Origin of the sequence: Alteromonas sp. KUL106 (assembly GCF_009811415.1) — a bacterium.
In the GTDB taxonomy this organism is placed as follows: Bacteria; Pseudomonadota; Gammaproteobacteria; order Enterobacterales; family Alteromonadaceae; genus Alteromonas.
In genome coordinates this window covers 1-57671 of record NZ_BLIG01000041.1, presented here as the reverse complement: position 1 = coordinate 57671, position 57671 = coordinate 1, and the positions used below count along the sequence as shown (strand labels likewise).

The following is a 57671-nucleotide window of genomic DNA, read 5'->3' as shown; positions in this document are numbered from 1 at the left end:
TGTCATACTCACCTAAATTTCGATATAAAATACCGATAGCGTAAAGATTATCGCTCTCTAGGATTCGTTGGTTGGTCGCTTGCGCGCCCCGGAGTGACTTTTCATAAAAGCTCAAAGCAAGGTCGTATGCGCTCACTGACTGATAGTAATCTGCTACGATAGAGTCGTAGAGAGGCCTCAAAAGAGTAAGGTCGTGGGTAATAAGCAAATCATTAACTGCGTTAATAAGTTCTGCATTGGGTGCAAAAACCTGCCCTTCACTGTAAGTAAGAATTTGATAGATGAGGGCGTAAGCTTGTATGTCAGCGGGAATATCTGGAGTAGAAATTGTCGCGTCAAAACGTTTATAAGCTTCAGTGTAGTTGGCGCTTATGCCATACATTCTCGCTATTCCTATAGAAATAATGAGGCCGTTTCTGGAGCTATCTTCTAATTGTTGTAATTCGCGTAAGACATTATCATTGGGTTTCTGGTGGATTAAAAGTTGATAGCGAACATACAACGCCGCAACAGCTTTTTTCTCCTCAACATGTAACGTATCCGACAACAAAAGTGTTTCTAATTCATCAATCGCAGCGCCTATCGGCATTGGCGATGCGGTTTCTACTTGAATTCTGATCTCGTCCACTCGATCGACGCCTTTGCATGAATGGCAGTGAAAATTAATGCTAAAACGCATAAAAATGTCGAACGGAAAAAACGGACCAAGCGGAGGTATCTCTTTTACAAACACACTTGTAAGTTTAAACGATTAAGATAGATTATAAATTAGTCAATAAGTCTAACCTTGTTGAAGCTAAATGCGCACATTAAGGAAAAGCAAAATGCAAGAAAGCACTAAGCTGAATTACGTTGAGTTTGCATCTTTAGATATCGGCCTTTCAAAAGCGTTTTTCGAAAACGCGTTCGGCTGGCATTTTATCGATTACGGAAGTGAATACAGTGCTTTTAGCAACGCGGGCTTGGAGGGGGGCATTTTTGCGTCTGAGCGCGTGTTAACGGCACAAGGTGGAGCCCCTTTATTAGTACTTTATGCCACTAATATTTCTCAAGCCCAACAATGTGTAGAACATGCGGGGGGAACAATTACTAAGCCGCTGTTTGATTTCCCTGGCGGTTGTCGCTTTCATTTTGTCGAGCCTGGCGGCAATGAACTTGCTGTTTGGTCTGAGTCAGCAAAGTAGCGTCCTTGAATTATCACAACGAATAGACGCGGTGGCTTTGAATCATGCTAGGTAAAAAAACGCCTTGCTGTGATATCACAGCAAGGCGTTTTTCATTTCTATTTGGTTAGCTGAAGGCTAGCCGTTAGTTCTGCTCAAGCACGATACGCAGCATTCTGCGAAGTGGTTCTGCAGCGCCCCACAGTAGCTGGTCACCCACGGTGAACGCCGAAATATACTCCGGGCCCATGTTGAGCTTGCGGATACGACCTACGGGAATAGACAGCGTACCTGTTACTTTTGCTGGCGTAAGTTCTTGCATGGTGGCGTCGCGATCGTTAGGGATAACTTTTACCCAATCGTTGTGCTTAGCAAGAATGTCTTCGATTTCAGCTAGCGGTAAATCTTTCTTAAGTTTAAGCGTTATAGCTTGGCTATGGCAGCGCATGGCGCCGACACGCACACAGATACCGTCGATAGGTACTTCACCGCCTTTAATACCAAGAATTTTGTTGGCTTCCGCTTGGGCTTTCCACTCTTCACGGCTTTGACCCGAAGGTAATTGTGAGTCGATATAGGGAATCAAACTACCCGCTAGAGGTACACCGAACTGTTCGCTCGGGTAGTCTTCGCTTCGGATAAACTCAGATACTTGCTGATCAATCTCTAAAATCGCGGTAGCAGGATCTTCAACCTTCTCTTTCACATTACTGTGAATTGCGCCCATTTGACTAATAAGCTCGCGCATGTGCTTTGCACCTGAGCCTGAAGCGGCTTGATACGTCATGGGGGAAGCCCATTCAACCAAGTCTTTCTCAAACAGGCCACCTAAAGCGAGCAGCATTAGTGAAACTGTGCAGTTTCCACCTACGTAGGTGCGAATGCCTTTTTCAATGCCTTTATCAATTTCTTTGCGGTTAACAGGGTCTAAAATAATTACTGCGTCGTCTTTCATGCGAAGCGCCGACGCAGCGTCAATCCAGTAACCGTTCCAGCCAGTGGCTCTTAAATCGTTGTACACTGCTTTTGTGTAGTCGCCGCCCTGACAGGTAATAATGATATCTTGTTTAGAGAGTGCTTCGATGTCGTGCGCATCTTCTAGAACACCAGCATTTTTGCCAGCAAAATCTGGCGCTGCACTCCCTTTTTGAGAGGTAGTGAAAAAGGTGGGCTCAATGTGCGCGAAATCTTGCTCTTCTTGCATGCGCTGCATTAATACTGAGCCAACCATACCGCGCCAGCCCACTAAACCTACTTTTTGTTGTGACATTAAATTGAGAACCCTTGTTACTAAAATGAAAAGTACGTTATCACCTATGCTTTTTGCAATTATTCAATACACAGATCCATTCGTTATTTGGCGCGTGTATTGAGAAGCATAAAAGTGATGTCGAGCGCCGTTTGTACATGTGTCGGCGCAATACCTGTCGTTTTTATTTTTGTCCTCGCAGTCTAAGTGTTATTTATCGCGCTGGCTAGATGGTTTTTATAAATTATCTATCGCAGATATAAGCATTTTGAACACGATGGAAACGAAAACAGATCGTTTAACCACACTTACCCACGACGCTGGTGTTTTTCTCTATCTGTGCAGATTGATATAGCTCTAACGAAACTGGATTAATTTCGTAAAAGCGGTCTCAAACTTGCTTCATTATTTTTAGGAAAATACCTCACAATGTGAGAGGCGTTGTAAAATGTTGAGATACGCTTAATGGAAAACGTAGTTCTTAGCATGAATACGGAAAATGAGGAAAGTATGCAATACGACAGTCATAACAAATTTGCTACCACTACGGTATTTTTACACTGGTTGGTGGGGCTAACCATTATTGGGTTACTGGCAACAGGTATCTACATGTCGGAAAACGGTGTGTACGCACTGTACCCTTGGCATAAAGCCATTGGCTTCCTCGTCTTATTTGTTGCGCTAGCGCGCGTGATTTGGCGTATAAAGAACGGATGGCCAAGCGCTGCAGCTAACTACAAACCAATAGAGCACAAGCTGGCCTCAGCTGTACATTGGGTGTTAATCACTGCAACTCTGTTAATGCCTATTTCTGGGTTAATGTCATCGGTACTTGGTGGTCATGGTTTATCTGTATTCGGGGTGGAAGTGTTTGCCCAAAACTTTAGCGTAGATGATCCAGAAAAAACGTTACCAATCAATTATGAGCTGTCGAAGCTCGGTGGCGCTATTCACTTTTATCTTAGTTACACTGTAATTGTTGCTTTATTGCTACATATCGCTGGCGCGTTTAAGCATCATATCGTTGATAAAGATGGAACGTTAAAGCGTATGTTGGGTAAATCGATCAGCGAGTAGGGCAAAAAATCGAGTAAGCTTTACTGGTTTCTTTCGGTATCAATGATCTCGGGCGCAGCGAAAAAAAGGTAGTCGTCAGGTGCGGCTATCTTGTTCTGCTTTGCTTTATACATAGCAATGTCAGCTGATTTTATCAGCGCATGCAAATTACAGCTTGTTTGCGGATAAAATGCCACACCTACGCTCATTGAAACCACAGTAGGCTTGGTGTCGTTGTTGAAATAAAAAGGCTGTTTAACACCAGTGTTTACTTTTTCTATAACGCTTTTAACAGATTCTTCGTCATCAGCTTGAAGAAGCAGTACAAATTCATCACCGCCCCAGCGAATAGCAACATCATTCTTACGTATTTTTTCTTTTAGCTGTTCTGCAACAAAAATGAGCACCTCATCACCCGCATCATGCCCGTATATATCATTGACCGCTTTAAAGCCGTTAAGGTCGATAAGCGTTAACGCGAACTGATGTTCTTTTTTCATCAGTTTAGTAATAAGCTTTTCACCGCCGTTTCGATTATAGATGCCCGTCAACGCGTCGAAATCTGCTTGCAGAGCAAGCTTCTGAAGCTCTTGCCTACGACTTGAAATGTCATTTAGTGCGAGTTGATAATAACGCTCACCGTCTTCTGTTAACAAGGGGCTGGCTATAAGCTGAACCCAGATAGCACTATCATTTGCGCTACTTTTCAGCTTGTATTCTCCCGTAGCGAACTCGTTGCGTGCAAATGCTTCCTTTAGCGCTGATTTCATTGCGTCGGGCGTTTCAAATAGTTCGTCTAACAGTTCACCGTAGCCCTGTTTTACTCCCAGACCAATTTTTTCCACTAGATCGTTAAAGGCATTATTTCGAAGTTCAATAATGCCGTTTTCTGCCATTAACACCGTGGCTGTTTTGGCATTTTCAAACAGCATCCTGAAGCGTTTTTCTAGGAACTCTATTTCTTCTCTTAGCTGGCGCTCTTGAGTGAATTGTTCTTCAACCTTGTTTAATAGCTCGTTGGTGTCTTGTACCAATGCGCCGATTTCACTTTGCGCGTGGTAGTCGGGAATATCAATTCGCTCTTTTGTTCCTGGCGTTATTTTGTGCAGTGAACGCCCTACACGTAACATGGGCGAAATAATAATGTAGTAAGTGATAAATAAAGCAACGATGCCGACGACGAGTGCCTCAACATAGAGTGAGTAACTATTGTCGGTACTGATTTTATCTGCTTGTTGAATGATGTATTCGAAGTTTGGGTACACTTTCACCTCAGCAAGTGACTCTTCCGGCATGAAGGGGTGCCTGACCACAAATATTCGAGGTTCGGTGTCTTTGTTTATCGCTTCTGTCACATTCGCTTGATAATAGAGAGCTTCACTTTTTATAGAGGCAGCAAGAATCTTTTTGGTTTTAACTAAGCCGTTGATAGCTTCTTTGGCTAAATCTTCATCTTCTAAAAATGCTGCAATCGATGCTGTTGCACCAACGGTTTGATAAAGCTCTTCTATATCATTGTTGGCTTCGTTGATTTCGTTTTCATAGGTAGCTCTATAAAAAAATTCCGCGGTGACAAGCACCACTATCATGGCAGCTACAACGAGAAACAGAAAGAAGCGAAAACCTAGACCCCGAACATTAATCAAAACGAAATACTACCTTCATGTTATCGGTCACATATGATTCATACACATACGCCAGCGCTGATTCATCTTCTTCAAGACGCAGCTTAATGTCATCGATGGTTTGCTCTATAGCAGGAGGCTTCACCCGCCCCGAGAACTTGAGCCGTGACCAATAGGCATTTACCCTTGCAAGAGGAAGCCCGACCAAAGATTGATAAAACTGACTTTTGAGCTCACCCTCTAACTCTACATCGATAGGGGTCGCTTCTTTCCCGTTAGGAAACGCTGAGTATTTACCCATAAAGAGGTCGATTAGTCCTTTCTTATCCATTGCCTGCACATCATTGTTGCGATTCGTTACAACGACAATTTTCTCTTGCGCATATGCAACAAAAGTAAAGCCATGTATTAGCAATCCTAAGGTGACGATTAACGGTAAGCGTTTCAACAATATCATGCTCACCTTCTTAAAAACTAAAGCTTAAAGCGAGGAATAGGGTGTGCGCTACGCCGTCTTCATCGTCAACGACCAAGCCGTCGCGTGCTCGAAGGCCAGTACCTCTTGCTTTAACGTCAGTCCGTTCGATTTGTGCTTTAAACGCCAGGTTTTCTTTTAGATCCCAACGCCAGCCAACCGATAATGACCGTTGGCGATGGGCCAGCGTGCTGGCCACTTCTTCTACAAAAATAGCTAATTCGGCGGTATTGGGATTAATAGGAAAATCGGGCTGTGCTTCACTGAGGAAGTAGTCATCTGTTTCGGCAAAAGAATAAAGTGCGTAGAAGGTGTGAGCACCATAAAGATAGCTTAAATTGATAAAGCCATTAAAAGAATGTCTTAGGGCAATTGAATCTGAATCAATATGCGATAGCTCTGAAGAGAGCTCCCAATCACCTAAGAAACGGTTAACGTACACAGACGTGTATTGAATGTTCGCACCGCGTAAGCTTAAAGAATTGGCAAACGCGGTAGCGCCACTCCAGAAAGGCTGTAACTGCGCCACCGAAGAGGAAACAAAAGCTGAGTCAGCATTGTCATTTTTAGCTTCTGTCTGCGTGTGTTTTAGGGCAATACTCCAATCAAAAGCGACGAACTCAACGCCTATGGAGCGTAAGTCGTTAAACGTAATGGGGCTATAATCTGCACTGGTAAAATCGCTTTCGCCACTTCCCCAGAAGCCTTTGACTAATAAGTTAAAATCGCGAAAGCGCGTCGTGTAGCTAATGTCGGCACCGTCGAAGCTTCGAGCAGGTACAATGCCATAAACTTCAGTGGGCACTTTCACCCACGGATAGGCAATAGAAACGTCTCTGGTATCACTGAAGTGAAAAATATCGGCGGCGAGCCTGCCCGCTCTTACTTGCCATGATGGGGTAATGCCGTACCTGAGAAAGGCCATTTGAGTTATCGAGTTGATATTTTGTTCATCTTGCTCGCGATAAACAAATTGCCCTACAAAATCGAGATCGTTCGACAGGCTGTAATCAAGCTGTACGCCGATTAAACTCAAGGGTTTAAACGCAAAACCGTCCTTTTTGGCAAACTCAGCTTGTGAACGGTCGGTACGAAATTGATAAGTGCGGGTGTCGGCAGTGGCCGATGCCAATGTGCCAAAACCGCTAATGTTTAGTCTATTTTGTTCAGCTGACGTGCCGTTAGCCCATAGGAGACTTACCATTGCCGTGAAGAACATGTACGGCTTTTTCATCATGTTTTAACCTTGTCCGAAGTCAATGTACATTGTTGCCGAAAACGTGGCGTCATGACAATTTTATTTTAGTACAAGCTTAGTAAAGAAACGAAGAATTCACTGAAAAAATAACGTTTTGTATTTAAAAACGTTGTTAAAAAGCCCGCTGTGATGAGGCTGCGCTGTCCACAGCGTTCAAATGCTTTATACTTGCCTGCGGTAAGGGAGAAATAAAACGTGAACGAATATGCTCGTTATTTTAATGGCTACCCCGCAAAGATTGTGGAGCAAGCGCTACAGCTCATTTCAGACAACCGGCTAAAAACCTATTTGTTAAAAAAATACCCTGAAGCTCATGACATAACCACCGACAAATTGCTTTATCAATATGCGACCGACTTAAAAAAAAGGTATTTGAAAAATGCCCCACCGTTTGGGCGGGCCGCGTTTAAAAAGCAAGGCGATATGATAACGAACGCACTGGGTACGCATACATACCGTATGCAGGGGAAAACGCGAAAACATGATTTGGCCATCAATAACGACTTACTTTACGCGCCCGAACCTTTGTTGAAAGCGCTGGTAGTGCATGAATTAGCCCACTTTAAAGAAAAAGACCACAATAAAGCGTTCTATAAACTTTGTTGCTATATGGAACCTGATTACCATCAACTTGAGCTAGACTTGCGGTTATTCTGCGTGGCCGTTGCTATGGGTGAAAACCCATACGTTTAGCGCAACGGTGCAAACTGCACGTTGCTCGAGATGGGCTATGCTATGGTTGCCGCTTAACACAAAAGTGATACTTTTACAGCAAGATAGGGTTTTTACGTGAAAAAGGAGCGTTGATGAGCATTGCGAAAATTATGTCTACACGGGTGGTTAGCGTGCACATGGATGACAGTTTACAGTCGTTACGTGAACTCTTTGCAGCAACAGGTTTTCATCATCTGGTCGTGGTTCATGACAATAAGCTGCAGGGCATTATATCTGATAGAGATTTAATGAAGTCCGTCAGTCCTTTTGTCGACACTTTAAGCGAGCGTATGCTAGACCGGGCAACATTGGATAAGCGCGCGCATCAAATTATGACCCGCGAAGTGATTACGTTAAACCCAACAGATTCTGTATTTTCCGCTATCGAGCTATTCAACACTCACAAAATTTCTTGTATACCGATCATTAATGACAAGAGGCACCCAGTCGGCATGGTGTCGTGGCGCGATGTGATGAAGTTCATGCAAAGTAGGGTAGAGGCAAAACGTTAGGTAAGCACACGTAAATCAAAAACGGTGACAAGCCTTTTGAAGGCTTTAGCCTCTCTGTCAGGGATTGTGAAAATTCCAGCAGAGAGGCCGAGTCTGAGCAAGCGTTAGCGTTTGCGATAGCTAACCCTAAACAGCAGGCTGTAAAGCACGGGTACAGCGATAAGGGTAAGTACCGTGGCAAAGGCCAAACCGCCCATAATAGTCACTGCCATGTCGGCAAAAAAAGCGTCGAACAGCAGCGGCGCCATCCCTAAAATAGTAGTAACCGCAGCAAGTGATACAGGGCGAACACGGCTGATGGTAGCGTCGACAATCGCTTGTCGAATGGCTAGACCTTCTTCTATTTGAAGATCAATTTCTTCAATCAGTACAATGGCATTTTTTATAAGCATACCGAACAAGCTCAAAAAACCCAGAAGCGACATGAAGCCAAACGGCATATCAGTACCCAGTAAGCCGGTGACTACACCAACAATAGCCATTGGCACCACAAGCCAAATAATCAACGGCTGACGAGCGTGACCAAAAAGCAATACTGAGATAATGAACATCACCAAGAAGCCAGCAGGTAAGCCTGCTCCCAGCGCTTTTTGTGCGTCGCTAGAGCTTTCGAATTCGCCGCCCCATTCCAGTGAATAACCTGCAGGCAGCTCAATCTTTTCGATAAGCGGGCGAATTCTCGCCAACGCTTTGGCGGCAGTTTCATGGTCACCGGGTTCGGCTTCTACCGTGATGGTGCGAACGCGATTGAGACGATGTATACGCATTTCTTCAGTCATAAGCTCCAAACCTTGCGATACCTGTGTGAAAGGCACGTACTGGCGCTGCTGTGTAGACCACACTTGCGATTCGCGTATTGATTGAAGCTCGGTATCTTCTGCTTTACCCATCTTCGCAATGATGTTGTAGGCATAGTCACCATCTTGCACCGTACCGAGTCGAACACCGCTACTTGCGTATTGAATCGTTTGGCTAAAGTCGTTATGTGATACACCGGCAATGCCCGCGTTGTAATTGTCAAACTGGGTGTTAATGGCAAAGCCTTTTTCGCGCCAGTTGTGACGTACATCTTTTACTTGTCCGTCAGCAAAAAGCAGGGCTTTCGCTTTATCGGCAAGTTCGCGAAGCACCTCGGTATCAGGGCCCGAGAAACGGGCTTCTAATTTAGCCCCCGAACCAGGCCCAAACTGCATGCGCTCCATATAAAAGCTCGCGTCAAAGTCTAGGTCGGTAAGCTTCTCTGAAAGGGCATTTTGGATAGCCGGGATCTTGTCGAGTTCATTCGCGCGAACCATGAAAAAAGCATAGTTTTCGTTAGCGCTTTTAGGCGCATAGGTGAGGGTAAACCGGTCAGCACCTTGCCCAATAAAGGTAGTGACAGCCGTTACGTTTTCCATGTCTAAAATGCGCGCTTCTACTTCTTTTGCGATGACTTCTGTAGCGCGAATATCTCTATCCTGGGGGCCCCAGTAGTGAACAAAAAATAGCGGCGCGTTTGACGGCGGGAAGAACCCTTGTTTTACCATGCCAAAGCTTCCGTAGGCCATAATGGTAATAACAAACAATACACCAATGGTTACCCAGCGAAGTTTAAGTGCGCCAAGCAATGTACGCTTAAACCAGCGCTGCGATGCTGAGAGTTCGTTGCCTGCAGTCTGACCCATACCTTTGCGGTAGAAATACGCGCCTAGCACTGGCACCAAGGTGACCGCTAATACCCAACTTATCATTAGAGAAACCAACACGACGGCAAATAACGAGTAAAGAAACTCGCCGGTGGCATCGTTTGAAAGACCGATGCCTGAAAACGCCGCAATACCAATAACGGTTGCGCCAAGTAGAGGCCATTGGGTTCGCTTGACAATAAAGCTAGCAGATTCTTTAGCTGTAGAGCCTGTGGCCATGCGCAGCATCATACCTTCGGCAACCACAATAGCGTTATCGACCAGCATGCCCATGGCAATAACCATAGCACCAAGGGATATTCGCTGAAGCTGAATATCCATGAGCCACATAACAAGGATAGTACCTAGCACGGTAACAAGAAGCACTGAGCCAACTACCACACCTGAGCGCCATCCCATGAACAAACAGAGGGTTAAAGTAACAACGGCGACTGACATGACGAGATTATTGATAAAGCCGGTTACCGACTCATCAACCACCGAGGCTTGATCGTAAATAGGTGTAAGCGTAATACCAACAGGCAACTCTTGGAGTAGCTTCTCCACTTTGGCGTTAACGCGCTTGCCCACATCAACAATATTAACGTCGGTCAACGCCGATACAGAAAGCGTTAATGCTTCTTCGCCGTTATAGCGCACACGCACGGGCTGAATGTCGGCCGGCTCTAACTGTAACGTGGCAATATCAGCAACCCTGAGGGAACGGTTTGTCCCCGGCACTACTACAGAAAGGTTAGAAATCTCTTCAAGCCTATCCGGCGCGCGCTCTACGATAAGGCGCACGTTTTTCTCGTCAACTTTAATTCGGCCGCCGTTAAAGGGGCGTAAATTATCTTCAAAAAGGGCCGCGAGATCAGGAAAGGAAATGCCTAAACCGGCTAGTTGATAGGGGTTGATATAAGCCACTATTTGTTCTTTTTGGACGCCAGTCACGTTTACTTTTGCTACACCTTCAGTGGTAAGTAAATCGCGTCGAATAATGCGTGCAAATTCTCTAAGTTCTCGGGTATCAAAATCGGGTGCGCTCAACGCATAATAGAGCCCGTAAACGTCACCAAAATCATCAAAGACTACGGGGTCTTGTGCCCCCGTTGGCAATGAGTTGGCCGTGTCGCGAAGTCGCTTTCTCAACTCATCCCAGATCTGCGGCAACAGATTACTATCGTAAGTACTTTTAACTTCGACCGTTATTTCAGACAGGCCCGGCGAGGAAATTGACGTTACTTCTTTTAACTGCGGCATTTGTTGAATGGCAATTTCTAAGCGCTCGGTAACTTCACGCTCCACTTTTTCAGCGCTTGCTCCAGGATAATTGGTGTATACCTTTACCTGTTTAATGGTAAACGCGGGGTCTTCTAAGCGGCCAATTTTGCTCATAGCCAAAATGCCGCCTAAGAGCAGGATGACGACCATTAGCCAAATGTTGACAGGCTTATCAATTGAATAGCGTGCAATATCCATATATTACTTCTCTCCCTTGTAAGGAAGCACTTTCATGTCTGCACGCATTTGTGTTGCTCCAGCAGCAACCACCTGCTGGCCAAGTATGATGTCGCCTTGGCGCTTACCTTCAATGATCGCTAGCTCATTTTGAATGTGCTTAACATTGACAGCTTGCTTGTTCACCACATTTGTTTCATCGTTATATACCCACACCGCGAAGCCCGAGGCTTCGTCTCCTACAAGCGATCTTACCGGTACAACAAAGCCCTCTGGATATAGACTGCCTTGAAGACTGACTTTTACCACTGCGCGGGCGCCGGGTGTTAACGGTAGTTCTTCGCGAGGTTCCATAGCAAATACTACTTCATAGGTTTGGGACACAGGATCAGGTTGAGTGGAGTGCTCTACATAATTCACGGGGTACCACTGGCTACGATTGGTGGCCAACGTGGCGCTGGCCTGTTTGATGCCACGACCAATATTAGCGGTAAGCAGGCGCTCAGGAACATTGATATTGAAGTAGATTTTAGAGACATCCTGCAGGCGGGCAATCGGTGTACCTGCGGCAACAAAGCTGTTGTTTTCAACAAGACGTTGAGACACCTTTGCGTCAAAGGGGGCATAAAGCTGTGTGTAGCTTAAATCTTGCTCTGCATTCTTTAAGTCGATAACCGCCAGTTCATAGGATGTTTTTGCGGTATCAAGAGAGCTTTGTGCAACTAATTTTTGTGCAAACATTTTCTCAATTCTATCGAGTTCGCGTTTGGCTTGATCGAGGCGAGTCTTTGATTCGTCGACGCGACGTTCAAATGGTTTACGATCGATAGTAGCGAGTAATTTTCCTTTGTTGATGTCACTGCCGGTCACCAAGTCAGTTTGAATAAGTCGACCTGAAACTTCGAAGCTTAAATCTACAGTCTTCACCGCCGACACAACGGCCGGGAAGGTAAATTCGTCAAAGTCTGGAATATTGCTGACCGTAGCAAGTTTAACGTAGCGTGGTTCAGTCTTTACTTGTTGCTCGACAGGCTCTTTTTGAGAACAAGCAGTTAGGGTTGAAACCGATAAAACGCTCAAAAACAGTATGTGAGAAAATCGCATCATAGACATAGGTGTATGTCATCCATTGTCAGGTAAATAAAGTTCAAGGCTTATGTATCTAGGCATTCGCTTATGCAAGTCCCTAAATATGAGTACTTTAGAGAAAGCTCAACGCTCTCAAATATCAAAGTAAACTGGTGAGTGCATTTTAGTGCGGTCGCATTGAAAAGTAAACTGCACGGTGTAAAATGAAGGCACCTTAATACGAGATCACTATTATGACCGGCAATACACGTACGCGAAGTGACGTAAAACGCGAAGCTATCATTCAGGCTGCAACTCAGGCTTTTCAGGAGTATGGGGTAAACGGTACCAGCATGGATAAACTTGCTGAATTAGCGAATGTGTCTAAGCGCACGGTGTACAATCATTTCGCTACTAAAGAAGATTTGGTGATGCATCTCATAACTAAGCAGTTTGAAGAAGCAAAGCTAAGCATAACGGTTGAATACGACTCGTCTCGCGATTTATCGGAACAGCTTTGTGAGTTAGTGCTGCAAGATATCGAGTTTATCGTTACTGAGGCGCATTTAGATATAGCGAGGGTTGCAATAGGGCATTTCTTCTACGAGCCTGATAAGCTAAAAGACGAAGTGGCTCAGCTAAGGGCACAAGAAACAGCCTTGCACCGCTGGCTAAAAGCCGCGAAGGCAGATAATAAGGTTGACTATGATGACCTGAGCCGTGTTGTTGATGAAATCGACAGTCTTGTAAAAGGGCAGTGCTTTTGGCCGCAGCTCTTTAAGATTGATAACGAATTGAGCCACAACGACAAGCGCAGTATTGCCGAAAATATCGTGGCACTTATAACGAGCCGTTACGCGCTAGCGTAGTGATCTTCAAAGCTTATATTGTCCTGTGTCAGTCATAGGGTAGCTTCCCAGACGTCAATGTGTTCTTGTATCCATTGACTCTCACTTGGGCTTCTTAAAATACGTTCCGCTTGGCGGTTACGCAGTCTGGTTTATACCCACTCACTTATTCGCTCTCTCTTTTAATTATCTATGCGGATTAGTATTAAACAGCATCGCCAATAAATAAAAAATAAAGTAACGCTATCGATGGTTTTGTTTGAATTTTCACCATCTAGTCGCTCTGTATCAATTAAATTAAGAAAAATTATAAAGAGCTTTTAAATTTTTCTGTTCCAGGGCTCGTCATCTTCGAAAATTTTCTATATCATCCCATCACAAATGACAACTATTATTATTTGCAATTGCAGGCGCAATTAGAAGCGATGTCAAATGCTCAGTAAATAATAAGATTTATATAGTTGTAGAAAGAACACACAACACTTTAGAGAACACTTGGAGAGCAATTTTGAAATTCAAACTTACGAGTATTGCTACTGCGATAGTTTTGAGCCCGGCTGTATTTGCTGTTGACATGGAAGATATAGAGCGACTGACGGTGGAAGGTAAGTACCTTTCTGTGAACCAGTCAAACTCGATAAAAAGCCCAACGCCTATTATCGATGTGCCGCAAAGCTTATCGATCATGACGGCTGAAGAAATTACTGCTCGTGGTATTACTAGCGTTGGTCAAATTATCGATTACACTCCTGGCGTCAATACCTCTCAAGGTGAAGGACATCGTGATTCTGTGGTATTTCGTGGTGTGCGCTCAACGGCAGACTTTTATTTAGACGGTAACCGCGACGACGTGCAGTATTACCGTGCGCTCTACAACATTGAACAAGTTGAAATTCTTCGCGGGCCAAACGCTCTATTATTCGGCCGTGGCGGTACAGGTGGTATCTTAAACCGCGTATCTAAAAAGGCTAAAACGGGTGAGAAATTCGTTGACTACAATGTATCTGCAAACACGTTTGGTGCGTATAACCTTCAGTTAGATACAAACGTAGATACGGGCGACAAGTCAGCGCTTCGCATTAACGCCATGTACGAGAGTCTGGATAACCATCGTGACTTTTTCTATGGCGATCGCTACGGTTTCAACCCAACGGCGCGCTTTGAAGTGAGCGACGACACCATCGTAGACCTGTCTTATGAATACATCGATCACGAGCGTTTTATTGACCGCGGTGTTCCGACTGCCAACGGAGAGCCTGTTGAAGCGTTTGAAGACATTGTATTTGGTGATCCTGAAAACAATTATCAAACCTTAGGTGCAGACGTGTTCCGTGCTAACGTTGAACATACCTTCTCTGACAACCTGAAAGGTAATTTCAACGCGTTTTACGGCGATTACGATAAAGTTTATGCAAACTTTTATGCAGCAGGCTACGACGCTGATGCTAACCAAGTCACATTGGATGGCTATGTAGACAATACCCAACGTGAAAACCTTATTTTATCGTCTAACTTAGTCGGTGAGTTTTCAACGGGTAGTATTGAGCACACGGTTATTTTTGGTGGTGAGGTGATTAATACTAAATCAAACCAAGACCGTTTTAACCCTGTGTTTGATACGCGTGCGGGAAATAGCAGTTTAAGAAATGACCAAGAGGTGTTCGATATTTCTCGTCCTCTCGATTTTCGTGGCCTGACAGGAACTACAAGCGCTGGCGTTACGACTACGGCGACTTTTAGCGACATCAATGACGACACGCGCGTAGATTTAGATGTGTACTCATTCTATGTACAAGACGAAATTGCGTTATCAAAGAATTTCGACCTTGTTTTAGGTGCGCGTTTCGATAGCTTCGACATTGAAGTGTTTAACGCGGTGGCCCTTGAAACCCGTAACAGAAAAGACGAACAGGTTTCTCCACGTGCAGGTCTTGTATACAAGCCACAAGAGAATATCTCAATTTATGCGAGCTACAGTGAATCATTCCTGCCGCGCAGTGGCGAACAGTATGCAAACATTAATGGCGATGCAAATGCGCTTGACCCAGATACGTTCACAAACCAAGAAATTGGTATTAAGTGGGACTTCAACGACAGCATGAGCTTTACAGCGGCTATCTTTGAAAACGAACAGACGTCACTCGACAACGACCCGAACGACGTCGAACGCTTTATTGAAGTGAATTCAGACATATCGGGTTTTGAAATTCAGCTTCAAAGTTACCTCACAGATAAATGGCACATTACCGCCAACTACAGCAACCTTGACGGCGAGGATGCTAGCGGCGTGGCGCTTCGTGAGCTACCAGAGAATACCATGTCAGTGTGGACCACGTATGAAGTAAGCGATGTGTTTGGCTTTGGTATTGGAGCGACCTATCAGGACGAGAGCTTCGTGGTTACTGGTGAAGATTCTCCTGTGCTGCCAAGCTACACACGGGTTGATGCATCAGCGTACTACGCACTGAGTGATAAAACGCGTATACAGTTAAATGTTGAAAACCTGACTGATACGCTTTATTTCCCGAATGCGCACTCTACGCACCAAGCAACCGTCGGTGCGCCGATCAGTGCGCGTCTTTCACTCATTGGTTCTTTCTAAGTAAAGCCGCCACATTTCGTTTTTTGATAAAAAGCCATTCGTGTATGCGAATGGCTTTTTTGGAGCAAAATAGCGATAAGTACGATAATTGGACTGCAGATACCTGCTGCGATGGCTTTCTTTCCTTAATTTTGTGGCATTTAACCGTTCAGCAACCTAAAGACTAGCCTTGTGTCGCAAAATCGATAAGTGTCTGTCCATCCATGCGGTATCCCAACCATTCGCTTTTAGGTTTAGCACCTAGCGACTCGTAAAAGTCAATGGCAGGCTTGTTCCAATCTAGTACGCTCCACTCGAACCGACCGCAGTCGTTTTCTACTGCTATTTTAGCCAGATGTTGAAGCAGTAATTTACCGGCGCCAAGACCGCGAGAGGTGGGCGATACATAAAGATCTTCAAGATAAAGTCCATTGCGCCCTTGCCAGGTTGAATAGTTAAAAAAGTACACGGCAAAGCCAATCGGTGAGCGGTTATTTTCGCAAATAACGCAGTGTGCTGTTGCGCCCTCGCCAAACAAAGTGTTTAACAGAGCTTCTTCAGAGGCCTTTACTTCGTGTTCTGCCTTTTCATAAATGGCGAGTTCTAAAATGAACTGGCGGATTTGCGATATATCTTCCGGCATTGCCGGTCTTATCGAAATTGAACTACTCATTGTATTTTCCTTTCAATACATTAAAAAAATGAGCCTTTACCGGCCCATTTTTACGTAATAGTGCTTGTTTATATCACCCGCTGAAAAGGCTAGTCAATTGAACTGCTTGGTTGGGGCGAGTGCGTGCTGGGACTACCGCTATTTGACGCGCCGCTATCAGACTTTGTACGCCCTATTTTGCTTTTAATAAACGTAAATGGAATGCGTAAATCAAGCAGAATCAAGTACAAGCAAGGTACCAAAATCAGTGTGACAAGCGTGGCGTAAAGCACGGCAAAACCAAGCGCAGCTGCCATAGGGACAACAAACGCAGCCTGCAGACTGGTTTCAAACATAATTGGCAACACGCCAACAAAGGTAGTGATAGATGTAAGGGTTATTGCTCTAAAACGTGCCGTACCTGCTTCTGTTACAGCCTCTCTCACACTGTAGCCTTGTTTACGGCGCTGATTGACAAAGTCCGTCATCACCAAAGAATCATTGATCACCACGCCTGCTGCGGCAATCAGGCCAAAATTAGACATCATAGAGAGGTCTAAGCCCAGTACAAAGTGACCGAATACCGCACCTGTAAAGCTAAACGGTATTACCGACATGATAATGAGCGGCTGCCCGTAACTTTTCAAAGGGACGGCAAGGAGGATATACACCATGATCATAGCGGCTAAGAAAAACAAGATCTGCTCATTTTGCTGTGCTTGCTGCTCTTCAATATCGCCACCGAGTTCAGTCATTACCGATGGGAAAGACTCTTTCAGTTTAGGAAGAAGTTTGTCCTTAATTTCCGTGACTACCTCATTCGGCTCGACCTTTTCTTCATCGATATTGCCCCAGATATAAACACTGCGGTATCCACCTTCACGACGAATGTAGCTAATTCCTGGTTTTTCTTCCAATGCCACGACGTCACCCAGCAATACTTCTTTTCCGCTAGGCGTTGTGATCAGTGAATACTTCAAGTCTGCAAAACGTTCACGGGTAAGTTCAGGGTAGCGAACCATCACTTTCACTTCTTCACCGTTGCGAATAACCCGTTGTGCTTCACCGCCATAAAATCCAGCCCCTACCTGCGATGCAATATTAGAAAGCGTAAGCCCTAAATCGTAGGCAACTGGAAGTAGGGTCATCTGAACTTCTTTGCTGGGTGGATCAATAGTAGAACTTACGTCAAATAGGCCTTCTTGCTGTTGCAGCATTTCGATAAATTTAAGGCCTGCAGCATTGAGGGTATCGATGTCAGAACCAAACAATAGATAGCCAAACTCGCCGTCATCGCCATCACCGTTAACATCGTCAACCACGGTGAACGATTTCATGCCGCTAATCTCAGGAATGGCTTCGCGCCAGCGGCGGGCTAACTCAAAAGTATCTATTGGTCGGTCTTCTTCGTTAACCAGTGGCGTTAAGATACGGCCTTCGGTTCTGTCATCGTTGAAGGCGAGTCGGTCTCTGATCATGCCTTGGCCAAATTCATCAATGATTTGCTCTTCAACATCCAGTATCGTTTGCTCTACAATTTTTAGTGCATTGATGGTTGCCAAGTCAGACACGTTCTCATTCATTTCTATTTTTACGCTAGGAAAGTCATGAGGCACCTTCGGATTTGGCACCATACGAACGTAATTAGCCGCGATAAGCCCCATACTTAGCATTAACATAGCAATAAACATCATCAATACCGCCCATCGCCATTCAATAGCTTTAATAACGGTGCGCTTGTATGGGCCATTTACAAATGCAAAGAAACCTTTGTTAAAACGGGCACGCCAACTGTCTTGCTTAACGGGTGAAAATTTAGTGTGAGCGAGGTGAGCAGGTAATATCAGCTTTGACTCTATCAAGCTAAATGCCAAGCATAGAATAACCACGACCGCGATATTGTAGAAGAATTCACCTTCCGGGCCACTGCTTAGTGTAAATGGCGCAAACACGGCGATTGTGGTCAAAACACCAAATGTTGCAGGCGTTGCTACGCGCTTGGCGCCTCTCACCACATTATCTACGCCGCCACCTTTACTTTCAATTTCAGTGTAGGCGCTTTCACCTATCACTATGGCATCGTCAACCACAATACCCAACACCATGATAAAGGCAAAAAGCGACAGAATATTAATACTGACACCAAATATTGGCATCAGCATCATGGCGCCTAGGAAGCACACGGGTAGCCCAACCATTACCCAAACAGCCAATCTAAAGCGAAGGAATAGGGTAAGCATCAGAGCGACAAGAATTGAGCCTTGAACGAGGTTAGACAGCATCATGTCCAAACGCGCGTTAAGGTAGTACGTCATATCCACCAAAACCTCTAAACTTACGCCTTGAGGAAGCGTTTCATTCTTCTGCTCGATATAGGTTTTGACAGTTTCTGCAACGGGAATGGTGTTCTGGGTTTTTGTCGCCTTAACCGCAATGTAAATGGCGTTCATACCATTGTATTTGAAGTAGCGCTCGCCCTCGACAAAACCATCGTTTATTGAGGCGACATCACCCAAGGTCACTTTCGCACCGCCTTCACCAATTTTAATCGGGATCTGTTTGAATTCGTCGCCGCTGTAATATTGGTTTTCAACACGCACAGATACTATGCCGGCATTCGTTCTGAGTTGGCCTGCAGAGATATTCGCTGAATAGTTATTAATGGCCTGCGTTACGTCGCCAATGGTGAGTCCATATTTTCTGAGCGTATCCGGTTTAATTTCAATAGCAATTTCATCATCCGGCGTATTGGCTTCAACGAGAGAGATTGAGCCTAACTGCAAAAGCTCATCTTCAACCTCTTTGGCTAACACTTTCAATTCAGACAGAGGTAAATCACCCACAATCGGCATTTCAATAACTTGCTGTTGAAACTCGACTTGCGACACGTTAACGGGCTCCATCCCAGCAGGGAAGGTAGCTATACCGTCTACGCGTAATTTTACCTTGTCCAGTACGTCGGTAAGTTCGGCTTTAGTGTCTATTTCTAAGGTAACCGCACCACCACCTCGAAATGCTCTGGATACTATGCGCTTAATCTCGGTGATATCTTTTACGGCTTCTTCAACTTTGATGAAAATACTTTCTTCAATTTCTTGAGGTGATGCGCCAGGATAGGTTGCGTCAATGGTTATGTAGTTAATTTCGATGTTCGGAAACATCTGACGTTGAATAGTAAAATAGCTGGCAATACCCATGACTATAATGAAAAACATGAGTAAGTTGGCCGCAACTGAATTTCTTGCAAACCAAGCTATAATACCGTTTTGCGTGTTATTGTGATTTTCCATGACAGCTCCTTAGTTTGCCTTAGCCGTCACAAGTTCGTTCGTTGTTTCAATCACCTTCACAGGCATACCGTCTTGTGGGTACTCAGGTAGACTCATCACGACCTTACTCGCGTTAAACTCACCTTGAATAAGAAAGTCACCATTCTCCTCTCTCACAACCCTTACTTTTTGCGATTTTAGTCTGTCTTCATCGTCAAGGGTCCAAAGTAAGCGATTCGTGACCAACTCTTGAGGCACACGATAGACATCACTGAGTGTCTTACCTTCAAACGCAATCGTGCTGTATGAGCCAAATTTTATGATGGGTTTAGATGAGTTTATGGCGTACGGATCTTCAATACGTGCCACGAAATAGCTCATGCGGGTAGTATTGTCTACCACGCCGGTATCTCTGTGGATCGTGCCCTTGACCGTTGCGCCTTTAATATCGTCTACCTCAATAGCGATTTCGCTGCCAATGGTATTATCTGCCAAGAAAACGCGGTCAAATCCGGCAACTGGGAAAGTCACTTCCGCATATTCGATGCTGTTAATAACCGCAACTGGGGTACCCTGAGTCACGTAGTCACCGGTACTGATATTTCTTGCCACGACTAACGCGTCGTAAGGGGCTTTCACCTTACAATTTTCCAGATCACGTTGAGCAATTTTAAGCTGTGCTTCAGCGGATTTAAGTGCGGCCTGTGCGCTCATAACTTGGGGCTTGCGAAGGTAGAGATCGGTCACCCGTGCATTGGGCATTGTTTTCGCTTCTTTTGCCGCCACATCCGCTTGCGCTTGTTCTTGAATTAGCTGTGCTTGTGCACTTGCCAAGTTCGCTTCGGCCATCAAAAGTGCAGCTTCGTAAGCATCTGCTTCTATTTCAAAAAGCGTTTCACCGCGTCTCACCAGTCCGCCGCTTACGAATTTGGGGTTCCATCGCTGAACTTCACCCGATACTTGGGCTGCGAGGTTAGTCGTTTCGAGTGGGGTTATTTCGCCATAAGACGTTAACTGAACGCGAACATCTTCTGGTGATAAAGCCTCAATGGTTACAGTAGGGCGTGTGTCTACTTCCTCTGTGATAGCAGAGTCAGATGCTGAAGCTTCGATTCCTTTCATACCAATATAGCCAACTAACAAAACACCGATTGGCAATGCAACTTTCATCCATTTCATAGCTAAGTCTACTTTTAAAGCGAATACTACGTATAGTGTATCGCTAAAGTGTTTCAGTAATACAGCGCAAATGTAACGAAACGTGAGTCAATATAGTGTAAAGATGATGATGCGTGTTGTTACAACGAAGAGCTTTGCTTGGTAAGTGAAGAAGGTGGGTCAATTGTGGAAATAGCACAAACTTGGTCTCTACCATTATCCTTTGAATAGTAGAGTGCTTTGTCGGCACGTCGGATAGCAGTAGATATATCGATATCTGGCGTCACTTCACTCACTCCAAAGCTGGCTGTGACATGAAACTCATGACCCTTGATATTCAGAGGCGCTCCATTTAACGTTTCTCTGATTTGCTCAAGTGCCTCTATCGCATCGGACTCATTGGTATCATTGAAGATAAACATAAATTCTTCACCGCCCCAACGCGCCAATATATCTTGGGCGCGGAGACGGGTGGTAAACACTTTCGAAATCTGCACCAGTACTTCGTCACCTTGCTCGTGGCCTAAAGAATCATTAATACTTTTGAAGCGATCAATATCGGCAATAGCAATGGAGAATTTACTTTTGTTACGCACTATTCTTGCGTATTCACGGTCCAAGCATTGTTGTGCACCACGTCGATTCAATAACTGCGTTAGATGATCGTGCTTTGCTTGTCGCTCAAACTGTTCGCTTAAATAAAGCGCAGTATCGTAGCTTTTCTGACGACTGTACTCGTAAAAAGCAGATAAAAAAGACACTGTCATAAAAGAGTAGAGCAGGCGCGTTTTAAACGCATAGGTATATTGTGTGAACAGTATTGCCTCATCAAAGCCGAACAACACTATTGCGCTAACTAAGGTAAACGCAATAAGTGAAAGTAGTCCACGAACAAACCCTGCAAAAAACATAGTGACAGGAGGTACAAGGTATATCCATAAAGGGCCTGTATTATCTTTACCACCCGTTATTAAAAGCAGTAGCGTGAGCACCATGAGACAGAGAATTAATAAGGTGATAGACGCAGTGCGGGCGCTTGCTGTAGGAACACGAACCTGTAACCGCTGTGATATGGCAAAGACAACGCTGGCGGTGAAAAGGGTAGTAGAAAGCGGGTATTCAGCCGCTATAAAGGCTCGACAACCAAGCAGAAAAGTAATAGACATGCCTACAGCAGCAAATAAATTGACAACCATAATCCGTCGGTTGGTTTCGTCTTTGTAGTGACGACTTACACCGCTAAACACATACTGCTTGAAAGTACTGAACATAAAGGTAAAGCTCTAAAACGTCTGGCTGAGGTGTTGAGCTAATTGCGCAATGGTATTTCTCATTGCTTGTATACTTGATGAAAAACCATCATTTTCTATCGGCGCCTTGAATTTAAAGGAATGAATAGACGTGCCTTTTTGTACGCTACTCACAGTGTATTGGCCGGAGAACACGACGTCTCCCTTATAGGTACTAATGAAATCGTCAATATGCAATGTGATGTGGGTCGCTTCTTCATCTGAGAGCTGATCACCACGCTGGAGTAAAATTTGTTTGTCCGCTAGTGCGCTTGAAAGGACCTTACTCAATCCTTCATCCATTGGCTCAGCCCACAAATGAGCCGTTGAGATGTGTAAGCTGGTGTCACTTGTCTGGTACACCAACCCTTTGTGCTTTAGATATTCTGGTAGCGTTATTTTATCTAACACAAGCGTGCGTTGGACGCTGTTTTGTGTCAATGGCACGCTATCTGTTGAATGGAGCAGGTAGTAATTTAGCGAAGAGGGTGCTGAACTGCATGACTGCATTAATAAAAATAAGACTGATAAAGTGCTGAATCTCAACGTTTTATTTTTTAAATACGCGAGTCGTGTCACAAACTGCATTGTCATTCGATTTAGATCCTTCATCCCTGACGTCTGGATGTATTCTAGATAATACTTTATATCGCCGTCACACTTTCTCACAATAAACGATAGCGTAAACACAGTGTATGCGTATTCTGTGAGGCAGCAACGAAGTATGAATTATAAACACTTTTTATACTAAATGCGTTCAAAAAATTTACCTTCTATTAAAAACATGCCTATTTAGTTCTTAGCTTTAGGCTGAATATCTGCTTCACTGTCTTGTGAGAAAATTAAGCTATTGGGTGATTGATTGAGTTTTAACAACAGGGGTTGCATACTTCTCATCGTTTCTTGAAGCGCATCTACGGTTTCTTTAATTTCAGATTGATTAAAACCACCCTCACTGTAGTTTTTGAGCAATCCATCAAGGCTGATGAGCACTTGATTGAGGTTACTGTTCAGTGCTTTTGCATCAATGTCAGCAATAAGTAGGTCAAAGTCACTGCTGGCCGTTTCCACCGACTCGGCCGCTAAGCGCATGTCTTCAACGGCAAGTTGCACATTTTCTACCATCTCTTTGAGAGGAAGCTGATTAATTTTGTCGAGTATAGCGTCGGCCTTTTGGGTCAACTGAGTAAACTCATTGCTCACCGTTGGAATAACTTCATAGCCATTAATGACATTAATTCGTCCACTACTGCCGGCATCAGGCACGTGCTGCAAATCAACGTATAAGCCGCCGGTTAAAATATTGCCCATGCGCAGAGAGGCTCGGAGATCCCGATTTAACCAGTTTCGAATGGTTTGTTTAATCGCGCTGAGCCCTTCTTCCGTATCTGGCTGTCGTGCTTTCCCAGGATAAATATTAATAAGGACTGGAATAGGGTAGTCGCGTTCGAGGATGTTTCCTTCGACCGCTGGAAAGGAGTTTATTGCCGTGACATTGCCAATTTCAATGCCACGATATTCAACAGGTGCGCCCACAGTTAGCCCTCGCACGCTCTCATCAATTAGCAACAGGTATTCTGCGGCTACTTTATAGCGGGCATCAGAAGCAGAAGCGCTGTCTCCATAAATGGTGAAAAATGCGTTATCTAACACCTGCTCGCCTTTCGGTACGCCTTCTGGAATACCGAAGGTAATGCCGTTGGCTAGCAGAGTTTCTAAACTCCCTGTTTCTACACTGACTCCATTCGACTCAAGCAGCAGTTTTACGCCACTGACGTCCCAAAAACGCGTCGTGTTAGTGATTAGCTTATGGTATGGCGCTTCAATAAATGCATCGTAGTACACCACGCGCTCTTCTATATTGAAGGTCGCGTCTTCAAATTCGCCAACTTTGAAACCTTTATAGATAATTGGATCGCCGGGTTTATACGCAAATTCATCGTCACTCTTTAACATGACGTGCAGACCTGGAGTGCCTGGAGGGGTAACGGGCGGTCGTTCAAGCGCGGTGAAATGAAGCTGCTCTTTGCCTTTGTCATTAGCCGACATAGCAATATAGCTGCCGGACAGCAGAGTATTAAGACCAGACACTTCGGAGAAACTAATCCGAGGAGCAACAACCCAAAATTTGGCATTTTCGTTTAGCAAATGAGCTGCACTCGCATCAATTCTCGCTGTAACCAGCACCCCGTCTAGATCCGGTTTTAGGGTGATTTTCTTAACTTGGCCAACGTCTAAGTCTCGCACTTTAATTGGCGTTTTATTAACTTCAATGCCCGCAGCGGAGTGAAGCTCGATAGTGATAAGTGGACCTTGATTTTTCCACTGGTAGTACACCATCCAGCCGCCGATGATAATAACCAAAATGGGAATAATCCAAATGCGTGAGACTGACGAGGTCGGCTTCACCTTGGCTTCGTTGATATTCGGATCGTTTGCGGTCATGTTAATTGCTTCCACTGCTGCCAAATTAGCCTCGAATCAAAGGTCATCGCGGCTATCATTGTTACAAATACTACGGCACAAAAGGCGAGTGCCGCCTGGCCCGGATAAATAGACATGGTGTTTCCCATTTGAATAAGGGACACCAGCACTGCCACAACGAAAACATCTATCATCGACCAGCGACCTATTGCTTCAGTAATACGATAATAACGTATACGTAATTGTTTCGAAGTGGTTTTCTCTCGCTGAACTGAGAAGTTAAGCCAAGCAAGAATAATAATTTTTGCGACAGGTACAATGACACTGGCAATAAGAATAATAAGGGCAACCGGGTATGAACCCGACTCCCAAAGGGAGATCACCCCGCCAATAATCGTATTGGGTGTTTCTTGTCCGAAGAATTCAGTGTACATAATAGGAAGTACGTTGGCAGGGATATATAAAATGCAGGCGGTAAGCAGTAGCGCCCAGGTGCGCTGAATACTCACTCTCGCCTGTGCCTCACTCAAGGGTTTTGGCTGTGGTGGTACTCCCTGAGATAGCCACATTGCATAGCGAGTGGCATCAAACTGAGATATGCAAAGTGCTGTAAACGCTGAAAAACCGATAAATGCATAAAATGACAGTCCTATTGACACATCGGCAAGCTCCGTTATTTTGATAAGGCTAACCAACGTACCAACGAGAAAAATTTCAGCCATACTCCATGGTAATAGCGCTTTCACTAATCGCAGTAATCTGGGCAAATAAAACGGCTGGCGATTTTGAATCTGAGCAAGTGAGAGTAGAAGCATTCCAGCGAGTACTATGCCAGGTAATAGAAGCGTCGCTAAACTTGTAATTATGGCGAGCGACAAATAGTCGTGCTCGATAAGAACGGTTATGCCCGTGGGTAGGTCGATACTGTGTTTTTGCCCACTTGCCTTAAACGTTAAAAAGTTAAATGGTAGCGAGAGCAATAAAAAAATAAGAGCACTGGTTGTGTAGGCGAGTAACTTTTCGCTTGCCCCATTGCGGTAAGATAATAAGGTGTGGTTGCATACAGGGCACACAGCCCGTTGTCTATGTGCTAGGGCGGGAATGTGAACCTTGGTATGGCATTGCTCACAAACTATAGATAAGGTATTAGATTCAGCCATAAGGTTTTCGCGCTACTTTGAGTATGCTGGAAAGCAGCCTGTAGATATAACCTGTTGATTTTTTAGAATCAACAGGATAGCGCATTGCGAGCACGTCGGGAAGTAAAGCCAGTCGTATTTAGAAGTATAACAATAAAAATTGACGGTTAAATGATGGAATTGACAAACAAAATTAGCGGTTTGCGTGGAAAAATTGCAAGGCAAGGACGTCGAGTGTTGCAGAAAAAACGCATTGGTTTTTTGCGTTTTTGGCTGAGTATAACCTTTGCCCAACGTTGTTATTTTTTAGCAACGGGGATGCTTTTGATACAACTTTTTTTTGGTATTGGAAACGGCTTGTTCGAAGCGGTGATGTTTGGCTTTGCGCTAACCGGTATTATTTCCGAAGTCTGGCCAAAGTTTATGGCACTTTGGAACAGTTTACCTGGCAAAGCCATCATTCTGTTTATTTATGCCATTATTGCTAACTTTGCGCTAGCTTCTGCGAGTGGTTTAGTGAATAGCATCACGGGCGTTTCTGCAAGTGCGTTACCCTACAGCCATAACTTTGCACTGATCCTTATGGTGCCTAGCTGGTTTTTTGTGACTACATTGATGGCGCTTGTTAGTGGAATGCTGCTTATCTTTGTTTATCTGTTTTTTTTATTATTGTTGAAGCCGTTCGGTGTTCAACGCTTATGGCATCAAACAGGCTATCGTTTTGTGTTATCCACTGCCATAGCGCGCTTTGTGTGGACGCTAGGTGTAGCACTGCAACTGGGCGTATTAGCCGGGCAGGTGGGGCTACTTTCTGAGTTTAGTGGTAATAGCGCCAATCCGTTAATTACCATAGAAGAGGCCATGGAAAGCCCGCTTAACAATGAAGGTGCACAACTTACCGATGAGCAAACTGAAGATATTTCTGCACTTGAAAAAGACTTAACGGCACTGTTAGAAAATGCAAAACAAAAAAGCATTGATTATAAAAAGACGCAACGTCAAGCACTGGCCAGTTTTATCTATGAGTTTGAGGCAGACACGCGCTCCCGCTGTGCTCATCCTGAAGGTACGCGGGTTATTGAACTGAATGATTATGAAATTTTGCAAATAACGCAATCCGTTGAGAATGAAGGCGACTATGAGTATTTGGTTTTACCTTGTCGTTCAGCGGCTATTGGCGTGAGTGTTATTCCCTAAAGTAAAGATATTATCTCTGTAGTTAACAGTAAAAGAAAGCCTGCCGACAATCGCTTGAGGGCAGGCTTTTTCTTTATCCAATTGCGCTAGCGCAATCTCTGTAGAGTGACTTAGAAGCTTGCGTTACCCGGCGTACGCGGGAACGGAATAACGTCACGCACGTTTTGCATGCCGGTTACGTAGGCTACAAGACGCTCGAAACCTAGGCCAAAACCTGAGTGAGGCACGGTGCCGTAGCGACGAAGGTCGCGATACCATGCATAGTCTTCTTTCGACAGTCCCATTTCGTCAAGGCGTGCATCGAAAACGTCTAGGCGTTCTTCACGCTGTGAACCACCAATAATCTCACCGATACCAGGCGCAAGTACATCCATAGCTGCAACTGTTTTACCGTCATCGTTAATGCGCATGTAGAACGCTTTAATGTCTTTCGGGTAGTTCTGCATGATAATTGGCGCACCCACATGCTCTTCTGCAAGATAGCGCTCGTGCTCAGAAGATAAATCGATACCCCATTCAACAGGGAATTCGAATTCTTTGCCGCAGTTCTGCAGAATCTCGATAGCGTCAGTGTAGTCCATGCGAACAAAATCAGAGCTGACTAGCTTTTCCAAGCGCTCAATGGCGTCTTTCTTGATACGCTCAGCGAAAAACGCCATGTCATCAGGCAGCTCCTCAAGCACGGCCTTACATACATATTTCAGCATGTCTTCAGCTAGCTGGGCGACATCTTTTAGTTCAGCAAACGCCACTTCAGGTTCAATCATCCAAAACTCGGCAAGGTGACGAGATGTGTTTGAGTTCTCTGCACGGAACGTAGGGCCGAAGGTGTACACCTTAGACATAGCCGTACAGTAAGTTTCAACGTTAAGCTGACCTGATACCGTAAGGTAGGTTTCTTTGCCGAAGAAATCTTCTGAATAGTCAACATTGCCTTTGTCGTCGCGCGGAAGATTCATCATATCAAGAGTTGATACGCGGAACATTTCACCTGCACCTTCAGTATCGCTAGCCGTTAGAATTGGCGTAGAGATCCAGAAATAACCTTTCTCGTGGAAGAAGCGGTGAATAGCCTGCGACAAACAGTTACGAACCCGAGTTACCGCGCCAATAACGTTCGTGCGTGGGCGAAGGTGCGCATATTCGCGAAGGTACTCAATGCTGTGGCGTTTAGCAGCCATTGGGTACGTATCAGGGTTTTCTACCCATCCCAAAATTTCAACATCGGTCGCGTCAATTTCAAGTGCTTGACCTTGGCCTTGCGACTCTTTCACTGTGCCCGTTACTGACAAAGAGCAACCTGCGGTAAGGCGCTGAATGTCAGCATAATTTGACAGAGAATTTAGCGCAATGACTTGAACAGGATCGAAGCAACTACCGTCGTGCAGTGCAATAAAAGATAACCCCGCTTTAGAGTCGCGGCGTGTTCTTACCCAACCCTTTACGGTTACCGAATCGCCAACAGCGTACTTTCCTTTAAGTACGTCAACTACGGGCGCATGCGTCATGTTAATTTCTCCGTCTTACTGATTTTATGCAGTTACTTGCTATTGAGTCTTGCTCAATAGCATCTTGCATTTAACGATTAACAATTAAATGCTTATAAAATTGTTTATTAGTCAATGTTTTGGATTGTTGTGCCGATAAGTAGCTACAACCAGCAGCGCTGTAAGTCGTTAAGACGCTAGCGAATCTTGTGGCCGTCGGTAGCAACGCAAAAACGTTCATAGAATACCTGTCGAACGTTCAACCACTTACCGAATGCTATTTGCTATGTATCGACCGCAATATGCTAAAGTGATGTATAAATAAGCAATAAAATACAATCCAATAGCACGCTAGTATACCCAACAAAATGCGGGATGCCAGAGAACAGAGTGACAAATGGGAAATAAAAATGATTCATGCACGCCAGTGCAAAATTCACCACAGGCGCACGGCGGTTCAAAAGCCGATCAAAGCACTACTGCGGACGATGAGAGTAGGAAAAGTAAGATGACCTACGAACAGCTTGCCGAGCGACGCTCCACACCCAGAGCGCAAACTCCATTTTTTAAAATTATGTTGGGGCTAAACATTGTAGGGTGGGTGAGTTTGGTGGTCGTGCTCATTTTGTTCCACTACGCAAGGCCAGATTTTATCAGCGGTGTTCAACAGTATTGGGGAATAAAGGGTGATACATCATGGTCTGAAAATCACCTTTCTGCCATGACTATTATGCTGCAAATATGTCTGGTTGTTACCCTGATAAGTATCATCATGCGCGCCCGAAGAAATCGTCGCCGCTCAGACAATTTTGGGATTAACCTTTTCATTTTGTTCGCTATCGTCGCTATCAGCTTAATCACTATCGCTACAACAATAGGGCTGTAACGGGAGTCATTCGGCTTGTTTCTCTTTGACTGGGCTATCGAAACTGAAGCGGCTGGGCCTAAAAACCAAGCCGCAATTCATTTTGATAGACTTGTTTACCGCATTATCAAGTCAAACGATTAAACAAAGGCAGCCTGTATAAGCCAATACGTATAGGCCGCATAAGCTAATACAAATGCACCACCTTCTAAGCGGTTCAGGCGCCCTTGACCTTTGATACCTATACAGAAAATAAATAGCGCGACCGAAGAGGCGAACATTACCATGGCATCGCGATATAAAAAGTCTGACGCTACCGCCATAGGTTGTATTGTTCCCGCGATACCGACCACGGCTAGCGTGTTAAACATATTGGAACCGATTACGTTACCAATCGCGAGGTCATGCTCACCTTTTTTAACGGCCATCAATGAGGACGCTAGTTCAGGCAAAGAGGTACCGATGGCAATAATAGTAAGGCCAATAATGGTGTCGCTTACACCAAAGAACGTGGCGACTTCTACCGCTCCCCAAACCAACATGCGAGAACTCGCAACAAGTAAGAGTAAGCCTGCAATTAACCACATTACATGTGTTTTAACAGTACCTTCGTTACTATTAATTTCTTCGTTGTATTCATCGGCAAGCGCGTCTTTGTCACCTTTCATACCGTGATATACACTCCATGAAATCAACAAGACAAATAAGCCAAGCAGTGAAAATGCATCGTCTTTAGAAACGTTTAGATCCCAAATCTGCCACACGGCAAAGAACGTAATACCTAATAGTACGGGCAATTCTTTTTTAATGATTTCAGATTTAACCGCAATAGGACTGATTAGCGCGGTCAGGCCCAATATCAAAAGAATGTTAGCCGTGTTTGAGCCGTAGGCATTGCCCAACGCTATACCAGAGTTACCTTGGATGGCGGCAAAAACTGAGACGATGATTTCAGGGGCCGAAGTGCCGAACCCGATGATGAGCATACCAATGAGAAGAGGTGATAAACCAAAATGGTTAGCCACAGATGCTGCTCCACCCACGAACTTTCCAGCACTCCATAATAAAACCGGCAATCCAATCAGAATAGCCAAGCTGGCCAATAGCATACGTACTCCTTAAACCATTTATGTCTTACAGCCCACCTCTATGTGTAGGCGAACTTACTAATTAAAAGCTGTTTCGATAGATTTATTAGCACATAAGTTTTTGTTGTCTTAACGATGAAAAAAAGCCGTGCTAAATCTGCTTTGAAAAAAATGAGTTGAGCGTAAACTCAGTGTCACTATCACTGTGTTTGTAAGTTAAGCAAACACGCCATTCATTGTAACTAACCACACATTTTTTAGAAGCGATATACATGCACAATACATTGATTGTTACTGATGATGTTACTCCTTTTCGTAACACAGCTTTAACCGTGCTCACTTTTCAAGATTACCTTGCAGAGTTCCCGAAGCTGAACGAGCCTAAAACGCGGGTAATTAATATCTGCGATACTACACGCTATTTGAGCGAGGGTTACTATTGTTCGCTTTTGGCTCAAGCACGTAATCACTCAGTCTTACCGTCTGTCAATACCATCAACGACTTGCGGATGGCGGAAGAGAAAAGTATTGACCGTATTGTTTTCTCGCTCTCTGTTGCACAGGATAATACCGAAATTGCTGACGAGCCTTTATTAGTACTATTTGGTGAAGTGAAAGATCAGCGCTTTAAACGGTTAGCGCGTCAAGCATTTGAAAAATACCCGTACCCTGTTTTGGTTTTGAGTCCAACAGTAACCGATACCAAAATGTCGCCAAAAAATAATGGAAAAGTACAGGTAGAAGGCTTTGCTAGTGTGCAAGCAAAAGCGTTTAAAGATTTAGACGCCACGCAACAGACGCGATTTATTGAACAATTGGAAGCACACACAAAAATTCAATGGAAAGCGGGTAAAACCAGTAAACGTACTCGCTGGGATATGGCTATTTTGGTCAACCCTGAGGAAAGTACCCCGCCTAGCGACGAACGGGCGATAAAGAACTTTGTAAAAGCGGCTGAAAAAGTTGGTTTTCGTGCGGATGTGGTAAGTCGCCTGACGCAAGAAGAGTTAGGGTACTACGACGCATTATTCATTCGTGAAACGACCGCAATTGATCATCACACATATCGCCTGGCTCGAGCCGCTGAGCGCGAGGGTATCGTAGTGATGGATGATACACAGTCAATTTTGCGTTGCTGTAACAAGGTGTATTTGCAAGATGCCTTTGCCTATCAAAAGGTGCCTGCACCCAAAGCGACCTTCGTATCAAGTGCGACGGATGAAGTGTGTGAAAAACTGATTGCTGATTTTGGCCTTCCGTTGGTATTGAAGCTACCTGAAAGCTCATTTTCGCGCGGTGTGCATAAAGCAGAAAGCAAAGAAGCGTTAAAAACCCGATTAGAACAGATGTTGGCTGAATCGGCTTTGGTATTAGTGCAAGAGTATATCTTTACTGAATTCGACTGGCGGATTGGCGTACTAGGTGGAAAACCGATCTATGCATGCCAATATTTTATGGTGCGCAATCACTGGCAAATTTATAACCACCAAGGTGATCGGTTCTCATCGGGTGGATTTGCCACAATGCCAACTTTTGAAGTACCGAAGCCAGTTTTACAAGCAGCGATTAAAGCAGCCAAAGCCGTTGGCGATGGTCTCTATGGGGTAGACATAAAGCAAACGGGCAACGCCGTTTATGTCATTGAAGTGAATGACAACCCAAGTATCGATTCTGGGGTTGAAGATAAATATTTAGGCAAAGAGTTGTATGAACTTATCATGCAGGAATTTGCTGACAGGTTGGAGCAAAGAGGGCGATGATACCATCGGCTGAAGCAGTGAGTACAGAGAACAGTGTGGGCGAAATGCATAACGAGAACAGGGCGATGAAAACGCAGCCTAAAGATGAACCGACATCGGGGCGAGAAATTACACTCGCGCCAACAGTACAGACAAATATTGTGCTGCGCGTTGCCACATTACACGACCTTGCTTCCCTTCAGCATATTGAGAGAACCTGTTTCACCACTGATAGGCTCAGTAAAAGCCGTTTTAAATTCTATATCGAGGCTCCACATGCTGAGCTAATTGTGGCCGAGCGAGAATTGCCTTCTCAGTTAAGCGGGCTCAATGACATCGAGCCTAGCAAGCGCGAGCAGCCTACACATGGAAGTGAAAAGGGTGAGCACTCAAGTGCGAGCAGTACGAAGAGTATTGTTGGCTATGGTTTACTTTTGCTTCGCCGTGGTACGCAGCTGACTCGGTTGTACTCTATTGCCGTGCTGCCAGAGACAAGAGGCTTAGGCGTTGCAGAAAAATTAATAAACAGCTTGGGGGAGCGGGCGCTTTTGCGGGGAAAGCGATTTATGCGCCTAGAAGTGGCGGTGGGTAACGCTGGTGCCATTGCGCTTTATAAGAAGTTGGGATTTAGTCAATTTGGTATGTATACCGACTATTATGATGATCATACAGACGCATTGCGTATGCAAAAAGTTCTGGTGCCAAGTAAGTCAGTTAAACCTGAGGTTTACCCTTGGTATCAGCAAACGACAGACTTTACCTGCGGGCCTTCTGCACTGATGATGGCGATGTGCGCACTCGACAATCAGTATGAAATGACACAAGAAAAAGAATTGTCGCTTTGGCGTACGGCAACAACGATTTTTATGATGTCTGGGCACGGTGGCTGCCATCCAGTTGGCTTAGCACTTGCCGCCGTTAACGAAGGGTACATGGCGCAAGTTGTTATCAACCAAAATGTTCCGCTTTTTGTAGATGGTGTGCGAGATACTCATAAAAAAGCAATTGTCGAAAACGTCGAGTCGCAGTTTATGGCGGAAGCGTCAGCTAAAGGTATTTCGGTAGAAATTTCAGACTGGCGAGTCGATGTTATTGACCAAACGTTAAAAGCTGGTGGTGCAGTTTTGTGTCTAATTAGCACGTACGCGTTCGACAAAAAGAAGGTGCCCCACTGGGTAGCAGTCACGAGCTGTGACGCTCATTGCTACTACCTTCATGACCCTGACGCAAGTGAAGGTCAACCCGTTGAGTATCAGCACATTCCTGTTGCTCGCGATGATTTTTTAAGACTTGCCAGTTATGGCACGCGTAAAGTAAGAACATTAGTCCTCCTAAAATTGAATAAATAATACGTGTTACAACATCATTTTTTACCTAAGGTCTAAAGATAACAAAGGTGTCAATAGACCTTAGTGATGAACCAGCGTAACGTTTACCTTATTGTTAAGTTTCTTAAGCTTATTCACCAATTGAGATAACTCTTTCACCGAGCCTGAATAATCGATGTGTTTGTTCATCTCTTGGCCTTTTACCGCACCGTTATAAAGCGCTTCACTCTCAAAACATGCGGTTTGTGCGCTTAACGTATTCCATTCCGCTTTTAAATCACTGGGAATACAATGACGTTTGGCGGTAATTTTGTCTTTAATTTGCAACACTTTCCCGATCAATAATTGAGCATCTGATGGCATAATAATATCTCCTTTTGCGAAATTTAAAGGCAAGGGTTTGATAAGTAAGACTTTTTAATAATCGAGCTTCGCACGCTAATAACATTAAAAGGTTTACTTCTTGCCCTTATATACAAACATTGCATTATTGATGCCACGTTCAATATAAAAAGCTGAGTGAATTTTGCTGTGCTATTAAATGACAGTATGTGGTGGGATTGCTGTTAGTTTGCCAACGATGGGAAATGCTCACTGCGCGCCAGTTCAAGGCTTTCAATGGTCGTCGCTATATCACCGTTAACCATGAATTTATCAATGGTATGCATTATATCGCCAGCGAAGGCTTCATTGGCGTCGCGGTCAAAGAATTGTGAAAAGCCATCCGCCGTAGACAACTCCAAATAGGCTTCTTTTGTAAGCTCAGAGGTTTGTTGTTGTGATAACTTGTGGGGAGAGATCACGCCAAGCTTTTTGTTAAGCTTATTTTGAACGTCGTGGTTAGCAACAAACGCTAAGAACGCTTTTGCTAAAGAAAGATTTTTTGCTCGCTTAGGAATAACGAGTATATCAATGGGCGCTTCTTCGTACTTGCCGACACTCTCGCTAATTTGAGGGAATGGAAAAAAGCCAAATTTCGGTAACATGTCTTTTCTGATGTCTTGAATGACATAATTACCTATCAACGACATGCCAACTAAGCCCCTAGACAACAGCGGCAAGCTCTCGTTCCACTGAAAATCTTGATGGTTTGCGATAAAGAATTCTCTTTCTTTTAACTCATACAACGTTTTGAGGGTAAGTCTAACGCGTTCATCATTAAAGGGCACTTCCCCCTGAGTTAGCGCTACATGAAAAGCGAGCCCATTTAGTCTGAGGTTTAGGTAATCGAACCAAGCAGTGGCGGGCCAGTTGCTTTCAGTTCCTATAAAAATCGGCGCAATGCCACTGGCTTTTATGCTTTCGCATACGGCTAGAAATTCTTGCCACGATGAGGGTTCATTCAGCGATAAACGCTCAAATACCTCTTTTGAATAATAGAATCCAATTTGATAATAAGAAATGGGAACCGCATAAAATCGACCGTTGTAGTTGAGGTTTTGTTTAACATTCTCGTCAAAGGCGTTATCAAAATCTTTTTCCAACCACAGATCATCGATAGGCTGAATCAAATCTTTTTCGACAAAATGAAATAGCCGTTGCCCTGCGTGCCAATACAATACGTCAAAACGTTTATCGGTCGCTATCATATTGGGGAAGGCTACCTTGTAGTCTTCGCTACTTAGTGCCGTGAAGTTTACCTGAGTATTGGGGTGGCGGGCTTCAAAGTCGCGTGCAAGGGTGTAGAACGCCTCTCTCTGGGCGCTCGTGGATACAGACACACCGATATTTAATTTTTGCGCAAAACTTGAGCTAATGACTCCGCAAAAGATAAATAAAAAACAAAAACGGCGTTTTAATATCACTTTTCACTATTTCCTATACAGTGTTGTCCCTTCATAACATGCGTCTCGCTGACAACTTTCTCCACACTGTACTATAAATCGTTTGCACAGTTTGCCTATTCAACTTTTGTCTTTATATTTAGGAAATGATGTTTTTTAGCGACGTGATATGACCGTTTTATCGAAGCGGGTGAATGTTGAATCTGGTACACGAGAAATCGCAACCGAGTGAATCTGCATACTATTTATACGAATAACGCTTCGGCTTGTTTTTCACTTTCTTAACTTGGCAGTAGCAAAAGTGTGGCGTCCAGATCAACAGGTTCAACAAAATAGCGGTAACTAAGCTGAACACAATTGAAGATGGCGTTAATGGTATTGAGGGCCTGAAATTATCTAAAACGCGGCGCAGAGTTCCATACTGAGATGGAGAGGCCATAAATACAAGCTGTTCAAAATAGTGCCCGTGCTCTAACTTTCTCATACCTAGTTCAAGACTTGTGATTTGCGCAAACCGAGACGCTTTCATAGACGCGTTCTCTCGAACCACAGGTTCGCTATTTTTTTGAAGACTGTCCAGCATGGCCTCTACCGAAGAAAAACCATGTTGTTTGGCAAGCTCAGAAGAGCTAGCAACTTCGTCTCGCAAAGCATCATAATAACCGTTCAAGTATTGACGATAGTGGTCCGCCAGAATAGGAACCTGTAGCGTGATAATAAATAAAACTGCAAAAACCACTTTATCGAGAACACGAACTACCATTTAATACTCACTCTGACCCTCTAATTTCACCCGCTCTTCAATCAGCTAAAGCGAGCCCAAACCGACAACACTCATTACCGATTCCACTTTCCAGCAAATTTACCTGCTTGACTATTTCAAAGCGGTATAAATTGCATGAGTTAATTTACTCAACTGCTCTGGCGATATAATGTACGGAGGCATAATATATACCAGTTTCCCAAAGGGCCTTATCCATACCCCTTGTTTCACGAAATGGCGTTGAATGTCGGCGACGTTGACGGGATTAACCGTTTCGACCACCCCTATAGCGCCTAGTACTCTTACATCAGCAACACGGGGTAAGTCTGCACATTTTGCCAACTCGGTTTGTAATTGTTTCTCAATGGCGGGAATTTGCTGTAGCCAATGGTTTTGATTCACTAACGACAAACTAGCATTGGCAACCGCACAAGCCAAGGGGTTACCCATATACGTTGGGCCATGCATAAAAACACCAGGCTCACCTTGGCAAACGCCTAAAGCCACATCTTCCGTGCACAATGTGGCTGCAAGCGTCATATATCCGCCAGTAATGGCTTTTCCCAAACACATGATGTCAGGTGATATACCTGCATGCTCACAGGCGAAAAGTTTACCTGTGCGACCAAAGCCGGTGGCTATTTCATCGCATATTAAAAGCACATCGTAGGTGTCGCAAAGCTGGCGGCAGCGCTTTAAATATTCAGGGTGATAGATACGCATGCCCCCCGCGCCTTGAACAATGGGCTCAAGAATAAGGGCGGCCATAGTGTGATGGTGCTTTTCAAAAATCTCTTCAAGCGGAAGAATATCGTCCTCACTGAAGGTTTGCCCAAATCGGGTTTGAGGGGCCGGTGCGAAAATCTGCTTGCTTAATACCCCCTCGAATAAACTGTGCATACCGTTAACTGGATCGCACACGCTCATGGCGGCAAACGTATCGCCGTGATAGCCATTGCGGGGTGCGACAATACGTGACTTTTCCGGGCGCCCTTGACATGCCCAGTACTGAATAGCCATCTTTATAGCCACTTCAACTGACACTGAGCCTGAGTCAGCTAAAAATACCCGCTCTAAACCCGCAGGTACCATGCTAAGTAAAGATTTGCACAAATCTACCGCAGGCTGGTGGGTAATACCGCCAAACATAATGTGAGAAAATGCGTCAATTTGCTTATGTGCTGCTTCATTGAGTGCGGGGTGGTTGTAGCCGTGAATAGCTGCCCACCAGCTAGACATGCCGTCTACTAATACTTCACCGCTGGCCAGGGTAAGCTCAGCGCCTTTTGCGCCAATAACTTCATAACAGGGAAGGGGGTTAACCGCTGAAGTATAAGGGTGCCAGATGTGCTGTTTATCAAATTCTATATTGTTCACAAATTAACCATTGGTAAAGGTTTGTAATTGGTCAGAGTTGACAACTCGTTATTGGGGCATAGACTAAGCCAGCAATTATCATTAGTAAAGGACAGTCAATGACACTGGCTTATGCGCCTACAGCGCAAACGACAACTATTCGAAACGATTGGACCAAAGCGGAAGTTGAAGCTTTGTTCGCCAAGCCATTTAACGATTTACTGTTTGATGCTCAAGTCGTACACAGACAGCATTTTAATCCTAATGAAGTGCAGGTTAGCACGCTTTTGTCGATTAAAACCGGTGCATGCCCTGAAGACTGTAAGTACTGCCCACAAAGCGCCCGCTATGATACTGGCCTTGAAAAAGAGCGCTTACTAGAAATTGAAAAAGTGATTCAGCGTGCTAAAGAAGCAAAGCAAGTAGGCTCTACCCGTTTTTGTATGGGGGCTGCATGGCGAAATCCTCGCGACAGAGACATGCCTTACATTCTGAAAATGGTTGAAGAGGTGAAGCGCTTAGGTTTAGAAACCTGCATGACGCTGGGTATGTTAACTCGTGATCAAGCCGTTGCGCTGAAGCAAGCAGGCCTTGATTACTATAATCACAATCTTGATACCTCACCTGAGTATTACGGAGATATTATTACAACCCGTACTTATCAAGACCGCTTGGACACGTTAGAAAATGTCCGCGCCGCAGGAATGAATGTTTGCTCAGGGGGAATTGTAGGGATGGGAGAAACAGTAAGCGATCGCGCTAGTATGCTAGTGCAGTTAGCGAATCTTCCTGAGCAGCCTCAAAGTGTGCCTATTAACATGTTGGTTAAAGTAAAAGGTACGCCACTCGATAGTGTGGAAGACCTGGATTATTTTGAGTTTATCCGCACTATTGCGGTTGCTCGCATCATGATGCCTAAGTCACATGTGCGCTTGTCGGCTGGGCGCGAAGCCATGAATGAACAGATGCAAGCCCTTTGTTTTATGGCGGGCGCGAATTCTATTTTCTATGGCTGCAAGCTGTTAACCACGTCAAACCCCGATACCCATGAAGATGTCATGTTGTTCAAAAAACTTGGCATTAATACTGAGCGCACAAGGGATTACTCAGACGAAGCACACCAACAGGTCTTAGAAGAAGAAATTGCCCAGCAGCATGAACAAGGCAATGACAACAACGACTTGTTTATTGATGCCACCAAGCCTAAGGTAGCGCGAAAGAAACAGCATTTGACGGAGGCGTAATGGCCTTTAACTGGTTAGACGATGCACTGAGCGAGCGGGCCCAACAGGGCTTGCTGCGCCAGCGCCAATGCCAACAATACGAAAAAGACAGCATTATTTGTATTAACGGTGAGCACTATCTTAATTTTTCAAGCAACGACTATTTAGGCATGCGCCAACATGAAGGTGTATTGCAAAGTTGGGTTGAAGGGCTGGCCCAATTTGGTGGTGGCAGCGGTGCATCCCCATTGGTTACGGGGCACACCCAAGCTCATTTGGCGCTTGAAGCGTATATTGCTGATGGTTTAAATCGGGAAGCCGCGCTGTTGTTTAATTCTGGCTTCGCTGCCAACCAGGCCTTGTGCATGGCACTTTTTCCTCACCTTTCTCACCCTAACAAAGGCGCGAGTGCAGGTCTTATTATTGCAGATAAGCTAATGCATGCATCGTTTTTAGAAGGGGCGCAATGTGTATCCGAAAACGCTAAGCTTCGACGTTTCAAGCATAACGATCTCAGTCATTTAGAGAGCGTGCTGTCGAGCGCCTGTCACAAACACGTATCCAATGCGGATAGAAGTACTGATGCCAACGCTTACGCAAACACACACACCAACCAACAAGACATGCTAATCGCCAGCGAAGGGGTGTTTAGCATGGACGGTGATGTTGCACCCTGCAAAGGCATCGCAGAGCTTGCTGCTCAATATAACGCATGGTTCATGTTGGACGATGCACATGGCATGGGTGTGCTGGGTGACAATGGCTTTGGTACAGCAGAAGCGCTTAACTTAACTCAGCAAGAAGTGCCTATTGTTATGGGGACGTTTGGCAAAGCGGTGGGCACAGCCGGCGCATTTATTGCGGGAAGCCAAACCTTAATCGACTATCTAGTGAATTTTTCTAAGCACTATGTGTATTCTACTGCCATGCCGCCAGCACAAGCAGTCGCAACCCTGTATTCACTGACTCATATTGCCAGCGATACCTCGCGTCGCGAGACGCTCAATAGCAATATTGCCTATTTCAAAACGTCATTCCACCAACGTTTTGGACAGACACTTAATGCTAGCGGGAAAAGCGACGCGCTAAGTCAAATAACCCTGGGACAGTCACAAAGCGCAATTCAGCCCATCATTGTGGGCTGCCCCGCGCGCGCTATTGCGCTAAGTGACGGGCTGAAGCAACGTGGTATTTGGGCTACGGCAATTAGACAGCCAACAATTCCGAAAAAACAAGACAGACTACGAATTACGCTTACCTCAAACCATACTACCCAAGATATTGACGTCTTAATTGATGCCATCGAGCTGTCGTGGAATAACCTGGCGATAACTGAGGCGTCAGCACAAAGCGCACCAAAATGCGGTGATACCGCTTCAGGCCACCTTCCTACCAACGAGTTGTAAAGATGTCATCAAGCCCCGCTACAAACATAGTCACACCGGCAGAATCGCTAAGTAACGTTGAAAGTAAGATGCCGCGTGATAGCGCCCAGAGGCCATTTCCGGTAAACGGGGCCTTTTCAGTGAGACATATAACTGAATGTAAGGGGGCGACTCACGCAAAAGACACTGCTACAGCAGATAAGTATGCAATGACCGAAGGGGATACAACGAATGATTGTGAGGTAATAGCTCACGGTTATGCCACAGTTAAGGGCTTTAAAGCGACACACGGTGGTACTGCTCCTGTAATCAACGAGCAGAATGTTGCCCATCGCTTTTCAAAAGCCGCAGCGCAATACAACAGGGTTGCGTCTATTCAGCGAGTTATCGCTAAGCAGGCTTTGGCTAACTTACCTCATGCGCTGCGGGGTGAGGCACTTGATATAGGCTGCGGTACCGGTATGCACACACAGGCGCTGTTCAATAGAGGAGCAGCGGCGACCGGCGTAGATATTGCCGAGGGCATGTTAGCGCAGGCTCGCAAAAAGTACTCTGACCCCACTTTTGTTCAGGGAAGTGCCCGCAATTTACCTTTTCCTGAGACCCAATTTTCACTTGTGTTTTCATCCATGGCGCTTCAATGGGCTAGCGATACAGACATTGTCGCCCGCGAGATAGCGCGAGTGCAAAAAGAAGGTGGAGTTGCCGAACTAGCGATAATGGTAGCGGGTTCGTTTAATGAGCTTAAAACCGCGCGCAAAGTAGCGCAACTCCCACAAGCACAAACGTACATGCCCACCACGGCGCAGTGGGTTAACAGTTTCAAACAATCAGGCCTCTCTTTGCAGCGTGTTATCACGAAAGACTACGTTGATAGACACAGCGACATTATGTCGTTACTTCGCTCTGTGAAAGGGGTTGGCGCAGGGGAAACCGGGCGCAAGCAACCTGCGCTGTCACGCAAAGATATTAAAAAGTTAGCCATGGCCTATCGCAATATTAACGGGGTAGAAGGCTCATTTGCGCTTACCTACCGTGTGAGTCATTTTAGATTGGAAAAACGATGAAGCAGTATTTCATTACCGGTACCGACACAGAGGTGGGGAAAACCTATGTTACCTGCCAACTATTAAAAGCCGCGCAAAAAGCTTCGCTAGGGGCTATCGGTTACAAACCTATCGCCGCCGGTTGCGAACAGATTGATGGTGAGTGGGTTAACGAAGATGCGCTAAATATTCAGAAAGCGTGCTCCAAAATACGCGCAAACAAAGCCATTAAAATTACAGACAATAACGCGCTTGAAAGCGCAAATGAAAAAAGCGATGAAAGTGGACAGACACTTCCTCTACATCAAATAGATGAAAGTGGACAGACACTTCCTCTACATCAAATAAACCCAATTGCACTTAAGCCAGCAATCGCGCCACATATTGCTGCGCTCGAAGAAGGTGTTGCGCTAACCTTTGAAAGCGTTGCCCAAGGGCTTGACGTACTAAATACCTATCAGCCAGATATCTTGTTAATGGAAGGAGCTGGCGGGTGGCGTTTACCGTTAACGGTGGGCGATGAATTTACGCCTACTTACTATCTTTCCGATGTGGTGAAAACCCTCAAAATGGACGTGATTTTAGTCGTGGGCATGCGACTGGGTTGCTTGAACCATGCGTTATTAACCGCAGAAGCGATTCGTGCAGATGGGTTAACCATAAAAGGGTGGGTAGCGAATGATATCACAGGTAACATGACACGATACGAAGAGAACCTGCGTTCTCTCATTGCCATGTTACCTGAGCCGTTGTTGGCCGAAATTCCTTATCAGTTAAAACCTAACGAAGAGGCGCTACTCGCCGCTATTGAGCAAATACGTTAAGTCATCGCCTGAGTGAATAGGCGTTTTTTCTTCACCTAAAAAGATGAAACCGTCCCTTTCACCTAAGAGGCTAAGCTGACTATCGCTGAGGTGCAGGGCCGTGCCTTCGCGAATAGCAACCACAGGTGTAGTTGGGTTCAACGTGGTGAATTCTGCCAAACGCTGATCGCGGGTTTCACCGTTGTGACCGGGGGGCTGATAATCAGTGTAGTGCGGGTTTATTTGGAACGGAACAACGTCCAATGCATCAAAGCTTGGAGGCTCGACTATAGGCATATCATTGGTGGTTCTAATTGATTGTCCACAAATGTTTGAGCCCGCGCTCCAACCGATATAAGGCGTTCCATCGGCAATGGCGTGCTTCATTGGCACAATAAGCGCATTAGCATAAAGGGTTGAGAGCAGATGAAACGTATTTCCTCCACCCACGACAATGGCTTGACCGTTCTTCTTGGCGTTATTTATCGCAGTAACCGGATCTTCAAGGGTGTGCAGGCCTGTTACGTTGCACTCTGGCAGTGCAGTCGCGACAGCATCCACGTAGCTATCATACGATTGGGTTACGGCTGCGTAAGGTACAAATAGAAGGTCGCGAATTTCACCTAAGTGTGCAAAAATAAGCGCTCTAGCGTGCTCTAAGTAGGCTTCGCTGCCTTGGCGTGAGCTACTTAGCATAAGTACATGTGCGGTCATACTAACTCCACAATTTTTCTGACGGCGTATCATACGTGAAACTAGCTATAAAGTTTAGTCGCGCTCCGTCACCGCGTTGAAATAGGATTTTGAATGAAACAATCTACATCGGTGTTATTTGTATGCTTGGGGAATATTTGCCGTTCGCCCACGGCCGAAGCCGTATTTAAGAAAAAAGCCGCTGAAGCTGGCTTAGATATAGACATTGATTCTGCCGGGACACACGGTTATCACATTGGTAAGCCAGCAGATAAACGCTCACAAGCCGCGGGCGTTGAGCGTGGTTACAGCTTTAAAGGGCTTAAATGTCGACGTGTAGATGAAAATGACTTTGAGCGTTTCGACTATATTTTGGCTATGGATAATAGCAATCTTGCAAACCTTCATGGCATGGCTCCAGGGCAGCATCATAATAAAATTAAGCTATTTTTAGACTTCGCAGATGTTGAAGATAAAGAGGTACCCGATCCGTATTATGGCGGGAAACGAGGCTTCGAGCTTGTGTTAGACCTTATAGAAGAGGCGTCAGAAGGTTTGATCGCTCATCTTAAAAACACACAAAAATCATAGGGCGGGATTACCTTGATAAGGCGCAATGTCGTCAATATTGTTATTGTAGTTGTAAGCCTTGCGTTGGTACTTGGTGCCGCAGGAATTCTGGGGGCAACAGGTTGGTCTGACGCGCCTACCGCGCTCAAGCAGCATATTATTGTGCAATTACAAATGCCGCTTATACTCACGGCATGCCTAGTCGGAGCGGCACTCTCTGTTAGTGGTGCTTCCCTGCAAGTGGTATTGCGAAACCCACTGGCAGACCCTGGCATTATTGGTATAACAAGCGGGGCGAGTTTGGTCGCAGCGCTACTGTTGCTGTTAACGCCACAATGGGCATCAGCCTACCTACATTATTTACTTCCCATGGGATGTTTTATTGGCGCGCTACTATCGACATTCATCATCTATCGCCTTGCAAGAAAGCTATTGAATTCATCCACGGCTGTGATTTTAGCGGGTATTGCCATATCCACGATCAGCGGCGCTGTGATTGCGTGGCTCTACATGTTCAGTGATGCAAACGCGCTTCGCAATCTCACATTTTGGCTAATGGGGAATTTGTATCAAACCAACTGGTTAATTTTATCTGTGGGAGCCCCGCTGATTGTCATTGCTGTCGCGCTACAAATTTATTGGGCAGGAGACCTCAATAAGCTTTATGCGGGCGAATTGGCCGCGAAAAGTAGTGGTATTGATGTCGATAAACTTACCGAGCGTGCCTTAATTGTTTGCGCTATCGCCGTGGGCACGGCGGTTTCTATGGCAGGCTCGATTGCATTTGTTGGTTTGCTGGTCCCCCATATCTTACGCTTGCTTATTGGGCACAATAACCGTTTTTTATTGCCTCTAAGCGCGTTGTGCGGGGCAAGTTTACTCATGCTAGTCGCATTAAGCTCTGAACTGACCCGCGCGATAACGCTGCCAGTTTCTATGGTTACGGCAACCTTAGGTGGTCCATTACTCATTTGGGCACTGGCCAATGGCCAAATCAAAGGGTGATAAAATAGCGATGCAGAACTCTCACTTCAAACATGACCCACCCCCGAGTGGTAATGACGGTAACGAGGTTAATAAGCAAGACGTAGCCGAAAATAACGAGAAACAAAGCCTTAGCACTGAACATAACCGAGTTGATAGCCAAATCGTTCTATGCCTTCAAAATGTAAAAGTGACATCTCGGCTTTTTGTACAAGCTTTAGAAGTGAAGAAAGGTGAATGTATTCACATTATAGGTCCAAACGGTGCAGGAAAATCTACGTTATTGCATACGCTTTCAGGGCTTATCAATGCAGATGAAGGGCAGGTCAGGCTGCTTGGCAAGCCAATGGATAATTGGTCCCTCGCAATGTTGGCAAGTGTACGAACCTTGTTAGCTCAACAAAGCGAAAGTGGTTTTCACTTGTCAGTAAAAGAATACTTAAGCTTCTATACAACAGCACAGCTAAGTTCACTTATTCCTCCTGTGTTAGAAAAAGCGCTGGAGGTGTCTGACTTCTTGAACAAAATTCTCACTCAGCTATCTGGCGGCGAGCGTCAGCGGGTAGAAATTTGTCGCTCGCTCCTGCAAATTTGGCCGCAACTAGAACGGGGAGAGGGCATTGCGTTTCTCGATGAACCACTGCAGGGGCTCGATATCAGGCATCAATATGCACTGGCTAATTTAGTTAAGTTCCTTTGCAACAAAGGAAATACAATACTTATGACGTCTCACGATATCGCGCTTAGCGCCAACTATTGCGATTGCCTATGGTTAATGCAAAAAGGCCGCATGGTGGCGTTGGGAGAGCCGCAAGAGGTGGCCACCCAAACTAACCTTGAACATGTGTTTGAATGTCATTTTGCTATAAGCAAGCACGATAACTTTCTAGAAATTCAAGTTTGCGCACCTATTTCCCTAGAATAAATGTGGTAAAGTGCTTCAAATATTGTTTTAGATTTATATTTTCACATTAGACTAATTAGAAAAAAGCGCTACAGACATTTCTTGAGGCGCTGTACAGTCTTTTTTATTTGAAGCGATGCGCTTCAATGACTATTTTCAGTAAAACGTTTGCCCTACGTTTATTATCAGGAGAACACCGTTGAGTAATTGGCAAGTTGATAGTTGGAGAAGTAAACCTATTCTTCAACAACCAGAGTACGAAGACAAAGTACGTCTTAAAGAAGTAGAGCAAACACTGAGTTCTTATCCTCCACTGGTATTCGCTGCTGAAGCTCGAGAGCTTCGACGTCAGCTAGGTGAAGTGAGCTTGGGTAAAGGCTTTCTTTTGCAAGGCGGTGACTGCGCTGAATCGTTTGATGAGTTTAACGCGCCCAAAATTCGCGACACCTTTAAAGTTATTCTTCAAATGGCAATTGTGCTTACTTTTGCTGGCCGCTGCCCGGTAACAAAAGTTGCACGCATGGCTGGGCAATACGCTAAGCCTCGCTCGTCTGATTTTGAGACCCGTGATGGCGTGACCTTACCAAGCTATCGCGGCGATATTATTAATAACTTCGAATTCACCGAGGCGGCGCGTCGTCCGGACCCAGATCGTTTGTTGGAAGCGTACCACCGCAGCGCATCAACGCTGAATCTACTGCGTGCTTTCGCGCAGGGAGGATTAGCAGACCTTCACGAAGTCAACCGCTGGAACATGGCGTTTGTTGAGAACAATCCGCTTAAAGAGCGTTACTCGGATATGGCCAACCGTATTCAAGATACCCTTGAATTTATGGATGTCATCGGCATTAATGCGCAAACCAGCTCAACGCTCCATGAAACTTCGCTGTTTACATCCCACGAAGCACTGCTGTTGAACTACGAACAGGCGTTAACGCGTGTCGACACCCTTACGGGTAAACCTTATGACTGTTCGGCTCACATGGTGTGGATTGGTGAACGTACTCGTCAATTAGACCACGCACACGTTGAGTTTTTCCGCGGTATTCACAACCCAATTGGTGTGAAAGTGGGGCCAAGCATGCAAGAAGACGAACTTATACGTTTAATTGATGCACTTAACCCGCTAAACGATCCCGGTCGTTTAACCCTTATCACGCGCATGGGCGCTGATAATCTAGCAGACAACTTGCCGCGCTTGTTGCGTAAAGTGAAAGCTGAAGGTCGCCACGTTGTGTGGAGCTCAGATCCGATGCATGGCAATACTTTCTCGGCATCGAGTGGCTATAAAACACGTAACTTCGATGCAATTTTGAAAGAAATTAAACAGTTCTTCCAAGCTCATGAAGCCGAAGGAACACATGCTGGTGGTATCCACCTTGAGATGACCGGTCAGCACGTAACCGAATGTACCGGTGGCGCTTACAAAATTAGCGATGAAGATTTAGCACAGGCATATAAAACGCAATGTGACCCGCGATTGAATGCAGACCAAGTGCTTGAAATGGCGTTCTTGGTAGCTGATCATTTGCGTAATGCGTAATGCGTAATGCGTAATGCGTAATGCGTAATGCGTAATGCGTAATAAGCGATTTTCGCATCGGCTATGTGAAAAAACGGCATCAGTGAGGTGCCGTTTTTGTCTTTAAAAACGTGAAGCTATTTTCTTTTCAACCTTAATGGCTAACAGCATAAACCCATAGCCTATTACCGAAAATAAGACATCCAAACTGTCAAACGTTCTCTCATCCATTCCAAGCTGCATAAACTCATATCCCACCACGCCCAATGCGCAAAAGAGTGCGGTGACTTTTCTATTGTCGTTAGCGACGGGAAAAGCAAAAGCAAAGGTGATGGGAACAGCCAAAAAGTTAGGCGCGGCGTTGAACATTAAATTGCTGCTATATTCTCTTAACTCCATGATGTGTAAATAGGTAAAATAACAACAAAACGCGAGTCCGCCGTAGTAAACGGCGGCGAAAAGCCATTTGCTGCTTGCTTGAGACTTCACATACTCGCAAATTAAAGAAATAAGCATGGCTATCTAAACTTGCGAAGAATACGTCCGCTCCAATAGTTTATGCTCGACCGAGCGGAGGCAACACTATTTTCAAGATAGCTGTCTACGCCCTGTTTCCCACCTATGCTGTCATACACGTAAGAACCCAATATTCCAAACCCTAGGCCTATGAGGTAGTTCCCACCACTTACTTGCGCTAATTCATGTTTTGTTAGCTCTTTCATTGTCAAATTCCTTATGTCTATCTCTATTTGATTAAATGCCATGGCAACGCTTAACAAACTTACCAGTGAAAATCGATCAAATCTCCTGTATCTATGGCTAGTTTTGAAGGTTGTGTGAATAAATCGATGAGCGGTTTTGAGGATATCAATGAGGGCACTTTACTATTTAAAACGAGAACATCTCAGTTTTGATGTAGGGTGAATGAGTGCAGCAAAAAATGTGCAAGCTTTTCCGTCATTGTTAGAACGCTTTTTACCTAAATTTTACGCGTATATTTTTGTTTTGGTTGATATGCTCATAGTGTTGACGTAATCACAATAGACCTATGACCCAATTTAAACACGGTTTCTATACACTTTTCATCATGGCTTCAGCCATTTTGGGGTGTTTGGCACTTAGCCACTGGTTTTTACCGCTTGGCGGTATTCTACTTATCCTACAACTGGCATGTGCCATTGTGGCGTTAACAACCTCAAGGTTTTATGGCTTGCTTGCTGGGCTAGCAGGGGCGCTAAGCTTCAACTACTTTTTTACGGCGCCATTATACTCATTTCAGATAGCTGAAATCGAAGACAGCATTAACTTCGTTGTTTTTATTTTGGTGGCCATACTCATGAGCGAGCTTGCGGTTTATGTTAACGCCCAACAGCACGCGCTTCAGGTTGTAAAAACGCAATCGCGTATTCTGCGTTCAGTGTCACACGATTTGCGCACGCCGCTCTCTACTATAATTGGCTCGGTGGAAACCTATACAACATATCAAGACAAGCTTGAAGAAATCGAGAAGAAGGCCCTATTGCAAGGGGTGTACGATGAAGGTAAACGCCTTTATATATACGTAGAAAACCTACTTCAAGCCACACGCATTGAGCACAATGCACTAGTGCTAAACCTAACCCGTATCAATCTCACTTCGCTTTTAGCGTCTATAGAAAGTCGTATTAACAACCGACGGTTAAAAGTGGTCAATATCAGCAGTAGTGAATGTATTACAGCCTCTGAGTCTTTGTTTGAACAAGCTTTATTTAACGTCATTGATAATGCCCTTACGTTCAGTGACGACGCCGTATCGTTAACGGTTAGCAAGACTGATACAAAGTTTGAATTTGAAATACAGGACACGGGAAAAGGGCTCAGTAAAGAGCAGCTAAAAGCGCCATTTCAGCTTTTTCAAACCAGTCGCAGCAGTGATAGTGGTAAAGGCGGCATTGGCCTCGGGCTAAGCGTCACAGCAGGTATCGTCCATGCTCATCAAGGCGATATCAAACTTGTAAATACCACCCCAGGGCTTCGTGTTTGTATTTCAATGCCAATAAGGGATTAACACAATGAGCCAAACCATTCTACTTGTTGAAGATGATGCAAATATTCGTCAGATGTTGAGCATTGCGTTAGGTGCAGAAGGTTATCAGTGCATTGGCGTTGCTTCGGTTAGAGAGGCTTTATCAACGTTTACTCAGCACCATCCCGATCTCGTTATTTTAGATTTAGGGTTACCTGACGGAGAGGGAAGTGAAGTCCTAAAACGTATCAGAGAATCTAGTCGTCTGCCGGTCCTTGTATTGTCTGCAAGAGATCAAGAAATAGATAAAGTAGACCTACTCTCGCGAGGGGCCAATGATTATGTCAGTAAACCTTTTGGGGTCAGAGAGCTTGTTGCCCGGGTTAAAGTATTATTGAGAGACTTCAATCCAATTGTTGAGCCAACCATACCGACAAGAAAGATGGGCAAAATTGAGTTGGATATTTCAGAGCGACGACTTCTCGTTGAAGGCCATAGCATTGCGCTAGCGCCTAAAGAAGTGCAGCTTCTCGATGAGCTAACAAAGCATCCAGGTGCGTTTATCAGTCAACAAGAATTGTTAAGAAGAATTTGGGGGCTACATCACAGCGAAGACACCCACTATATACGCATTCTGGTAAGGCAGCTGAGAAAGAAGGTAGACCCGTTTTACACAGATTTAATAGAGACAATGCCTAAACAAGGCTACCGAATAATGGTGAATAAACCGGAGACGAATTAATGTCGCATTTTAGTGTCATTGGGCTTGGTAAGTTTGGTTTAACGGCTAGCCTTGAATTAATTCATATGGGGCATACCGTTACAGGAATCGATAAAAGTGAAAAGCTGGTTGAGCAGTATGCGGGTGAGTTTACGCAATGCATTGTGTGTGATGCCAGTGACGAACGTGCGCTGAAGGAATTAAACCTGTGTCAAAGTGAAGCCGTGTTGGTTGCCATAGGTGAAGACATGCAAGCTAGCTTGCTCTGTACATTGGCACTTAAAAATTTAGGGGTAGCCAATATTTGGGTTAAGGCCAATAGTTCTGCTCATCATGCTATTTTATCGAAACTGGGGGTGTCTAAAATTATTCATCCTGAAGAAGAAATGGGGGCGAGGGTGGCACAAGCGCTCAACTATCCCATGGTGAATGACTATCTAGGCATAGGCCATGGAATGTATATCGTTGACGTCATTTTATCTGACCAGTTTTCGTCTCTTTCGCTAAAAGACGTGCTGTCCGTCGGGAAGGGGCAAGTTTCTTGTTTGCTTGTTAAGCGAGGTCATCAACTGTATCACAACCCATCCGAAAATTTCGAGGTGACGTCGAACGATACAGTTATTCTCTGTGGGCACAGAGACAGCTTAGTCAAAATAGCGCCAAGGTTGGCACAATGAACAGATGGGACCCAAACTATCGGCCTCTTGAACGTTCTCCTAAAGGCATCAACAAAATTCAGGTCGGGCCGCCGCTTATCTTGTCTTTAAGTTTTGTTGCCGTAATTTTTTTGGGCACCATCATCCTTAAGTTACCGATGATGACACACGAACCCATCTCATGGATTCAGAGCTTATTTACCGCCACTTCTGCGGTGACAGTTACAGGGCTTGTTGTGGTCGATACGGGCTCTGTTTTCACCACTGCCGGGCAATCTGTTATTGCAGTTTTGATACAGCTGGGTGGTTTGGGTCTAATGACATTTGCTATCGTTACGCTCATTGCTTTAGGAAGTAAAATAAGTTTCTTGCAACAATCCGCGGTGAAAGAGGCGTTCAATCAAACCGACTTGTCAACGCTTGTATCTACGGCGAAGTCGGTGCTTATCTTTGCCTTCCTGGTTGAATTAGTGGGTTTTTGTATTCTTGCGGCTTATTGGATGCAGGAAAAAACGGCGGGTGAAGCGCTGTTTCATGCGTTTTTTTACACCATCTCAGCGTTTAACAACGCAGGGTTTGCGCTAAGTGCAAATAGTCTTTCTGACTACGTCGGTGACCCTATAATCAATATCACTATTTCTGCACTATTTATTATTGGTGGTCTCGGTTTTTCAGTATGGATAGAACTGCATAAAAAGCGAAGATGGCAAAGCTTGTCTGTTTATGCAAAGACAATGATATTAGGAACGTTAATTGTTAACGTGACCGCCTTTTTGCTTATCTTTCTTATTGAAAGTGACAACCCTGCTACGTTGGCGAATCTTGATACTCAAAGTGCACTGTGGGCTTCATGGTTTCAAGCGGTGACGCCAAGAACCGCCGGTTTTAATACGCTAGATATCGCATCACTAGAAGACCCCACTACTGCATTAATGTTGTTGCTTATGTTCATAGGCGGAGGGTCTATGAGTACCGCAAGCGGTATAAAACTAATGACCTTCATTGTTTTGCTTATTACCGCCTACAACTATATCCAGCGGGGGTCTGCTCCCCGTCTTTTTGGTAGAACGATTTCAAACGATACTATTAGTAAAGCACTTGCGCTGACAATGATTTCTATTGGGATAACTTGGATAGCCATTTTCCTTTTGTTAATGTCAGAAGATGCTGATTTTTTGGATGTCGTTTTCGAAGCGGTTTCCGCTCTTGGTACCGTAGGTCTTTCTCGAGGACTCACTGGGACGCTGTCAAACAGTGGAGAGTGGATAATAATTTTACTTATGTATGCGGGGAGACTGGGGCCTTTAACGTTGGCATATTTTATTGCTAGCCCCCGTATAAGCCGCATTAAGTATCCAGAAGCGAAGCTAGCGATTGGTTAGGTCGTTAATAAGGCAGATCTTTCCTCTTCACTTAAGATGCCAGTAAAAATCGTCTCTCTGCGAAGATTGGCTGTTCGCTCGTCGTCAGCCAATAACAGCGCTTTAAATAAGGTCGGGTTGTCGCGCGTTTCAATAATGCCTTTCCACAAGAGGTAACTGCCATAACGCATCATTTTGCTTTGATAGCGCTGCTCCAAGGTTTCTTCAACATGTTTAAAAAGCTCTGGACGAGACAATATCTTGTCAGCGATGGCGCTGTGAATTCTTTTGATGCGTTCATTTACATCGCTTCTACGTTGTTTTCTGGGTCTTGCAAACATAAGGTTTCTTGCGGTTATGTCCTATCAATACGCTAAGCGTGCTTTGTTAGAAAAAGAAAGTGAACAGACACTTACTTTATCGTCGTCATTTTAATTTATTCATTAATACGATGAATTTGGGGTAATTATACAAAGCGGCTAGTAGCCGTAAGCTTCAGCTCGAAAGCGAGAGGCCAAGTAACCAACGATCAATCTTCATTTAGAAGTGGCTCTACAACGGACTCCAATCCATTGAGTTTTATTTCGTACATTAACGCGAGTTGTTCACCTAGTTTGTTATTCGGAAACCCTTGTTTATGAAACCATACTAAATAAGGTTCAGGTAAATGAAAAAGGCGCCTTCCTGCGTACTTGCCAAATGGCATGACCTGATTGATAGCGGCTTTGATAAGCGTTGGGTCCATTTATTGATCGCCTTTTTTCTGGGGATTTTCGTTGTGTTCTTCATTTTCACGTTGTTGCGCTTGCCATAGCGTAGCGTATTCACCACCTCGATCAAGCAAATAGGTGTGTGTCCCTTCCTCTACGATCGTACCGTTTTTAAGTACCAGGATCTTGTCGGCATCAACAATGGTGGACAGTCTGTGGGCTATGACTAAACTAGTATGCCCTTTGGCCGCATCGCGAAGGGCAGCTAAAATTGCACGCTCTGACGTACTGTCTAATGAACTGGTGGCCTCATCAAAAATCATAATGGGTGCGCCTTTAAGTAGGGCTCTGGCGATAGACACGCGTTGTTTTTCGCCGCCAGAAAGTTTCAGCCCTCGCTCACCCACTGTGGTTTCTAACTTTTCAGGCAGACTTTCTACAAATGCTTCGAGGTGTGCTAGTTTGATCACTTGTTTAATGTCTTCATCGCTGGCATTAGGGTTACCGTAGCGAATGTTTTCCAACAGAGTCGTGTTAAAAAGTACGGTGTCTTGCGGCACGATCCCGATGTGTGCCCGCAAACTTTGTTGAGTGAGCTGCGTGATGTCCTTGCCGTCAATGGTAATTTCGCCTTCATTAGGCTCATAAAATCGAAACAGCAGTTTCATTAGGGTTGACTTACCAGCGCCACTCTCGCCGACAACAGCGACTTTTGTACCTGGTGGTACATCGAAGCTTAAGCCCTTTAGAATTTGACGATTTTCGTTATAAGAAAAATGCACGTTATGAAATTTGATCGCAGGGTTTGCGCACGTTAGCTCAGTGGCGTTATCCGCATCTTCAATGGCTGGCGTTTGAGAGAGAAGCTCAAAAAGCTTATCTATGTTGGCAAGGCTTCCTCGTATTTCTCGATAAACAAAGCCTAGAAAATTCAGTGGCATGAATATCTGCATGGTGAATGCATTAATGAGTACAAAGTCTCCAATCGTCATTTCACCGTTCATTACCCCAAAGGCGGCAGTGGCCATCATAGATGTCATGGCAACAGCAATGATCGCTGCTTGCCCTCCGTTTAGCGCGAATAAAGAGAGTCGATTCTTTCTTCGTGCTTTTTCCCATTTCGCTAAGTCGGAGTCGTAGCGATGTGCTTCAAAGGCTTCATTGTTGAAATATTTAACCGTTTCAAAATTTAATAGGCTGTCTACTGCTCGCGAGTTGGTGGTTGAGTCAGCTTCGTTCATTTGAGTGACAAAGCGTGTGCGCCAATCGGTCGCTTTCATCGAAAAGCCGATATAGGCGATAACACTGCAAACAATAATAAGGGCGAAAGAGACGCCAAATTGAAATAACAGCAGGCCAACAACTAATGTGATCTCAAGTAAAGTCGGTACGATATTAAATACCATAAAGCGCATAAGAAAGCTGACGCCATTGGTGCCACGTTCTATGTCTCTGGAAAGGCCACCGGTTCGTCGATTTAGATGAAAACCTAAGTCGAGATTGTGTAAGTGTTTAAAGACTTTTAAGCCCAGTCGGCGCATGGCGCGCTCTGTCACGCGGCCAAACAAAGTATCCCTAATTTCGCCTAGTAAAACGTTGAGTAATCTTAAGGTTCCATATGCCACAATAAGGCTGATGGGGACAGCGAGGGCTAACGTGGTTAAATCACCATTTAAACTGTCTACCGTATATTTCAACACGTAGGGAAGGCCAATACTGGCAAGTTTTGCTGCAACTAAGCACAATAGCGCCAGAAAAACACGTTGTTTGAACTCAAGTAAATAGGGCCATAGCTGCGAGAGAACGTGCCATTTAACAGGTTCATCGAGATTAGTAGGAAAACGGTTTTTTCTCATTTTATAGTGTGCTTAATTGTTAAATTCAGGGTAATTAAACGGAAGTTCGCTAAATAAAATGCGTGAAGAATTAAGTTCTAATACGCGCCAAAATTCTGATCTCTTGAAATTAGGGAAGAGTAACATGCTCTCATATGATGAATCCCTTCTTTTGGTGTACGTTTTGAAAGAAGCTAGAGATTAAAATGGTCTTATTTATAGCGATGAATGTGTTTAATTTTAGTTTTACGGCGCGTACACTAAGTTGTGGTTTAATTTAGTAACCTTGTTAACCCGTCGTTGAGTTGTTTAATTAATGATAACGATGTGAACATCATCACACCAATGTTGGCCAAGTTTAAGGAGTTAGTTTGTTAGAAGATAGTTTCGGTAGACAGTTTCACTATTTGCGTTTGTCAGTGACCGAAGCGTGCAACTTCCGCTGTCAGTATTGTTTGCCTGATGGATATGAAGGTCCGTCTAGCGATCAGTTTATGACACTTAACGAAATTGATACTTTGCTTAAGGCTTTCGCTAGACTAGGCACATCCAAGGTACGCTTAACAGGCGGAGAACCGACGTTACGACGAGACTTTCTTGATATTCTTCGGTTAACAAGTAATACGCCGGGAATAGAGCGGGTGGCGATGACAACCCATGGTGCGCGAATGGAAAAGTTTGCGCACGAATGGAAAGACGCGGGTCTTGATCAAGTCAATGTAAGCATAGACAGTTTAGATCCCCGCCAATTTGCAGCCATTACAGGGCAAGATAAGCTCAAGGCAGTACTTAGAGGGTTAGATGCGGCTATTGATGCGAACCTTGACGTAAAAGTAAATTCCGTGTTGCTGAATGACTTTTCTGATAGCCGACTCAACCGCTTTCTAGCCTGGCTGAAAGATATGCCCGTGACGCTTCGCTTCATTGAATTGATGGAGACAGGCGATTTAAATACGTTTTTTAATAAGCAGCATCAAAGCGGGTCTCCCCTAAAACGTACCTTGCTGGAAATGGGGTGGCAGCCTTTATTGCGAAGAAAAGACGCTGGGCCAGCACAGGAATTTTATCACCCTGAATTTGCTGGGAAAATTGGTCTTATCATGCCTTACAGTAAGGACTTCTGTAAAACATGTAATCGCCTTCGTGTTTCAGCACCAGGAAAACTACATCTCTGTTTATTTAGCGAAAATGGTATCGACATGAGACAGCTTTTGGCCACAGGTGATGTAGATGAGGTCATTACATTTCTCAAAAATGTGCTTGGGCAAAAGCATGAAACACATTATCTTCACGAAGGGAAAACGGGGGCTACAAAGCACTTAGCAATGCTTGGCGGTTAGCGAGAATGCTTTTCTTCTTTCTCACGAAATCTGAAATATATTAAGTTTTATTTATTTGGTTTGTTTCAAAAGTAAGCTATATTCACGAATATAAGTATAAGTAAAACAATAAGTATAAAGGAAGTTTATGCATATCAAGGACAGTGCCCGCCTTTCTTATCACTACATCACCGAAAAAGATGCAGACTTTTTGTGGGAGCTCGACCAAGACGAGCACGTCATGAAATTCATTAATGGCGGCAAAAAGTCGACAAAAGAGGAAATACTCGACATTTTCGTACCGCGATTTCAAGCCTACTCTAATCGCGCACTAGGATGGGGATTATGGCGTGTCGAGACGTTAGAAGAGAGAGAAAGCATTGGCTGGATACTCGTTCGCCCTTTTGGCTTTTTCACTCAGCACCCTGAAAGCGATAATATGGAGTTGGGCTGGCGTTTTAAACGTCATACCTGGGGTAAAGGGTATGCGACAGAAGCGGCTAGCACGGTAAAAGATGCGCTTTATGATATTGGCGTTGAGCAATTTTCAGCGATTGCTAACCCGCAGAATAATGCGTCGATTAATATTATGAAAAAGCTAGGAATGACATTCAGTCATGAACAAGAGTATAAAGACAAGCTTTTTCACGAAACAGTAGTCGTCTACAAAAGCTAGCGCTGTTTATTTAAATATTAAGGCTGATTGCGCGGCTAATGCGCTTGTTCGCCACTCAAAATTGTTTTCACAGTATCGTAGCGGGCTTTTTGGTCTGCTGATAATTGTGCTGTTTCAAGAGTTTCTCTGCATTTTTTAATTTCTGCCAATGTATTAGGGGGCATGGCAGTATTTGCCTTTCTTGCTCTTACAATAGACTGGAGATAATTTAATGCAATTGACGGATTTTTAGGCATTACTCGAAATGCCTGAGAAAAGGTTGTGTACGACTGGGCTAAATCACCTCGTTTGTATTGCGCCACCGCTGTGTTGTTTAGCGTTTTGGGGCTTAATGAAATCGTCTCTTTTTCTGCTTTCTCTTGCTTGAGGTATGTCATCATCAAGTTCATATCATCTGAAGTGTTTTCCTCTCTGGATGAGATGGCATCTAAAATAGCAATTGATTCTTTTTTCATACCCACTTCATGTAACGCTTTTGCTCTGTCTAGCAATGCTTCAGTAGAATGGTGTTGGTCATAATCTATGTGAAAGTCGCTGAGTAACGATTGTGCCTTGGCCGCATCATCTTTAAGGTAATGAAGTCTTGCATCAATAACGGCCAATTCGTCGTTGAGCGTTGCTCTGGGGTGTGCCTTCTTCAATTGTCGCAGATAGTCATGGGTTTGCTTAACAATATTGTTGATATGCTCAGGCTCTGATGTCATAGCAAAGTCAACACCGGCTCGAGCGGCGGTTAGATAAATTTCTGGTTTATCGTGAATCGAGCCACGTGCATAACGTACCACTCTTTTAGCGCTATTGAATTGGCTTTCGTAGTCATGGGTTATTCGCGCTAAGTTGATTGCTCGTTGATACCGTTCAATATTGCGTGGAGACAGGGTGCAGGCCAGTGACGTGCACTCTAACGCATCGTCGAAAGCCGCCTGTTTTATCTGAAGTGTAGCGAGGAGATCGTAGGCCTCTAATGCGCAATCTGGCCGCATAGCGAGCTGAATGATTTCCCTCTCTGCATCCTCTAACTCATTGAGTGCGATAAGACCTCTTGCTATCCCCATTTTAGCCCAATTGAAGTCTTGAATGTTTACGATCGACTCAAAGAATGCAATGGCAGTATGGTGCTGATGTGTTAGAAGAAGTAAATCGCCTTTAATTTTCATGGCGAGAGGGAAATGCTCAGCATTTTCAGGTTGTAATAAAAAGAATTCTACTTCAGCTATGGCTTTCTCGTAGTCTTTCTTATCCATGAATGCATAGACGTTTTTCAACGCTTTTTTTCGGGAAAGAACTCGCGAGAGTCTTCTATCTAGCTCGTTTACTGAGAAAGGTTTGGCGATAAACTCATCCGGCTGTAGTTCAATGATTGCATGCACCACTTCCGTTGACGTATCAGCACTTGTGAAAATAAATGCGCTTGCGAGGGGGAGGGCGTGATCTGCATTCAACTGCTCTAACAAGAAATACCCGCCCTGCTCAGAGCGTAAGTTATATGAGCAAATAATAGCGTCGTAGTCGTGTTCTTGTATCGCTGACAGAGCGTGAGAGGGTCTATCGACATAGTCCATGTTTCTAAAGCCTAATTGCTCAAGCGCGTAATGTATGTGGCTTTTTGCCAGCACTTGATCCTCAGCAATGAGTAGCTTGGTGTTTTTAGCCAACTGTAGTTTCATTGAACGATAGCCTCGGAAGTGCGAATTCTATTACCTTACCACTTTATCCATAGCCCAAGTATAGCGCTTAATGGAAACTATCGCATAACTCGGATTATTCGTAGTTATCGTTTGTACGGGGGCTTGGACTTTGGGTTTGCTCGTGGCAAAGCGATATGGAACCACTAACCAATGCATCTTTGCACTTTGATTTCTTTTACGTAACTAAAAAGTCGTCTTTTTACAAAATTTTAGGTGATGGAATTTTGATTCAGAGAACAATTATCTATGCGGACTGGTTTTAAATCTGTCGTGTTGAATATTTTGAATACACATCGTATTGCCGAGATAAAAGAGACAAATATTTAATTCAAGTTTGGAAGGTATGGAAAAAATGAAA

51 protein-coding genes (1 of these 51 running past the window's edge) are annotated in these 57671 nt (G+C 44.6%); 24 read left to right on the top strand and 27 right to left on the bottom strand.

All coding sequences use genetic code 11. From position 1 onward, the window contains the following. Positions 1-628 carry the 5' portion of an ATP-binding protein gene (locus GVO63_RS14640; protein WP_236552164.1) on the bottom strand. Its footprint begins 1814 nt before the window's first position, so only the first 628 of its 2442 coding nucleotides appear in the window; the start codon lies at positions 626-628; its stop codon lies off the left edge, out of view. A 196-nt stretch (positions 629-824) separates the two neighbouring features. Here GVO63_RS14640 and GVO63_RS14635 point away from each other — a divergent pair, with 196 nt between their 5' ends. Next, the gene (locus GVO63_RS14635) at positions 825-1184 is read left to right on the top strand and encodes a VOC family protein (protein ID WP_159494396.1); all 360 of its coding nucleotides are present in this window, start codon (positions 825-827) and stop codon (positions 1182-1184) included. Positions 1185-1308: 124 nt separating this feature from the next. Here the strand turns inward: GVO63_RS14635 and asd are convergent, their stop codons facing one another. Further along, complete coding sequence (gene asd, locus GVO63_RS14630) at positions 1309-2433, bottom strand: aspartate-semialdehyde dehydrogenase (RefSeq protein WP_159580856.1); 1125 nt, start codon at positions 2431-2433, stop codon at positions 1309-1311. 444 nt (positions 2434-2877) lie between these two features. Between asd and GVO63_RS14625 the strand changes: the two genes are divergently transcribed. Next, on the top strand, positions 2878-3489 hold the full coding sequence (locus GVO63_RS14625; protein WP_236552163.1) for a cytochrome b: 612 nt from the start codon (positions 2878-2880) through the stop codon (positions 3487-3489). 20 nt (positions 3490-3509) lie between these two features. Here the strand turns inward: GVO63_RS14625 and GVO63_RS14620 are convergent, their stop codons facing one another. The 3 genes from GVO63_RS14620 to GVO63_RS14610 are packed head-to-tail and all read right to left on the bottom strand — an operon-like array spanning position 3510 to position 6805. Then, positions 3510-5114, bottom strand: a complete 1605-nt coding sequence (locus GVO63_RS14620) for a sensor domain-containing diguanylate cyclase (RefSeq protein ID WP_159580854.1) — start codon at positions 5112-5114, stop codon at positions 3510-3512. After that, a complete protein-coding gene (locus GVO63_RS14615; protein WP_159494399.1) occupies positions 5107-5550 on the bottom strand; it encodes a hypothetical protein in 444 nt (147 codons plus the stop codon). The genes GVO63_RS14620 and GVO63_RS14615 overlap by 8 nt, the downstream gene beginning before the upstream one ends. 10 nt (positions 5551-5560) lie before the next feature. Next, positions 5561-6805: a hypothetical protein gene (locus GVO63_RS14610; protein ID WP_159580852.1), complete on the bottom strand. Its 1245-nt coding sequence runs from the start codon at positions 6803-6805 to the stop codon at positions 5561-5563. Positions 6806-7021: 216 nt separating this feature from the next. On the opposite strand from GVO63_RS14610, the gene GVO63_RS14605 reads away from it, so the two are divergent. Together GVO63_RS14605 and GVO63_RS14600 are read left to right on the top strand one after the other, a co-directional pair. Next, complete coding sequence (locus tag GVO63_RS14605) at positions 7022-7519, top strand: M48 family metallopeptidase (protein WP_159494401.1); 498 nt, start codon at positions 7022-7024, stop codon at positions 7517-7519. Positions 7520-7632: 113 nt separating this feature from the next. Further along, a complete protein-coding gene (locus GVO63_RS14600) occupies positions 7633-8052 on the top strand; it encodes a CBS domain-containing protein (protein WP_159580850.1) in 420 nt (139 codons plus the stop codon). A 104-nt stretch (positions 8053-8156) separates the two neighbouring features. Here the strand turns inward: GVO63_RS14600 and GVO63_RS14595 are convergent, their stop codons facing one another. Further along, the gene (locus tag GVO63_RS14595) at positions 8157-11198 is read right to left on the bottom strand and encodes an efflux RND transporter permease subunit (protein ID WP_159580848.1); all 3042 of its coding nucleotides are present in this window, start codon (positions 11196-11198) and stop codon (positions 8157-8159) included. A gap of 3 nt (positions 11199-11201) precedes the next feature. Then, entirely contained in the window at positions 11202-12284 is a 1083-nt protein-coding gene (locus tag GVO63_RS14590) for an efflux RND transporter periplasmic adaptor subunit (protein WP_159580868.1), read from the bottom strand. A gap of 215 nt (positions 12285-12499) precedes the next feature. Between GVO63_RS14590 and GVO63_RS14585 the strand changes: the two genes are divergently transcribed. Both GVO63_RS14585 and GVO63_RS14580 read left to right on the top strand, forming a co-directional pair. Continuing rightward, entirely contained in the window at positions 12500-13114 is a 615-nt protein-coding gene (locus tag GVO63_RS14585) for a TetR/AcrR family transcriptional regulator (protein ID WP_159494405.1), read from the top strand. Between the two features lie 487 nt (positions 13115-13601). Next, positions 13602-15695, top strand: coding sequence for a TonB-dependent siderophore receptor (locus tag GVO63_RS14580; protein ID WP_159580846.1), 2094 nt, complete (start codon positions 13602-13604; stop codon positions 15693-15695). 163 nt (positions 15696-15858) lie between these two features. On the opposite strand, the gene GVO63_RS14575 is transcribed toward GVO63_RS14580, so the two are convergent. The 7 genes from GVO63_RS14575 to GVO63_RS14545 all read right to left on the bottom strand — a co-directional run bounded on the left by GVO63_RS14575 (position 15859) and on the right by GVO63_RS14545 (position 25626). Next, positions 15859-16347 carry a GNAT family N-acetyltransferase gene (locus GVO63_RS14575; RefSeq protein WP_159580844.1) on the bottom strand — a complete coding sequence of 163 codons (489 nt, stop codon included), beginning with the start codon at positions 16345-16347 and terminating at the stop codon, positions 15859-15861. Positions 16348-16436: 89 nt separating this feature from the next. Continuing rightward, positions 16437-19616, bottom strand: coding sequence for an efflux RND transporter permease subunit (locus GVO63_RS14570; RefSeq protein WP_159580842.1), 3180 nt, complete (start codon positions 19614-19616; stop codon positions 16437-16439). 9 nt (positions 19617-19625) lie between these two features. After that, positions 19626-20774: an efflux RND transporter periplasmic adaptor subunit gene (locus GVO63_RS14565; protein ID WP_159580840.1), complete on the bottom strand. Its 1149-nt coding sequence runs from the start codon at positions 20772-20774 to the stop codon at positions 19626-19628. 119 nt (positions 20775-20893) lie between these two features. Next, a complete protein-coding gene (locus GVO63_RS14560; RefSeq protein WP_159580838.1) occupies positions 20894-22024 on the bottom strand; it encodes a diguanylate cyclase in 1131 nt (376 codons plus the stop codon). A gap of 12 nt (positions 22025-22036) precedes the next feature. Next, on the bottom strand, positions 22037-22552 hold the full coding sequence (locus GVO63_RS14555) for a membrane integrity-associated transporter subunit PqiC (protein WP_268891653.1): 516 nt from the start codon (positions 22550-22552) through the stop codon (positions 22037-22039). Between the two features lie 282 nt (positions 22553-22834). Next, on the bottom strand, positions 22835-24487 hold the full coding sequence (gene pqiB, locus GVO63_RS14550; RefSeq protein ID WP_159494412.1) for an intermembrane transport protein PqiB: 1653 nt from the start codon (positions 24485-24487) through the stop codon (positions 22835-22837). Beyond that, a complete protein-coding gene (locus GVO63_RS14545) occupies positions 24484-25626 on the bottom strand; it encodes a paraquat-inducible protein A (RefSeq protein WP_159494413.1) in 1143 nt (380 codons plus the stop codon). Before GVO63_RS14545 ends, pqiB begins: the two co-directional genes overlap by 4 nt. Before the next feature lie 297 nt (positions 25627-25923). Between GVO63_RS14545 and GVO63_RS14540 the strand changes: the two genes are divergently transcribed. Continuing rightward, entirely contained in the window at positions 25924-26802 is an 879-nt protein-coding gene (locus GVO63_RS14540; protein ID WP_236552167.1) for a hypothetical protein, read from the top strand. Positions 26803-26912: 110 nt separating this feature from the next. Here GVO63_RS14540 and asnS read toward each other — a convergent pair whose 3' ends face one another. Further along, positions 26913-28310 carry an asparagine--tRNA ligase gene (gene asnS, locus GVO63_RS14535; RefSeq protein WP_159494414.1) on the bottom strand — a complete coding sequence of 466 codons (1398 nt, stop codon included), beginning with the start codon at positions 28308-28310 and terminating at the stop codon, positions 26913-26915. Between the two features lie 376 nt (positions 28311-28686). Between asnS and GVO63_RS14530 the strand changes: the two genes are divergently transcribed. Next, positions 28687-29175 (top strand): hypothetical protein, encoded by a 489-nt coding sequence (locus GVO63_RS14530; RefSeq protein ID WP_159580835.1) that lies wholly within the window; start codon positions 28687-28689, stop codon positions 29173-29175. Positions 29176-29294: 119 nt separating this feature from the next. On the opposite strand, the gene GVO63_RS14525 is transcribed toward GVO63_RS14530, so the two are convergent. Further along, positions 29295-30263, bottom strand: a complete 969-nt coding sequence (locus GVO63_RS14525; protein WP_159494416.1) for a calcium/sodium antiporter — start codon at positions 30261-30263, stop codon at positions 29295-29297. Between the two features lie 251 nt (positions 30264-30514). Between GVO63_RS14525 and GVO63_RS14520 the strand changes: the two genes are divergently transcribed. Next, positions 30515-32002 carry a RimK family protein gene (locus GVO63_RS14520; RefSeq protein ID WP_159580833.1) on the top strand — a complete coding sequence of 496 codons (1488 nt, stop codon included), beginning with the start codon at positions 30515-30517 and terminating at the stop codon, positions 32000-32002. Between the two features lie 65 nt (positions 32003-32067). Beyond that, positions 32068-33330, top strand: coding sequence for a GNAT family N-acetyltransferase/peptidase C39 family protein (locus GVO63_RS14515; protein ID WP_308469302.1), 1263 nt, complete (start codon positions 32068-32070; stop codon positions 33328-33330). Positions 33331-33390: 60 nt separating this feature from the next. Here the strand turns inward: GVO63_RS14515 and GVO63_RS14510 are convergent, their stop codons facing one another. The 4 genes from GVO63_RS14510 to bioA all read right to left on the bottom strand — a co-directional run bounded on the left by GVO63_RS14510 (position 33391) and on the right by bioA (position 37233). Next, entirely contained in the window at positions 33391-33672 is a 282-nt protein-coding gene (locus GVO63_RS14510; RefSeq protein ID WP_159494419.1) for a hypothetical protein, read from the bottom strand. Between the two features lie 203 nt (positions 33673-33875). Further along, positions 33876-35030, bottom strand: coding sequence for an ABC transporter substrate-binding protein (locus GVO63_RS14505; protein WP_159580829.1), 1155 nt, complete (start codon positions 35028-35030; stop codon positions 33876-33878). 304 nt (positions 35031-35334) lie between these two features. Beyond that, entirely contained in the window at positions 35335-35856 is a 522-nt protein-coding gene (locus GVO63_RS14500; RefSeq protein ID WP_159580827.1) for a DUF2937 family protein, read from the bottom strand. Positions 35857-35967: 111 nt separating this feature from the next. After that, positions 35968-37233: an adenosylmethionine--8-amino-7-oxononanoate transaminase gene (bioA, locus tag GVO63_RS14495; RefSeq protein ID WP_159580825.1), complete on the bottom strand. Its 1266-nt coding sequence runs from the start codon at positions 37231-37233 to the stop codon at positions 35968-35970. Positions 37234-37331: 98 nt separating this feature from the next. Here bioA and bioB point away from each other — a divergent pair, with 98 nt between their 5' ends. From bioB to bioD, 4 genes are read left to right on the top strand one after another with little or no spacing between them, the layout of a single operon-like run. Continuing rightward, positions 37332-38456, top strand: coding sequence for a biotin synthase BioB (gene bioB / locus GVO63_RS14490; RefSeq protein WP_159580823.1), 1125 nt, complete (start codon positions 37332-37334; stop codon positions 38454-38456). Continuing rightward, positions 38456-39841 (top strand): 8-amino-7-oxononanoate synthase, encoded by a 1386-nt coding sequence (locus GVO63_RS14485; RefSeq protein WP_159580821.1) that lies wholly within the window; start codon positions 38456-38458, stop codon positions 39839-39841. The genes bioB and GVO63_RS14485 overlap by 1 nt, the downstream gene beginning before the upstream one ends. A 2-nt stretch (positions 39842-39843) precedes the next feature. Beyond that, complete coding sequence (locus GVO63_RS14480; protein WP_159580819.1) at positions 39844-40887, top strand: methyltransferase domain-containing protein; 1044 nt, start codon at positions 39844-39846, stop codon at positions 40885-40887. After that, positions 40884-41690 (top strand): dethiobiotin synthase, encoded by an 807-nt coding sequence (bioD, locus tag GVO63_RS14475; protein WP_159580817.1) that lies wholly within the window; start codon positions 40884-40886, stop codon positions 41688-41690. Before GVO63_RS14480 ends, bioD begins: the two co-directional genes overlap by 4 nt. Here the strand turns inward: bioD and pepE are convergent. Beyond that, on the bottom strand, positions 41661-42383 hold the full coding sequence (gene pepE / locus GVO63_RS14470; RefSeq protein WP_159580815.1) for a dipeptidase PepE: 723 nt from the start codon (positions 42381-42383) through the stop codon (positions 41661-41663). The genes bioD and pepE overlap by 30 nt on opposite strands. Positions 42384-42476: 93 nt before the next feature. Between pepE and GVO63_RS14465 the strand changes: the two genes are divergently transcribed. The 4 genes from GVO63_RS14465 to GVO63_RS14450 all read left to right on the top strand — a co-directional run bounded on the left by GVO63_RS14465 (position 42477) and on the right by GVO63_RS14450 (position 46363). Next, positions 42477-42953 carry a low molecular weight protein-tyrosine-phosphatase gene (locus GVO63_RS14465; RefSeq protein WP_159580813.1) on the top strand — a complete coding sequence of 159 codons (477 nt, stop codon included), beginning with the start codon at positions 42477-42479 and terminating at the stop codon, positions 42951-42953. A gap of 6 nt (positions 42954-42959) precedes the next feature. After that, positions 42960-43937: an iron ABC transporter permease gene (locus GVO63_RS14460; protein ID WP_236552166.1), complete on the top strand. Its 978-nt coding sequence runs from the start codon at positions 42960-42962 to the stop codon at positions 43935-43937. Continuing rightward, positions 43918-44841, top strand: a complete 924-nt coding sequence (locus GVO63_RS14455; RefSeq protein WP_159580811.1) for an ABC transporter ATP-binding protein — start codon at positions 43918-43920, stop codon at positions 44839-44841. The genes GVO63_RS14460 and GVO63_RS14455 overlap by 20 nt, the downstream gene beginning before the upstream one ends. A 178-nt stretch (positions 44842-45019) precedes the next feature. Continuing rightward, positions 45020-46363, top strand: a complete 1344-nt coding sequence (locus tag GVO63_RS14450) for a class II 3-deoxy-7-phosphoheptulonate synthase (protein WP_159580809.1) — start codon at positions 45020-45022, stop codon at positions 46361-46363. A gap of 102 nt (positions 46364-46465) precedes the next feature. Here GVO63_RS14450 and GVO63_RS14445 read toward each other — a convergent pair whose 3' ends face one another. Both GVO63_RS14445 and GVO63_RS14440 read right to left on the bottom strand, forming a co-directional pair. Continuing rightward, positions 46466-46858, bottom strand: coding sequence for a hypothetical protein (locus GVO63_RS14445; RefSeq protein ID WP_159580807.1), 393 nt, complete (start codon positions 46856-46858; stop codon positions 46466-46468). A 2-nt stretch (positions 46859-46860) separates the two neighbouring features. After that, positions 46861-47064, bottom strand: coding sequence for a bacteriocin (locus GVO63_RS14440; protein ID WP_159494432.1), 204 nt, complete (start codon positions 47062-47064; stop codon positions 46861-46863). 326 nt (positions 47065-47390) lie between these two features. On the opposite strand from GVO63_RS14440, the gene GVO63_RS14435 reads away from it, so the two are divergent. Genes GVO63_RS14435 through GVO63_RS14420 form a run of 4 tightly spaced genes read left to right on the top strand, consistent with a single transcriptional unit; the run spans position 47391 to position 51106 of the window. After that, positions 47391-48389, top strand: coding sequence for a DUF4118 domain-containing protein (locus tag GVO63_RS14435; protein ID WP_159580805.1), 999 nt, complete (start codon positions 47391-47393; stop codon positions 48387-48389). 4 nt (positions 48390-48393) lie between these two features. Then, positions 48394-49089, top strand: a complete 696-nt coding sequence (locus tag GVO63_RS14430) for a response regulator transcription factor (protein WP_159580803.1) — start codon at positions 48394-48396, stop codon at positions 49087-49089. Then, entirely contained in the window at positions 49089-49745 is a 657-nt protein-coding gene (locus GVO63_RS14425; protein ID WP_159580801.1) for a TrkA family potassium uptake protein, read from the top strand. Before GVO63_RS14430 ends, GVO63_RS14425 begins: the two co-directional genes overlap by 1 nt. Then, positions 49742-51106 (top strand): TrkH family potassium uptake protein, encoded by a 1365-nt coding sequence (locus tag GVO63_RS14420; protein ID WP_159580799.1) that lies wholly within the window; start codon positions 49742-49744, stop codon positions 51104-51106. The genes GVO63_RS14425 and GVO63_RS14420 overlap by 4 nt, the downstream gene beginning before the upstream one ends. Here the strand turns inward: GVO63_RS14420 and GVO63_RS14415 are convergent. The 3 genes from GVO63_RS14415 to GVO63_RS14405 all read right to left on the bottom strand — a co-directional run bounded on the left by GVO63_RS14415 (position 51103) and on the right by GVO63_RS14405 (position 53651). Then, the gene (locus GVO63_RS14415) at positions 51103-51426 is read right to left on the bottom strand and encodes a hypothetical protein (protein ID WP_159580797.1); all 324 of its coding nucleotides are present in this window, start codon (positions 51424-51426) and stop codon (positions 51103-51105) included. The genes GVO63_RS14420 and GVO63_RS14415 overlap by 4 nt on opposite strands. Positions 51427-51614: 188 nt before the next feature. Next, entirely contained in the window at positions 51615-51830 is a 216-nt protein-coding gene (locus tag GVO63_RS14410) for a DUF3820 family protein (RefSeq protein WP_159580795.1), read from the bottom strand. Beyond that, complete coding sequence (locus tag GVO63_RS14405; protein WP_159580793.1) at positions 51831-53651, bottom strand: ABC transporter ATP-binding protein/permease; 1821 nt, start codon at positions 53649-53651, stop codon at positions 51831-51833. Between the two features lie 350 nt (positions 53652-54001). Between GVO63_RS14405 and moaA the strand changes: the two genes are divergently transcribed. Next, on the top strand, positions 54002-54970 hold the full coding sequence (gene moaA, locus GVO63_RS14400; RefSeq protein ID WP_159580791.1) for a GTP 3',8-cyclase MoaA: 969 nt from the start codon (positions 54002-54004) through the stop codon (positions 54968-54970). A gap of 127 nt (positions 54971-55097) precedes the next feature. Continuing rightward, on the top strand, positions 55098-55625 hold the full coding sequence (locus GVO63_RS14395) for a GNAT family N-acetyltransferase (RefSeq protein ID WP_159494441.1): 528 nt from the start codon (positions 55098-55100) through the stop codon (positions 55623-55625). A gap of 35 nt (positions 55626-55660) precedes the next feature. On the opposite strand, the gene GVO63_RS14390 is transcribed toward GVO63_RS14395, so the two are convergent. Then, positions 55661-57292, bottom strand: coding sequence for a response regulator (locus tag GVO63_RS14390; RefSeq protein ID WP_159580789.1), 1632 nt, complete (start codon positions 57290-57292; stop codon positions 55661-55663). Between the last annotated feature and the right edge of the window lie 379 nt (positions 57293-57671).

Bases quoted from the DNA above. Each gene is read 5' to 3' on its own strand.
- GVO63_RS14635 (WP_159494396.1), top strand. From the start codon at position 825: ATGCAAGAAAGCACTAAGCTGAATTACGTTGAGTTTGCATCTTTAGAT.
- asd (WP_159580856.1), bottom strand. From the start codon at position 2,433: ATGTCACAACAAAAAGTAGGTTTAGTGGGCTGGCGCGGTATGGTTGGC.
- GVO63_RS14625 (WP_236552163.1), top strand. From the start codon at position 2,878: ATGGAAAACGTAGTTCTTAGCATGAATACGGAAAATGAGGAAAGTATG.
- GVO63_RS14615 (WP_159494399.1), bottom strand. From the start codon at position 5,550: ATGATATTGTTGAAACGCTTACCGTTAATCGTCACCTTAGGATTGCTA.
- GVO63_RS14610 (WP_159580852.1), bottom strand. From the start codon at position 6,805: ATGATGAAAAAGCCGTACATGTTCTTCACGGCAATGGTAAGTCTCCTA.
- GVO63_RS14600 (WP_159580850.1), top strand. From the start codon at position 7,633: ATGAGCATTGCGAAAATTATGTCTACACGGGTGGTTAGCGTGCACATG.
- GVO63_RS14595 (WP_159580848.1), bottom strand. From the start codon at position 11,198: ATGGATATTGCACGCTATTCAATTGATAAGCCTGTCAACATTTGGCTA.
- GVO63_RS14590 (WP_159580868.1), bottom strand. From the start codon at position 12,284: ATGATGCGATTTTCTCACATACTGTTTTTGAGCGTTTTATCGGTTTCA.
- GVO63_RS14585 (WP_159494405.1), top strand. From the start codon at position 12,500: ATGACCGGCAATACACGTACGCGAAGTGACGTAAAACGCGAAGCTATC.
- GVO63_RS14575 (WP_159580844.1), bottom strand. From the start codon at position 16,347: ATGAGTAGTTCAATTTCGATAAGACCGGCAATGCCGGAAGATATATCG.
- GVO63_RS14570 (WP_159580842.1), bottom strand. From the start codon at position 19,616: ATGGAAAATCACAATAACACGCAAAACGGTATTATAGCTTGGTTTGCA.
- GVO63_RS14565 (WP_159580840.1), bottom strand. From the start codon at position 20,774: ATGAAATGGATGAAAGTTGCATTGCCAATCGGTGTTTTGTTAGTTGGC.
- GVO63_RS14560 (WP_159580838.1), bottom strand. From the start codon at position 22,024: ATGTTCAGTACTTTCAAGCAGTATGTGTTTAGCGGTGTAAGTCGTCAC.
- GVO63_RS14555 (WP_268891653.1), bottom strand. From the start codon at position 22,552: ATGCAGTCATGCAGTTCAGCACCCTCTTCGCTAAATTACTACCTGCTC.
- pqiB (WP_159494412.1), bottom strand. From the start codon at position 24,487: ATGACCGCAAACGATCCGAATATCAACGAAGCCAAGGTGAAGCCGACC.
- GVO63_RS14545 (WP_159494413.1), bottom strand. From the start codon at position 25,626: ATGGCTGAATCTAATACCTTATCTATAGTTTGTGAGCAATGCCATACC.
- GVO63_RS14540 (WP_236552167.1), top strand. From the start codon at position 25,924: ATGCTTTTGATACAACTTTTTTTTGGTATTGGAAACGGCTTGTTCGAA.
- asnS (WP_159494414.1), bottom strand. From the start codon at position 28,310: ATGACGCATGCGCCCGTAGTTGACGTACTTAAAGGAAAGTACGCTGTT.
- GVO63_RS14530 (WP_159580835.1), top strand. From the start codon at position 28,687: ATGGGAAATAAAAATGATTCATGCACGCCAGTGCAAAATTCACCACAG.
- GVO63_RS14525 (WP_159494416.1), bottom strand. From the start codon at position 30,263: ATGCTATTGGCCAGCTTGGCTATTCTGATTGGATTGCCGGTTTTATTA.
- GVO63_RS14520 (WP_159580833.1), top strand. From the start codon at position 30,515: ATGCACAATACATTGATTGTTACTGATGATGTTACTCCTTTTCGTAAC.
- GVO63_RS14515 (WP_308469302.1), top strand. From the start codon at position 32,068: ATGAAAACGCAGCCTAAAGATGAACCGACATCGGGGCGAGAAATTACA.
- GVO63_RS14510 (WP_159494419.1), bottom strand. From the start codon at position 33,672: ATGCCATCAGATGCTCAATTATTGATCGGGAAAGTGTTGCAAATTAAA.
- GVO63_RS14500 (WP_159580827.1), bottom strand. From the start codon at position 35,856: ATGGTAGTTCGTGTTCTCGATAAAGTGGTTTTTGCAGTTTTATTTATT.
- bioB (WP_159580823.1), top strand. From the start codon at position 37,332: ATGACACTGGCTTATGCGCCTACAGCGCAAACGACAACTATTCGAAAC.
- GVO63_RS14485 (WP_159580821.1), top strand. From the start codon at position 38,456: ATGGCCTTTAACTGGTTAGACGATGCACTGAGCGAGCGGGCCCAACAG.
- GVO63_RS14480 (WP_159580819.1), top strand. From the start codon at position 39,844: ATGTCATCAAGCCCCGCTACAAACATAGTCACACCGGCAGAATCGCTA.
- bioD (WP_159580817.1), top strand. From the start codon at position 40,884: ATGAAGCAGTATTTCATTACCGGTACCGACACAGAGGTGGGGAAAACC.
- pepE (WP_159580815.1), bottom strand. From the start codon at position 42,383: ATGACCGCACATGTACTTATGCTAAGTAGCTCACGCCAAGGCAGCGAA.
- GVO63_RS14465 (WP_159580813.1), top strand. From the start codon at position 42,477: ATGAAACAATCTACATCGGTGTTATTTGTATGCTTGGGGAATATTTGC.
- GVO63_RS14455 (WP_159580811.1), top strand. From the start codon at position 43,918: ATGGCCAAATCAAAGGGTGATAAAATAGCGATGCAGAACTCTCACTTC.
- GVO63_RS14445 (WP_159580807.1), bottom strand. From the start codon at position 46,858: ATGCTTATTTCTTTAATTTGCGAGTATGTGAAGTCTCAAGCAAGCAGC.
- GVO63_RS14440 (WP_159494432.1), bottom strand. From the start codon at position 47,064: ATGAAAGAGCTAACAAAACATGAATTAGCGCAAGTAAGTGGTGGGAAC.
- GVO63_RS14435 (WP_159580805.1), top strand. From the start codon at position 47,391: ATGACCCAATTTAAACACGGTTTCTATACACTTTTCATCATGGCTTCA.
- GVO63_RS14430 (WP_159580803.1), top strand. From the start codon at position 48,394: ATGAGCCAAACCATTCTACTTGTTGAAGATGATGCAAATATTCGTCAG.
- GVO63_RS14425 (WP_159580801.1), top strand. From the start codon at position 49,089: ATGTCGCATTTTAGTGTCATTGGGCTTGGTAAGTTTGGTTTAACGGCT.
- GVO63_RS14420 (WP_159580799.1), top strand. From the start codon at position 49,742: ATGAACAGATGGGACCCAAACTATCGGCCTCTTGAACGTTCTCCTAAA.
- GVO63_RS14415 (WP_159580797.1), bottom strand. From the start codon at position 51,426: ATGTTTGCAAGACCCAGAAAACAACGTAGAAGCGATGTAAATGAACGC.
- GVO63_RS14410 (WP_159580795.1), bottom strand. From the start codon at position 51,830: ATGGACCCAACGCTTATCAAAGCCGCTATCAATCAGGTCATGCCATTT.
- GVO63_RS14405 (WP_159580793.1), bottom strand. From the start codon at position 53,651: ATGAGAAAAAACCGTTTTCCTACTAATCTCGATGAACCTGTTAAATGG.
- GVO63_RS14395 (WP_159494441.1), top strand. From the start codon at position 55,098: ATGCATATCAAGGACAGTGCCCGCCTTTCTTATCACTACATCACCGAA.
- GVO63_RS14390 (WP_159580789.1), bottom strand. From the start codon at position 57,292: ATGAAACTACAGTTGGCTAAAAACACCAAGCTACTCATTGCTGAGGAT.